46 protein-coding genes and 1 tRNA gene (1 of these 47 cut by a window edge) are annotated in these 57,671 nt (G+C 61.3%); 25 read left to right on the top strand and 22 right to left on the bottom strand.

Annotated features, from left to right (window positions below; translation table 11 throughout):
• From IF10I1_RS05555 to IF10I1_RS05545, 3 genes are all read right to left on the bottom strand, one after another.
• Nucleotides 1-1,035, bottom strand: partial view of an NAD+ synthase gene (locus tag IF10I1_RS05555; protein WP_186393843.1) — the 5' portion only. 654 nt of this gene lie to the left of the window's left edge; only the first 1,035 of its 1,689 coding nucleotides appear in the window; the start codon lies at nucleotides 1,033-1,035; its stop codon lies off the left edge, out of view.
• 64 nt (nucleotides 1,036-1,099) lie between these two features.
• Nucleotides 1,100-1,621: a response regulator gene (locus IF10I1_RS05550; protein WP_186393844.1), complete on the bottom strand. Its 522-nt coding sequence runs from the start codon at nucleotides 1,619-1,621 to the stop codon at nucleotides 1,100-1,102.
• A gap of 193 nt (nucleotides 1,622-1,814) precedes the next feature.
• Nucleotides 1,815-3,194, bottom strand: coding sequence for a class II 3-deoxy-7-phosphoheptulonate synthase (locus IF10I1_RS05545; RefSeq protein ID WP_050471208.1), 1,380 nt, complete (start codon nucleotides 3,192-3,194; stop codon nucleotides 1,815-1,817).
• 519 nt (nucleotides 3,195-3,713) lie between these two features.
• Here IF10I1_RS05545 and IF10I1_RS05540 point away from each other — a divergent pair.
• Complete coding sequence (locus IF10I1_RS05540; protein WP_208977376.1) at nucleotides 3,714-5,300, top strand: diguanylate cyclase domain-containing protein; 1,587 nt, start codon at nucleotides 3,714-3,716, stop codon at nucleotides 5,298-5,300.
• Between the two features lie 136 nt (nucleotides 5,301-5,436).
• Here IF10I1_RS05540 and gor read toward each other — a convergent pair whose 3' ends face one another.
• The 3 genes from gor to rpiA all read right to left on the bottom strand — a co-directional run bounded on the left by gor (nucleotide 5,437) and on the right by rpiA (nucleotide 8,139).
• On the bottom strand, nucleotides 5,437-6,813 hold the full coding sequence (gene gor, locus IF10I1_RS05535) for a glutathione-disulfide reductase (protein WP_186393845.1): 1,377 nt from the start codon (nucleotides 6,811-6,813) through the stop codon (nucleotides 5,437-5,439).
• 73 nt (nucleotides 6,814-6,886) lie between these two features.
• Entirely contained in the window at nucleotides 6,887-7,387 is a 501-nt protein-coding gene (locus IF10I1_RS05530; protein ID WP_186393846.1) for a DUF2059 domain-containing protein, read from the bottom strand.
• 59 nt (nucleotides 7,388-7,446) lie between these two features.
• Nucleotides 7,447-8,139 (bottom strand): ribose-5-phosphate isomerase RpiA, encoded by a 693-nt coding sequence (rpiA, locus tag IF10I1_RS05525; protein ID WP_186393847.1) that lies wholly within the window; start codon nucleotides 8,137-8,139, stop codon nucleotides 7,447-7,449.
• Nucleotides 8,140-8,385: 246 nt separating this feature from the next.
• On the opposite strand from rpiA, the gene IF10I1_RS05520 reads away from it, so the two are divergent.
• The 6 genes from IF10I1_RS05520 to IF10I1_RS05495 all read left to right on the top strand — a co-directional run bounded on the left by IF10I1_RS05520 (nucleotide 8,386) and on the right by IF10I1_RS05495 (nucleotide 15,816).
• On the top strand, nucleotides 8,386-10,161 hold the full coding sequence (locus IF10I1_RS05520) for a methyl-accepting chemotaxis protein (RefSeq protein WP_186393848.1): 1,776 nt from the start codon (nucleotides 8,386-8,388) through the stop codon (nucleotides 10,159-10,161).
• Between the two features lie 75 nt (nucleotides 10,162-10,236).
• Nucleotides 10,237-10,929: an HAD hydrolase-like protein gene (locus tag IF10I1_RS05515; protein WP_186393849.1), complete on the top strand. Its 693-nt coding sequence runs from the start codon at nucleotides 10,237-10,239 to the stop codon at nucleotides 10,927-10,929.
• 77 nt (nucleotides 10,930-11,006) lie between these two features.
• Nucleotides 11,007-11,081 (top strand) — tRNA-Val (locus IF10I1_RS05510).
• A gap of 271 nt (nucleotides 11,082-11,352) precedes the next feature.
• Complete coding sequence (locus IF10I1_RS05505; RefSeq protein ID WP_186393850.1) at nucleotides 11,353-12,714, top strand: globin-coupled sensor protein; 1,362 nt, start codon at nucleotides 11,353-11,355, stop codon at nucleotides 12,712-12,714.
• Between the two features lie 184 nt (nucleotides 12,715-12,898).
• The gene (locus tag IF10I1_RS05500) at nucleotides 12,899-14,788 is read left to right on the top strand and encodes a lipopolysaccharide assembly protein LapB (RefSeq protein WP_186393851.1); all 1,890 of its coding nucleotides are present in this window, start codon (nucleotides 12,899-12,901) and stop codon (nucleotides 14,786-14,788) included.
• Nucleotides 14,788-15,816: an N-acetylneuraminate synthase family protein gene (locus IF10I1_RS05495; protein ID WP_186394038.1), complete on the top strand. Its 1,029-nt coding sequence runs from the start codon at nucleotides 14,788-14,790 to the stop codon at nucleotides 15,814-15,816. The genes IF10I1_RS05500 and IF10I1_RS05495 overlap by 1 nt, the downstream gene beginning before the upstream one ends.
• 68 nt (nucleotides 15,817-15,884) lie before the next feature.
• On the opposite strand, the gene IF10I1_RS05490 is transcribed toward IF10I1_RS05495, so the two are convergent.
• Entirely contained in the window at nucleotides 15,885-16,697 is an 813-nt protein-coding gene (locus IF10I1_RS05490) for a ferredoxin--NADP reductase (protein WP_186393852.1), read from the bottom strand.
• Nucleotides 16,698-17,025: 328 nt separating this feature from the next.
• Here IF10I1_RS05490 and IF10I1_RS05485 point away from each other — a divergent pair, with 328 nt between their 5' ends.
• The 6 genes from IF10I1_RS05485 to folD all read left to right on the top strand — a co-directional run bounded on the left by IF10I1_RS05485 (nucleotide 17,026) and on the right by folD (nucleotide 25,097).
• Complete coding sequence (locus IF10I1_RS05485) at nucleotides 17,026-18,072, top strand: GlxA family transcriptional regulator (protein ID WP_050471195.1); 1,047 nt, start codon at nucleotides 17,026-17,028, stop codon at nucleotides 18,070-18,072.
• A 290-nt stretch (nucleotides 18,073-18,362) separates the two neighbouring features.
• Nucleotides 18,363-18,848 (top strand): molybdopterin-dependent oxidoreductase, encoded by a 486-nt coding sequence (locus IF10I1_RS05480; RefSeq protein WP_119396615.1) that lies wholly within the window; start codon nucleotides 18,363-18,365, stop codon nucleotides 18,846-18,848.
• 32 nt (nucleotides 18,849-18,880) lie between these two features.
• A complete protein-coding gene (locus tag IF10I1_RS05475; protein ID WP_094462085.1) occupies nucleotides 18,881-20,875 on the top strand; it encodes a bifunctional diguanylate cyclase/phosphodiesterase in 1,995 nt (664 codons plus the stop codon).
• A gap of 87 nt (nucleotides 20,876-20,962) precedes the next feature.
• Nucleotides 20,963-22,633: a formate--tetrahydrofolate ligase gene (locus IF10I1_RS05470; RefSeq protein ID WP_186393853.1), complete on the top strand. Its 1,671-nt coding sequence runs from the start codon at nucleotides 20,963-20,965 to the stop codon at nucleotides 22,631-22,633.
• Nucleotides 22,634-22,840: 207 nt separating this feature from the next.
• Nucleotides 22,841-24,049, top strand: coding sequence for an AGE family epimerase/isomerase (locus tag IF10I1_RS05465; protein ID WP_371328555.1), 1,209 nt, complete (start codon nucleotides 22,841-22,843; stop codon nucleotides 24,047-24,049).
• A 136-nt stretch (nucleotides 24,050-24,185) separates the two neighbouring features.
• Nucleotides 24,186-25,097: a bifunctional methylenetetrahydrofolate dehydrogenase/methenyltetrahydrofolate cyclohydrolase FolD gene (gene folD, locus IF10I1_RS05460; protein ID WP_186393855.1), complete on the top strand. Its 912-nt coding sequence runs from the start codon at nucleotides 24,186-24,188 to the stop codon at nucleotides 25,095-25,097.
• A 283-nt stretch (nucleotides 25,098-25,380) separates the two neighbouring features.
• Here the strand turns inward: folD and IF10I1_RS05455 are convergent, their stop codons facing one another.
• Nucleotides 25,381-25,776 carry a type II toxin-antitoxin system PemK/MazF family toxin gene (locus tag IF10I1_RS05455; RefSeq protein WP_186393856.1) on the bottom strand — a complete coding sequence of 132 codons (396 nt, stop codon included), beginning with the start codon at nucleotides 25,774-25,776 and terminating at the stop codon, nucleotides 25,381-25,383.
• Between the two features lie 412 nt (nucleotides 25,777-26,188).
• Between IF10I1_RS05455 and IF10I1_RS05450 the strand changes: the two genes are divergently transcribed.
• Complete coding sequence (locus tag IF10I1_RS05450; RefSeq protein WP_208977374.1) at nucleotides 26,189-28,162, top strand: autotransporter assembly complex family protein; 1,974 nt, start codon at nucleotides 26,189-26,191, stop codon at nucleotides 28,160-28,162.
• A gap of 6 nt (nucleotides 28,163-28,168) precedes the next feature.
• Nucleotides 28,169-32,518, top strand: coding sequence for a translocation/assembly module TamB domain-containing protein (locus tag IF10I1_RS05445; protein WP_186424388.1), 4,350 nt, complete (start codon nucleotides 28,169-28,171; stop codon nucleotides 32,516-32,518).
• 66 nt (nucleotides 32,519-32,584) lie between these two features.
• Here IF10I1_RS05445 and IF10I1_RS05440 read toward each other — a convergent pair whose 3' ends face one another.
• Together IF10I1_RS05440 and IF10I1_RS05435 are read right to left on the bottom strand one after the other, a co-directional pair.
• A complete protein-coding gene (locus IF10I1_RS05440; protein ID WP_026355314.1) occupies nucleotides 32,585-33,079 on the bottom strand; it encodes an Lrp/AsnC family transcriptional regulator in 495 nt (164 codons plus the stop codon).
• Nucleotides 33,080-33,248: 169 nt separating this feature from the next.
• Nucleotides 33,249-33,881 carry a uracil-DNA glycosylase family protein gene (locus IF10I1_RS05435; RefSeq protein WP_186393858.1) on the bottom strand — a complete coding sequence of 211 codons (633 nt, stop codon included), beginning with the start codon at nucleotides 33,879-33,881 and terminating at the stop codon, nucleotides 33,249-33,251.
• 169 nt (nucleotides 33,882-34,050) lie between these two features.
• Between IF10I1_RS05435 and IF10I1_RS05430 the strand changes: the two genes are divergently transcribed.
• A complete protein-coding gene (locus IF10I1_RS05430) occupies nucleotides 34,051-35,604 on the top strand; it encodes a HAMP domain-containing sensor histidine kinase (protein WP_050471187.1) in 1,554 nt (517 codons plus the stop codon).
• 13 nt (nucleotides 35,605-35,617) lie between these two features.
• Here IF10I1_RS05430 and cobT read toward each other — a convergent pair whose 3' ends face one another.
• On the bottom strand, nucleotides 35,618-36,637 hold the full coding sequence (cobT, locus tag IF10I1_RS05425; protein WP_208977466.1) for a nicotinate-nucleotide--dimethylbenzimidazole phosphoribosyltransferase: 1,020 nt from the start codon (nucleotides 36,635-36,637) through the stop codon (nucleotides 35,618-35,620).
• A 110-nt stretch (nucleotides 36,638-36,747) separates the two neighbouring features.
• Here cobT and cobS point away from each other — a divergent pair, with 110 nt between their 5' ends.
• From cobS to IF10I1_RS05405, 4 genes are read left to right on the top strand one after another with little or no spacing between them, the layout of a single operon-like run.
• Nucleotides 36,748-37,587 (top strand): adenosylcobinamide-GDP ribazoletransferase, encoded by an 840-nt coding sequence (gene cobS, locus IF10I1_RS05420; RefSeq protein ID WP_186393859.1) that lies wholly within the window; start codon nucleotides 36,748-36,750, stop codon nucleotides 37,585-37,587.
• A 56-nt stretch (nucleotides 37,588-37,643) separates the two neighbouring features.
• On the top strand, nucleotides 37,644-38,774 hold the full coding sequence (locus IF10I1_RS05415; RefSeq protein ID WP_208977373.1) for an alpha/beta hydrolase: 1,131 nt from the start codon (nucleotides 37,644-37,646) through the stop codon (nucleotides 38,772-38,774).
• A 32-nt stretch (nucleotides 38,775-38,806) separates the two neighbouring features.
• The gene (locus tag IF10I1_RS05410) at nucleotides 38,807-39,025 is read left to right on the top strand and encodes a DUF1289 domain-containing protein (RefSeq protein ID WP_050471184.1); all 219 of its coding nucleotides are present in this window, start codon (nucleotides 38,807-38,809) and stop codon (nucleotides 39,023-39,025) included.
• 12 nt (nucleotides 39,026-39,037) lie between these two features.
• Complete coding sequence (locus tag IF10I1_RS05405; protein ID WP_050471183.1) at nucleotides 39,038-39,742, top strand: TIGR02281 family clan AA aspartic protease; 705 nt, start codon at nucleotides 39,038-39,040, stop codon at nucleotides 39,740-39,742.
• Nucleotides 39,743-39,932: 190 nt separating this feature from the next.
• Here the strand turns inward: IF10I1_RS05405 and IF10I1_RS05400 are convergent, their stop codons facing one another.
• On the bottom strand, nucleotides 39,933-40,754 hold the full coding sequence (locus tag IF10I1_RS05400) for a sulfite exporter TauE/SafE family protein (RefSeq protein WP_208977465.1): 822 nt from the start codon (nucleotides 40,752-40,754) through the stop codon (nucleotides 39,933-39,935).
• Between the two features lie 84 nt (nucleotides 40,755-40,838).
• Nucleotides 40,839-41,930, bottom strand: a complete 1,092-nt coding sequence (gene dusA / locus IF10I1_RS05395) for a tRNA dihydrouridine(20/20a) synthase DusA (RefSeq protein ID WP_208977372.1) — start codon at nucleotides 41,928-41,930, stop codon at nucleotides 40,839-40,841.
• 112 nt (nucleotides 41,931-42,042) lie between these two features.
• On the opposite strand from dusA, the gene IF10I1_RS05390 reads away from it, so the two are divergent.
• From IF10I1_RS05390 to IF10I1_RS05380, 3 genes are all read left to right on the top strand, one after another.
• Entirely contained in the window at nucleotides 42,043-42,561 is a 519-nt protein-coding gene (locus tag IF10I1_RS05390; protein WP_244284749.1) for a MarR family winged helix-turn-helix transcriptional regulator, read from the top strand.
• 92 nt (nucleotides 42,562-42,653) lie between these two features.
• Nucleotides 42,654-44,222 carry an MFS transporter gene (locus IF10I1_RS05385; protein WP_244284750.1) on the top strand — a complete coding sequence of 523 codons (1,569 nt, stop codon included), beginning with the start codon at nucleotides 42,654-42,656 and terminating at the stop codon, nucleotides 44,220-44,222.
• Between the two features lie 8 nt (nucleotides 44,223-44,230).
• Nucleotides 44,231-45,433, top strand: coding sequence for an HlyD family secretion protein (locus IF10I1_RS05380; RefSeq protein ID WP_208977371.1), 1,203 nt, complete (start codon nucleotides 44,231-44,233; stop codon nucleotides 45,431-45,433).
• Between the two features lie 209 nt (nucleotides 45,434-45,642).
• Here the strand turns inward: IF10I1_RS05380 and IF10I1_RS05375 are convergent, their stop codons facing one another.
• The 6 genes from IF10I1_RS05375 to IF10I1_RS05350 all read right to left on the bottom strand — a co-directional run bounded on the left by IF10I1_RS05375 (nucleotide 45,643) and on the right by IF10I1_RS05350 (nucleotide 51,848).
• Nucleotides 45,643-46,278, bottom strand: a complete 636-nt coding sequence (locus IF10I1_RS05375) for a TetR/AcrR family transcriptional regulator (RefSeq protein WP_186393863.1) — start codon at nucleotides 46,276-46,278, stop codon at nucleotides 45,643-45,645.
• Nucleotides 46,279-46,452: 174 nt separating this feature from the next.
• Entirely contained in the window at nucleotides 46,453-47,397 is a 945-nt protein-coding gene (locus tag IF10I1_RS05370; RefSeq protein ID WP_186415363.1) for a MaoC family dehydratase N-terminal domain-containing protein, read from the bottom strand.
• Nucleotides 47,375-49,018 (bottom strand): AMP-binding protein, encoded by a 1,644-nt coding sequence (locus tag IF10I1_RS05365; RefSeq protein ID WP_186393865.1) that lies wholly within the window; start codon nucleotides 49,016-49,018, stop codon nucleotides 47,375-47,377. The genes IF10I1_RS05370 and IF10I1_RS05365 overlap by 23 nt, the downstream gene beginning before the upstream one ends.
• Before the next feature lie 22 nt (nucleotides 49,019-49,040).
• Complete coding sequence (locus IF10I1_RS05360; RefSeq protein WP_244293693.1) at nucleotides 49,041-50,306, bottom strand: acyl-CoA dehydrogenase family protein; 1,266 nt, start codon at nucleotides 50,304-50,306, stop codon at nucleotides 49,041-49,043.
• On the bottom strand, nucleotides 50,260-50,649 hold the full coding sequence (locus IF10I1_RS05355) for a Zn-ribbon domain-containing OB-fold protein (RefSeq protein WP_186393866.1): 390 nt from the start codon (nucleotides 50,647-50,649) through the stop codon (nucleotides 50,260-50,262). Before IF10I1_RS05355 ends, IF10I1_RS05360 begins: the two co-directional genes overlap by 47 nt.
• A gap of 23 nt (nucleotides 50,650-50,672) precedes the next feature.
• The gene (locus IF10I1_RS05350; RefSeq protein WP_186393867.1) at nucleotides 50,673-51,848 is read right to left on the bottom strand and encodes a thiolase family protein; all 1,176 of its coding nucleotides are present in this window, start codon (nucleotides 51,846-51,848) and stop codon (nucleotides 50,673-50,675) included.
• A 472-nt stretch (nucleotides 51,849-52,320) separates the two neighbouring features.
• Between IF10I1_RS05350 and IF10I1_RS05345 the strand changes: the two genes are divergently transcribed.
• Complete coding sequence (locus tag IF10I1_RS05345; RefSeq protein WP_186393868.1) at nucleotides 52,321-53,106, top strand: SDR family NAD(P)-dependent oxidoreductase; 786 nt, start codon at nucleotides 52,321-52,323, stop codon at nucleotides 53,104-53,106.
• A gap of 86 nt (nucleotides 53,107-53,192) precedes the next feature.
• Nucleotides 53,193-53,687: a MaoC/PaaZ C-terminal domain-containing protein gene (locus tag IF10I1_RS05340; RefSeq protein ID WP_186393869.1), complete on the top strand. Its 495-nt coding sequence runs from the start codon at nucleotides 53,193-53,195 to the stop codon at nucleotides 53,685-53,687.
• A gap of 917 nt (nucleotides 53,688-54,604) precedes the next feature.
• Here the strand turns inward: IF10I1_RS05340 and IF10I1_RS05335 are convergent.
• From IF10I1_RS05335 to IF10I1_RS05325, 3 genes are all read right to left on the bottom strand, one after another.
• Complete coding sequence (locus IF10I1_RS05335; RefSeq protein WP_186393870.1) at nucleotides 54,605-55,081, bottom strand: Lrp/AsnC family transcriptional regulator; 477 nt, start codon at nucleotides 55,079-55,081, stop codon at nucleotides 54,605-54,607.
• Between the two features lie 74 nt (nucleotides 55,082-55,155).
• On the bottom strand, nucleotides 55,156-56,481 hold the full coding sequence (locus IF10I1_RS05330; RefSeq protein WP_186393871.1) for an FAD-binding oxidoreductase: 1,326 nt from the start codon (nucleotides 56,479-56,481) through the stop codon (nucleotides 55,156-55,158).
• A gap of 117 nt (nucleotides 56,482-56,598) precedes the next feature.
• Nucleotides 56,599-57,288, bottom strand: a complete 690-nt coding sequence (locus IF10I1_RS05325; protein WP_050471180.1) for a haloacid dehalogenase type II — start codon at nucleotides 57,286-57,288, stop codon at nucleotides 56,599-56,601.
• Between the last annotated feature and the right edge of the window lie 383 nt (nucleotides 57,289-57,671).

The following is a 57,671-nucleotide window of genomic DNA, read 5'->3' as shown; positions in this document are numbered from 1 at the left end:
GCTGGCTTCGGCATCCCTGAGGCTGTCGGAGGAGGTGAAGTGGAAGGGCATCATCACCCCGTGCACCCGCTCCGGCCCCAGCGCATCCACCGCCATGGCAGCGCAGATGGCCGAATCGATGCCGCCCGACAGGCCGAGGACGACGCCGGGGAAACGGTTCTTGTCGACGTAATCGCGCAGGCCCATGACGCAGGCAAGCCAGTTGGCCTCATCCGCATCCGGCAGCTTCGCAAATTCGCCCGGCTCCGCCCGCCAGACGCCATCGGTGCCCTCGCGCCAGTCGCTGATGGCCAGCGCCGTGGTGAACTGGGGCATCTGGAAGGCGAGCGAGCGGTCGGCATTGAGCGCAAAGGAGGCGCCGTCGAAGACAAGCTCGTCCTGCCCGCCGGTCTGGTTGCAGTAGACAAGCGGCAGGCCGCTTTCGACGACGCGGGCCACCATGATCTGCAGCCGCTCGTCGGTCTTGTTGGCCCAGTAGGGCGAGCCGTTCGGCACCAGCAGCATCTGCGCGCCGGTTTCCGTCAGGCACTCGACCACTTCATCGGTCCAGGTGTCCTCGCAGATCGGCAGACCCAGCCTCAGCCCGCGGAAATCCACCGGTCCCGGCAGCGGGCCCTGATCAAAGACGCGCTTTTCATCGAAGACGCCATAGTTCGGCAGGTCATACTTGAAGCGCAGGGCCTGCACCTTGCCGCCATCGAGCAGCGCCACCGCATTGTAAAGCTTGCCGCCTTCGGCCCAGGGCAGACCGACGACCATGCCGGGACCGCCGTCTGCGGTCTCTGCGGCAAGCGCTTCCAGCGCCGTGCGGCAGGCGCGCACGAAGGCGGGCTTCAGCACCAGATCCTCCGCCGGATAGCCGGAGAGGAACATTTCGGACAGCAGCACCAGATGCGCCCCTGCCCTTGCCGCACCGGCACGGGCCTGGCGGGCCAGATCCGCATTGCCGGCAATACCGCCGACGGTCGGGTTCAGCTGGGCAATGGCAAGACGGAGGTGGCCCGAAAGGGCCTCGGGGCGGGTGCTGGTGCTCATGACACCTGATTTAGCGCGCCCGTGCGGGCCTTGCAATCGGGCGATCATGACTCATGATGGATGGTCAGAGCAGGGCAAGGTTTTCCGGCGGGTGCACGGAAGCGGCCAGAACCGCAGCGGCGGGCCCTGTCGGCCCAGCCTCACGCCAGCCCGGCCGGCGCATACCTTTGGAGCGGCCATCACGCTCCTGCCGCAGCAGGGCATCCTCGATCCGCTGATAGAGCACGGCAGGCGCCACCGGCTTGGCAACGAAACCGTGAACGCCCTGGCGCATGGCATCCAGAATGACGCTGCGGCGCGCATGGCCTGAAACGGCGATGACGGGTGTCGTCGCCAGAATATAATCCTTCTCCCCCCGCAGAAGCTTGAGGAACTCCTCACCCGACACGGGGGCCATCATCCAGTCGAGCAGAACGAGATCGGGCGCGCGGTCGATAACGATTTCCAGGCCGTCGGCGCCATCGGCGGCTTCAAAAATGCGTCTCGCACCGAAGCCTGCGAGAATCGAACGAAGGATTGCGCGCATATGCGCATTGTCATCGACCACAAGGATCGACACCCCCGACAATTCCACCTGCATCCGCATGGTCTCCTCCACTCTGGAGGGCAGCTCTACATGCCGTTACGTTAAATCAAGGTTAGAGGCGCACCTGCCGATGGCAATTTCAACGAAGGGGAGCAGCCTTTCCGCATCGCAGTTCCGTCCTCAGCCTGAGAGCAAATGCAAAAGGGGCAGACCTGCAGCCTGCCCCTCCTGATGCGTGTCAAAGCAGCTGCGCTCAGGCGCTGGCTGCGATCTTGTCCGTGCGGGCCTCGCGTTCCTTCTTGAGGTTTTCAGCCACAAGGAAGGCAAGCTCGATCGCCTGATCGGCGTTGAGGCGCGGGTCGCAGTGGGTGTGATAGCGGTCACCCAGCTGCTCGGCGGTGAGCGCATGGGCGCCGCCGGTGCATTCGGTGACGTTGCGGCCCGTCATCTCGATATGGATACCGCCTGCATGGGTGCCCTCGGCGCGGTGCACCGCGAAGAAGGCTTCCACTTCCTTCAGGATGCGCTCGAACGGACGGGTCTTGTAGCCGGCGGCGGTGATGGTGTTGCCATGCATCGGATCGCAGGACCACACAACCGTGCGCCCTTCCCGCTCCACGGCGCGGATCAACTGCGGCAGGTGATCGAACACCTTGTCCGCGCCGAAACGGCAGATCAGCGTCAGGCGGCCGGCTTCGTTTTCCGGATTCAGCATGTCGATCAGCTTCAGCAGCCCGTCCGGCGAAAGGGACGGACCGCACTTCAGGCCGATCGGGTTCTTGATGCCGCGGAAGAATTCCACATGGGCATGATCCGGCTGGCGGGTGCGGTCGCCGATCCACAGCATGTGGCCGGAGGTGGCGTACCAGTCGCCCGAGGTGGAATCGACGCGGGTGAAGGCCTCTTCGTAGCCGAGCAGCAGCGCCTCATGGCTGGTGAAGAAATCAGTCGAACGCAGCTGCGGCACGCTGTCCGGCGAAACGCCGCAGGCACGCATGAAGGCGAGCGATTCCGAGATGCGGTCCGCCAGTTCCTGATAGCGGTGGGACTGGGGGCTGTCCTTGACGAAGCCCAGCATCCAGCGGTGCACCTGATCAAGGTTGGCGAAGCCGCCCTGCGCGAAGGCGCGCAGCAGGTTCAGCGTCGCGGCCGACTGGCGGTAGGCCATGGACAGGCGGTTCGGATCCGGGATGCGGCTTTCCGGGGTGAAGGCGATGTCGTTGATGATGTCGCCGCGGTAGCTCGGCAACTCCACGTCACCCTGTTTCTCGATGTCCGAGGACCGCGGCTTGGCGAACTGGCCAGCGATGCGGCCCACCTTCACCACCGGCTGGGACGCCGCATAGGTGAGGACGACGGCCATCTGCAGGAAGACGCGGAAAAAGTCACGGATGTGGTCCGGATGATGCTCTGCGAAGCTCTCCGCACAGTCACCACCCTGCAGAAGGAATGCCCGCCCTGCCGCAACATCCGCAAGCTGGCGCTTCAGAAGACGCGCCTCACCTGCAAAAACCAGCGGCGGATAGGTCGACAGACGCTTTTCCACGTCCGCCAGGGCCTCTTTGTCGGGATAATCCGGCACCTGCAAGATCGGCTTGGATCTCCAGCTGTCCGGTGTCCACTTCTCCGCCATCACACAGTCTCCAATACGGTCCGGCTGCTTTGCCCTGCCTTGAGCAAACGGGCGGCAGATCCTGCATCTGCCAATGGCCCGCTGCGCTCACAAGAACGGGCGCCGGAACTTCCTCACATCACGTGCTGCAAACGTCTCCCCCCGAAGGACAAGAAACGTGCGGCCTTATACACGGCTTGACGGCTCAAGACTACAGTCCAGGACAGTATCCCGCCAGCAATCCGGATGACCGTGGCTCAGGTGCCGCAATGCAAGCCGGGCCGCAGCGCGCCTGCCCGGCCTGCCGGCACGGCAAAGACGGCCACCCATGCCGCTCCATCGTAAAAATACGGATGATTAACAAGAAGAAAAACGCAGACACGAATGGGAGATGCAAAGAAACCAAATATCGTTGATGAACTTAAGGGCCTGTTTCCAATTATACCCTATCAGATTTTGACAGGTATGTTGTGGTCTGACGATGCTTATGCAGGCCCTTCCCCATAGCGCGGTCCACCAGATCCAGAAAGGATTGGCAGCGTGTCACCCCTGGCAGGCATTGGCAAGAACCCGGCAGGACGCTGGAGCCTGACGCATCAGGTTTATTTCCTCGCTTCGCTGCTGATGGTACTGGCAACAGCATCCCTGCTTTATGTCGGTCACATCGCCTCACGTGCTGCAGACAAGCAGGCCGTGCGGAACGAAATGCGGCTGATTGAAAGCGCCCTTCACGACCGCCAGCGGCTGATGGCGAGGGACCAGATGACCCTTGCCCGCTGGGACCGGGCGGTGGCCAATATCTCGGTCAAGTTCAACCCGGCCTTTGTCCGCTATGAACTGCTTGACTCCCTCTGGTACGATTTTGGGCATGAGCGGGCTTTCCTCGTTGATCCGCAAGGCGCCTTGCTTGCTGAATCCCGCAGGGAAGTCTCCCGCATCGGCCGCAAGAGCCTGCCCGCCTCTTCGGTGCTGCTGGCGGTTTCACAGACGTCCGTGCGCAAATACGAGGGCCTGCGCAGCACATCAGAGGCCGGATCGGGCCGCAGCGGGCCGCCCGCCATCGATGACATGGCCACCTTCGCCTATGTTCTGCTCGACAAGACGCCGACATTCATCAGCGCCATGCCGATTGTACCGGATGACGGAGCTGTGGCGCAGCCTCCCGGACCGCCGGTCATCCTCATGTCGGCCCGCCTGATCGACGAGGGCTTCACCGCCGACATCAATTCGCAGCTGGCCTTCCGCGACATGAAGTTTGTGCCGGGAGAGACACCGCCGGCGGGCAGCACAAGCTGGCCCATCACATCACCGGATGGCGAGATCATTGGCCATTTCCAATGGACCAGCGAAACGCCGGGCGAGCATGTCTGGCGCATGATCTTGCCGACGATCCTGCTGCTTTGGGCCATGCTGGCCGGTTCTGCCTTCGCCGTATCGCGCAAGGTGGGAACCCTCACCCGTTCGCTGGAACAGCGGGAGCAGGAGTTTGCCTATCTGGCCGACCATGATCAGCTCACTGGGCTCGCCAACCGCCGGCAGATCAGTGCCATTCTTGCAAATGCCATTTCGGGCCTGCCAGACAAACCCTTCGCACTGATCGGCTGCGATCTGGACCGGTTCAAGCAGATCAACGACACCTATGGCCATGCAGCGGGTGATGAAGTTCTCGCGACCGTGGCCCGCAGGATTGAAGCGGAAGTTGGCAGCGCGGGCGTTGCCGGACGCATGGGCGGCGACGAGTTCGTGATCGTGGTGATTGAATTTGCGGATATCGACCGGCTGGCCGATCTTGGACGCCGGATCATGGCCGCGCTGGACGAAGAGATTCCGATGCCCAATGGCATCCATGCAGAACTCGGCGTCAGCCTCGGCATTGCCATCGCCCCCATTGACGGCAGCACGGATGAAGCCCTGCTTGCTGCTGCAGATGCTGCGCTTTACGCTGCCAAGTCCGCACGGGACGGCACACTTGTCTTTGCAGCAAGCCTGCCGCGTGGAGAGGGCCCAATGCCGGAGAAGAAAGCTGTCACAGGCACGATACCGGCAGCCGTTCCGGCAAGGCCCTCGCTCGCCATCAGTGACGGCGGCACCGTGATCAAGCAGGTCCCGAAAGGCCGCGGACACTGAGCCGACAAGAATAAGGCGACTTTTACCGGCGGCACATCACGCCTCGAAGACTCAAGGAAAGAGCCACCCGCTCCCGATGCAACATGCGCATCCGGAGCGGGTGGCCCTACCCTGTTTCACGCCCTGTCTGCGGACTTCAGCCGCGCAGGCGTTCCGTGGGCTCGCGCATGGTCACAAGTTCCTCGGCGGCGGTGGGATGAACGGCGACCGTCCGGTCAAAGTCGGCCTTGGTTGCGCCCATCTGCAGCGTAATTCCAAGCACCTGCGCCAATTCGCCAGCGTCTGGCCCCAGAATATGGACGCCCAGGACCTTGTCCGTGTCAGCATCGACGATCAGCTTCATCACCATCTTCTCGTCCCGGCCCGAAAGGGTGTGCTTCATGGGACGGAAGCTGGTCTTGTAGATGTCGAGGTTCGGCGTCCGCTTCAGCGCCTCTTCCTGAGTGAGGCCAACCGTTCCCAGCTCCGGCTGGGAGAAGACGGCCGTTGCGATGAGGCTGTGATCCACCGTCCAGGGCTTGCCGCCAAAGATGGTATCGGCAAAGGCATGGCCTTCGCGGATGGCCACCGGGGTGAGATTGGCCCGGTTGGTGACGTCGCCCACGGCATAGATCGAAGGAACGGAGGTGCGGGACGTTTCATCCACCCGGATGGCACCGTCCTCACCCACTTCGACACCAGCCTTCTCGAGGCCGAGGCCCGCAATATTCGGGCGGCGGCCGATGGCAAAGAGGATCTGATCGGCAGGCAGCGCCTTGCCGCCCTTGGTGTGGCCCGTCAGCTTGCCATCTGCATCCTTTTCGATTGCGGAGAACGTGTCGCCGCAGATGATCTTGATGCCTTTCTTCTCCATCTCTTCATGCACGGCCTTGCGCAGATCATTGTCAAAGCCGCGCAGGATTTCCTCGCCGCGATAGATGAGCGTCGTCTCGGCGCCGAGACCGTTGAAGATGCCGGCGAATTCCACGGCGATGTAGCCGCCGCCAGCGACAATCACCTGCCTCGGCATTTCGGACAGATGGAAGGCCTCGTTCGAGGTGATCACATGCTCGCAGCCGGGCAGCGAGGGATCGACATTCGGCGTGCCGCCCGTTGCGATCAGGATGTAACGGGCCGTCACGATCTGGCCAGTTGACAGCAGGCGGACGCTGTTGGGCCCCTCGATGACGGCGCGGCTGTCAAACAGCTCGACGCCGGTCCGGTCAAGGTTGCGCCGGTAGATGCCTTCCAGCCGCGTGATTTCCTTGTCCTTGGCTTCGATCAGGGTCTGCCAGGAGAAACTGCGCTCGCCGACCGTCCAGCCAAAGCCGGCGGCGTCCTCGAACTCCTCGGAGAACTTGGAGGCGTAAACGAACAGCTTCTTCGGCACGCAGCCCCGGATGACACACGTTCCGCCGTACCTGTATTCCTCGGCGATCGCGACGCGCGCACCGTGGGTGGCAGCGATCCGTGCAGCCCGCACACCGCCGGAGCCGCCGCCAATGACGAACAGATCGTAGTTGAACTCGCTCATCCTGTGAGATCCTTCAGGTCACATCCAAAAACAAACGGCCCCGTCTCCGGGGCCGCTGGTAAGCCGGAGCCGCTTACGGCTTGATCAGGCCACGCTTCTCAAGTTCGCCGCGCACCTGCACGACCATTTCCTGAGACAGCTTGTCCTGCCACTGGCGTGCAGCGCCAATCGACAGCGCGCTGATTTCCGGCGACAGCTGGGTCAGCTTCTTGCCCGTGGGGCTCTCGTAGAAGTTTGCAATCTCGGTCAGCTCTTCTTCGCTCAGGCGGCGGGCCCAGACTTCAAAGACCATCTTGTTCAGCTCGGGACGCTCGTCGGTCATCTTGAGAGCGACTTCGGTCACCACTTCATCGAGCACACCGGTCAGAGACGGGTCAGTTTGAATGAAAATTCCTGTGGTCCGTTCAGCAAGCTCGGGAATGATGTCATCAAAGGCTGAGAGAGCGTCCGTTGCGAGCACGGCGCGGCGGGCGGCGGCAAGATGGCTTTCGGTCAGGTCCTGCGCCATGGCAGACGGCGCAAAGGCGAGACCGGCAACCACAACCCCTGCGGAAAAGAGGGCTTTCAGATTCATGTGCAAACTCCAGCGTGCATTGTCTGTGCCCGGCTGCGGCAGGTGCCGCGGCCAGCGCTTCAATCTTTCATTATGACGTCCACACCCTGCGGCCCGGCCACATAGGCCTTGGCCGCCAGCCCGATGAACAGGCCCGTCTCGACGACACCGGGTATCAGGTTCAGGTCAGCGGCCAATTTTGCAGCATCCGGAATGGCTCCAAGCGAGGCATCCAGGATGTAGTGACCACCATCTGTGACAAAAGGATGGTCCTCACCGCCGCGCAGCGAGACTTCGCCAGTCAGTCCATGACTATCAAGAACGGCGCGCACAGCAATACGGGTGGCGCCAAGGCCAAAGGGCACGACTTCGACCGGAAGCGGGAACTTGCCAAGACGCTGCACCAGCTTGCCGCTGTCGGCGATCACGACCATCTTGCCGGAGGCAGCCGCCACGATTTTCTCACGCAGCAAAGCGCCGCCACCGCCCTTGATGAGCGCCATGTCCGGATCGATCTCGTCTGCGCCGTCAACGGTCACGTCGAGCACGGGCATGTCTTCAAGCGTGGAGAGCGGGATCCCCTCCTCGCGGGCCAGGGCAGCGGTGCGCTCCGATGTCGGCACGCCAGTCACCTTGAGCCCGGCACGGACAGCCCGGCCAAGAGCACGGACGAAATGCTCAGCGGTCGAACCGGTGCCAATGCCGACCTTCATGCCGTCACGGATTTCTTCCATAGCCCGCTCGGCGGCCTGGCGCTTGAAATCGTCGCTCATCCTGTCCCTTCCGGCAATCGTTGAAAGACCCATGGGCGGCGGCAGGAGGAGGCATGCCTTGCAGCACCCCATGCCGAAGCCGCATGTGTTGGGGCTGATTAGCATGCCGGCAAGTTCAGGGCAAAGGCGAAGTCTCACGTGCGCGGCCTGCGCCGTTGAGAATAGTTGCAAGGCAGCATTGAAAATTAACCTGCCGTTCAGCTGACGTTGAGAACGTTCGATATTCGGCATGTCTAGGAAAATAAAATGCGCCCGAACTTCAGTTCCTCGCTCTTTTCAAAGCCTCCCAAGCCTGAGGCTTCGGATGAATTTGCGCAGAAGACGCAAGTCGACGCACTGAAAGATACGCAAGAAGAGCGGGAAGACGCGGCCCGCCGGATCGGGAACGCGATCGACATGATAGAAACGGACCTGCGCAGAGCGACTGCACAGGTGTCCGCAGAGACGGATGATCTTCGAAATCTTCTTTCTTCGCAGCAAGATACGCTGAAAGAGATTCGGATGGACGCCCTCAACCTGCAGTCGGAGGCGGGACAAGCCACAGGCACGATGTCCGAGCTTGCGGCCTCTATCGAGGAACTGGCCGGCTCCAGCGGGCAGATTGGAGCGCTGGTCGAACGTTCAGGCCAGCTGGCACAGGATGCCACCGGCGCTGCGACCGAGGCCAATTCCGGGGTTCTGGAACTGACGGCGGCGATCTTGGACATTGCCAATGTTGTCCGGCTGATTTCAGGCATTGCCAAGCAGACCAACCTTCTGGCGCTGAATGCCACCATTGAAGCGGCCCGCGCCGGGGACGCCGGACGGGGGTTTGCGGTTGTTGCCAGCGAAGTGAAGGCGCTTTCGGTGGAAACACAAAAGGCCACGGAAGAAATCGTCAGCAAGATCGAACGGCTTCAGGCTTCGGCGGATCTGAGCACCACGTCGGTCAGCCGCATCATTGATGCCGTCGCCGAACTGCGCCCAAGTTTTGCAGAAGTTGAGAATGCGATCCGCGAACAGGTGGCAACCACCTCTGATATCAGCCAGAGGGCCAACCAGACCGCTGCCTTCATCGACGAAGTGGGCAAGCGCATCAGCACCATCAACAATTCTGTCTCCCGCGCCGAAGAAAGCGGAACCAGCGTCCACGGCGCCGTGGGTAAAATGGCAGCCTCGGTTTCGGCGCTCGGGCCACGCTTCACGATGATGCTGCGCCAGAGCCCGGCCGGAGACCGCCGGGTCGAAGACCGTCTGCCCTGCCGGATCAACGGAACACTTGCCCTGGCAGGACAAACCGCCGCCGTCGAAGCGCGCGACATTTCCCATGCCGGCGTCCTGCTTAAGCCGGGCAGCGATGCGCAGATTACAGCCCCCGCCAGTGCCCGCCTTTCGCTTGACGGCGTTGGCCAGATTGATCTGCGGATCGTCAACAGAAGTGACAATGGCCTGCATTGCCATTTCTCCCGTATGGACGACATGACGGGCGCGGCCCTCGACAAGCTCATCCATGGCATTCAGACAAAGAATGCCACCTCCGTCCGCCGGGCCCAGGAGGGAGCTGCCAGAATCAGCGAGGCGATGCACAAGCTCATCGAGACCGGCCGCCTCACGCGGGACGCCTTGTTCGATACCGATTACAAAATCATACAAGGCACCAATCCGGTTCAGTACAGCAACCGCGCGCTGGCACAGCTGGAACAAATCCTGCCTCAGATCCAGGACGTCATCCTGGCGCAAGATACCGCGATGATATTTTGCGTGGCGATTGACCGTAATGGCTATCTGCCGGTGCATAACAAAGCCTATTCACATCCGCAGCGGCCGGATGATCCGGTCTGGAATGCGGCAAACTGCCGGAACAAGCGCATTTTTGACGACAGGGCGGGCCTGAGCGCCGCACGGAACACGAGACCCGTACTTGTACAGTCTTATGCCCGTGATATGGGAAATGGTAACGTCGTATGGTTGCAGGAAGTCGACGCCCCCATCACGGTGTGCGGTATCCACTGGGGCGGATTCAGGACAGCTTACAAGCTTTGACAGCACCCATCTGCCCGCTGCAAGTTGCAGAATGGGCAGAGAATCAGCTGCGGCATGTGACAGGGAGGCCCTTGCTTGGCCACGCTCGTATTTGACCTGGATGGAACACTGGCCGATACGGCGGAAGATCTGGCAGCTGCCCTCAATGCAGCGCTCGCAGACGCAGGATACGGACCAGTTCCGCTGGAACTGGCCCGGCCACAGGCCGGCAATGGTGCCGCTGCCCTGATCCGCCTCGGTCTCATGTTTCACGGCGCCGACCCAGCTGAAGCACCGCTGGACGCCATGCGGGCTGCTTTTCTGGACTATTATGAGGCCAATATCGCCGCGTTCAGCCGGCCCTATGATGATGTCCCCGAAACATTGGAGAAGCTCGCCGGCGGTGGCTGGAGGCTGGCAATCTGCACCAACAAGCCGGAGTATCTGGCTCGCAAGCTCCTCGACGAGCTGTCGCTGACCCGTCTCTTCGGCTCCATCGTGGGCGGCAACACATATCCACGGCCCAAGCCCGACTCCCTGCCCGTGCTCGGCGCCATACGGCGGGCCGGCGGAGAGCCCTGCAAGGCAATCATGATCGGCGATACGGCGACCGATATTGCTGCGGCCAGGGCCACGCAGATCCCGGTCATTGCCGTCGATTTCGGCTATGCCAGCGTGCCGGTTGCAGATCTCTGCCCCGACCGGGTCATCTCCTCTTTCAGGGATCTGTTGCCTGCGCTGGAAACACTGGGAGCTGCCGCCAGCCCCCCGCAACCGGGCTGTTCATAACGCCGAAATTCTTGGTCCATCCCCTCTTGCGCTGCCCCGCAGAATGTCATAGAAGCCGTCCCACGCTGCACAGCGGCGGGCGATTAGCTCAGCGGGAGAGCGTTCCGTTCACACCGGAAAGGTCGCAGGTTCAATCCCTGCATCGCCCACCATTTTTAAGTTTATATCCAAGTATTTACAATAAGAAGTTGAAGGCGCGCACTTGTGGGCGCCCTCACGTCAGAGGCCAGTTACTTTACTTATAGTAAAATATGGCGTGATGCACACTCGCATATTATCGATATTTACACCGACTGTGATTTTGGTCACCTTTCTTGATCTAAGTCAGACAAGATGCGATGTCATGTCAGCATCTGCACTTGAATTAACTCTTCTTTCAAAAGACTCGCTCTACCGTGACGGCAGCTCAATCGAGGATGCATCATGTTGTACAGTGACGAGGAAATGAGGGACCGTCTGAGCTTCGCAAGGATTGACGCGGAGACGAAGTCGACCCTTACGGAACTCTGGCCTTTCATCCAGAAAGCACTGCCCGCCGTGCTTAACGGCTTCTATTCCCACCTCAAGTCACAGCCGAAGATGGCGGCCCTTGTCGGAAATCGTGAGGACATGCTCAAGAAGGCCCAAGGTGGTCACTGGGCCAAGCTGTTCTCCGGCCGGTTTGACCGGGATTATTTCGAGAGCATAGACCGCATTGGCCGGGCCCATGTCCGCATCGGACTGGAGCCGAAGTGGTATATCGCAGGCTATCAGTATGTCCTGAACGAGCTGGTCAGCATCGTCCTGAAGAAGCACCGTTTCTCTCAGCGCAGGGCACTGACCGCCGTGCAGGCGCTCAACAAGGCAGTGCTGTTCGACCTGGATCTTGCCATTTCGACCTATCAGGACGTTCTGATGGAGCTGCAACAGGAACAGGAGCGGCAGATCAGCCACGCCATCGACACTTTCAAGGTCAAGGTGGACGCCACCATGACGGAGGTGAGCAACAGCGCTGAGAAGGTGACCCGCCAGGCCATCTCCCTGTCGGACATGTCCGTCTCTGCGACGGCGGAAGCCTCCGAAGCTGCACATTCCTCTGTCCAGACAACCAGCAATATCCAGACGATCGCCGCAGCGACGGAAGAACTGTCCAGTTCCATCGCCGAGATTTCACGCCAGGTCACCGGCGCCTCGGATGTGGCGCGCAGGGCGAATGGCGAGACGAACCGGACCTCTGCCGAAGTCGGGCGCCTGTCCGATTCGGCCCAGAAGATCGGTGACGTCATCAGCCTCATTCAGGCCATTGCAGAGCAGACCAACCTCCTCGCCCTCAACGCGACCATCGAGGCCGCCCGCGCTGGCGAAGCCGGACGCGGATTTGCGGTCGTGGCAGCCGAAGTGAAGGAACTGGCGAACCAGACCTCCAAGGCGACGGAAGAGATTTCGTCCCAGATCTCCGCCATCCAGTCGGCCACCCAGAACGCCGTGAAGTCGATCAATGCGATTTCCGACACGGTGAAGGAAGTCGACAACATGACGGCCACCATCGCCGCTGCGGTGGAGCAGCAGGGTGCGGCGACGCGCGAGATTTCGTCGAACATCCAGAGCGCAGCCTCCGGCTCCCAGTCTCTGGCCGGCAACGTTGACCGTGTGGCCGGCGCCATTGCCCAGACAGGCACCGCCGCCGCAGATTTCCAGGTGGCTGCCGATGGCCTCAAGAGCTGCTCGGCGCAGATCGGGGATGATGTGCGCCACTTCTTCGAGAACCTGCAGAAGATTGCAGCTGCGGCCAGCAAGGCGGCCTGAAGACTTCTCTTGAAAATCCACAGGCAGGCCCCCTGAGCCTGCCTGTTTGCGTCAAGCATTGGCCACTGCACTCTTTCCAAGGGCAAATCAGCGGCAGAACAGGCGAATGCGGACAGCTCACCCATTTCCGAGCTTTTCTTGCTAGACTTTGCGGAGTGATTCTCCGAAGTCAGCGGATGGACGAATGAGCTTCAAGCCGGCAAATGCCGCCACCACGACACTCGACACAATGCGCAAGGCCGTGGCCCTGCAGCAGGCCGGTGAAGTCGAGAAAGCGCAGCGGCTTTACAAAACCGTCCTGAAGAAGAACCCTTCGTCTCCGGATGCTAACCACCTTCTGGGTGTCTGCTACCGGCAGCTGGGCTTCCCCAAGCGGGCAGTGGAGTTCATCCGCAAGGCAATTTCCCTCGCCCCGGACCGCGCCCCCTATCATGCCAATCTGGCACGCGCGCTCTCTGACCTTGATGAAGAGAACCATGCCGATGTGCTGGCCGCAGCCGAACGGGCCGTGGCGCTGGACCCGCGGCTTGCCGAAGCGCAAAGCCTGCGTGCCGTGGCCATGACCAAACTGGACCGGGAGACTGAGGCAGAGGAAATCTTCAAGCAGATCATAGTCGACCACCCGGATTATGGCGACGCCTACCGCAACTATGGCATCCTGCTGCGCGATCAGAAGAAGTTCCATCAGGCCGTTGAGTTCTTCGACAAGGCAACCCGGCTAGAGGGAAGCAACATTGACTTGTGGGTCCAGCGAGCTCGCGCCCGGCTTGAGACACTGCAGTATGAGCAGTCAGAGGCAGAACTGGAACTGGCGCTGCAGCTCTTTCCGAACAACGGCGATCTCATGCATGAGATGGCGCGCCTATTATTCAATACAGGTAACGTTATTGCTGCAACGCCATATGCACAAGCGGCACATGAAGATGAGCCTCACAACATAGAACGCCTGTCCACGCTTGGTGTCATCCTTCAAGGGAGCGAGCGCTTTGACGAGGCGAGAAGGGTATTTGAAAAGGCCATTGCTTCAATCAAGAATCCTAGTCCTACGCTCCTATGGAACCTGTCATTCTCCTATCTTGGCCTGGGTGATCTGAAGCGCGGCTGGGCCCTCCACACGGCCGCAAACAGGCGCAACATCGGTAATGTGCTATCGCGGGAGTTTGATTGCCCCGAGTGGGACGGCGGCGACCTCTCAGGCAAAACCATCTTGGTCTGGCACGATCAGGGCGTTGGCGATGCGTATCGCTCTGCAACCATGCTTCCGGATCTTATTGCTGTTGCGGACCGGGTCATCGTTGAACTCCCGCAAAAGCTGGTAGAGCCATTCCAATACTCTTTTCCCAGCGTTTCTGTACGGACGGCAGAGTTTGACGGACTGACGCTCCGTCCCACGGCACATGATTATGACTGCCATATCTGCATCACAGACCTTGCCAAGTTCTTCAGGAATTCGTTTGACGATTTTGAGCGCGTGAAGCACCCGGTGTTCAGAACGAATGTCGAGCGGGCACGCGAGCTGTACAGCCGCATTCCAAATCCCGGCAAGAGGCCAGTCGTTGGCATATCCTGGAGGTCGCGCAATCTTCTGACAGTGCGCGCCAAGAACTATATGTCTGCGCCCGAGATAGCCCCTCTTCTGCGCATTCCCGGCATTACTTTTCTCAATCTGCAGTATGCATGTACCGACCGTGAGGTCGCTTTCCTGCAGCAAGGCGTGAAGGCGGACTTAGTTCATTTCGAAGATATCGATCAGATGAACAATATGACGGATGCTGCCGCCCTTGCCAGCTGCTGCGACCTCATCATTACAGTAAATACCAGTGTGGCAGATATCGCTGGCAGCTACGACATCCCATGCTGGAGCTATGGCCGGGAACTGGGCGGCTTTCTTCTCGGGAAGGAGTCTCCTCCCTGGTTCCCAAGAATGACCTATACCCGCAAGGTGCAGGACGTTCCGGCAGCTACGCTTCTGCCCGGCTTCATCGAACGCTTGACGCAATGGCGGGAAACATGGTCACCAGACGAGCGCCTCAAGCGTCTGGGCCTGATTGAACCTGAGAGCGAACCACAATGATGAAGATCTCACACAGAGACATTGGTCCCGCGCATCCTCCGCTGGTGATCGCCGAAATCGGCATCAACCACGGCGGCAGCCTGGATGTTGCCAAGGCGATGGTGCGCGCCGCAGCCCAGAGCGGCTGCGAGATGATCAAGCACCAGACGCATATCGTCGAAGACGAGATGACGGATGAAGCCAAGGAAATTTTCCCGCCCAATGCCGATGTCTCGATCTTCGAGGTGATGCGCCGCTGCGCCCTGCCACTGGAGGCGGAGAAGGAACTTAAGGCCTACACCGAAAGCCTCGGCCTCATCTACATCTCGACCCCGTTCTCGCGCGCGGCTGCCGATTTCCTCAACTCCATCGATGTGCCCGGCTTCAAGATCGGCAGCGGTGAATGCGATCACCTGCCGCTGATCCGGCACATCGCCGGCTTCGGCAAGCCGGTGATCATGAGCACGGGCATGCAGACGCTGGACAGCATCCGCCCTTCCGTGGAAATTCTGGACAAGGCCGGCATTGGCTATGCCTTGCTGGAATGCACGAACCTCTATCCCTCCCCGCCGGAGATCGTTTCCCTCAGGGGTGTGACGGATCTGAAGGCGGCATTTCCCAATGCAGTTGTCGGCTTCTCCGATCACAGCATCGGCCCGGAGATGGCGCTGGCGTCCGTGGCGCTGGGCGCCTGTATTCTGGAGCGGCATTTCACCGACACGCGCTACCGCAAGGGTCCGGATATTTCCTGTTCCATGGACCCGTCCGAACTGCGGTTTCTGATCGAGCGCTCCCGGGAGATCCACATCGCGCTTCACAACGAGAAAAAGCGCACGGCACCGGAAGAAGATGTCTACCGCTTCGCCCGCGGATCCGTTGTCGCAGACCGGGATCTGCCGGAAGGCCATGTGATCACCGAAGCCGATATCTGGGCGCGGCGGCCGGGCAATGGCGAGATCCCCGTCTCGCGGTTTGACGATGTCGTTGGTCGCAAGCTGACGCTTGCGGTCAAGCGCAATCAGCAACTGCGCTGGTCTGATTTTGGCTAAAGACACAAAGAGCCGGGCCTTCCGGACCGGCTCCTAAGTCCAGTTTCTGCAACAGCCAACGGGAAGCCTCAGCCCACAAACGCCCGTTCCACGACGAATTCGCCGGGTTTGTTGTTGGCGCCTTCGTTGAGGCCGGCCTTTTCGAGCAGGGCCTTGGTGTCGCGCAGCATTTCCATGGAGCCGCAGATCATGCCGCGGTCGATGGCCGGGTCCAGCGGCGAAACACCGAGATCCGTGAAGAGCTTGCCGCTCTCGATCAGATCGGTGATGCGGCCCTGGCGCGGGAAGTCCTCGCGGGTGACGGAGGTGTAATGCACCAGCTTCTCGCTGGCGAGTTCACCGATCAGCGGATCGTTCTTGGTTGCCTCGACCAGTTCCTCGCCGTAGCGCAGTTCTGCGACTTCACGGCAGGTGTGGGTCAGGATGACCTGATCGAACTTCTCGTAGGTTTCAGGATCACGGATCAGGCTGGCGAAGGGCGCAATGCCGGTGCCGGTGGAGAACATGTAGACGCGCTTGCCCGGCGTCAGGGCGTCGTTGACCAGCGTGCCGGTCGGCTTCTTCTTCAGAAGCAGCGCGTCGCCCGGCTGGATCTTCTGCAGATGCTGGGTCAGCGGGCCATCCGGCACCTTGATGGAGAAGAACTCCAATTCCTCATCCCAGGACGGGCTGGCAATGGAATAGGCCCGGTACAGGGGCTTGCCGTCGATCAGCAGGCCGATCATCACGAATTCGCCAGAGCGAAAACGGAATGCGGCAGGCCGCGTGGTGCGGAACTTGAACAGGCGGTCGGTGTAATGCTTGACCTCCGTCACTTCCTGCACGAAGGCGCTCGGGCCTGCGACAGCTTCCAGGTCGGCGGGTTTGGCAAGAACGTTCATGGCGGTCCAGTCATGTTACGCCGCGACACTTCACGTCGACGGCCAGTCCATTGGAACGGCCCGCACAAGCACATGAGAGAGAGTCGTCTCCTCACCGGCAAGGCACGAGCTATTGTGGCGTATCACCTACCACTTTCTTCGCCTTGATATGAAGCAACAACCGCCCAGGAAAACGCCTTCCGCATAAAAAAAAATCTATTCGCCCGGGCGTTTTAGGAACGGTTTCCGCAAGCCTCCGATTTCTCAGATTTTCATTGACAGGCAAACCAATGATAGCGCTCCATACTGGAAAATACATAATCTTCCAGAGTTAAGGGTGCCGCGTTCCATGTCCAATTCCGGTCCGCAGCCGCACAGGTCAGATCTCGATGGGCAGACCATTGCCCTCGTCCTCTTCGACCGGTTTTCGATGATTGCCTTCACCTCCGTCGTTGAACCGCTGCGCCTTGCCAACCGGGTTCTGGGGCGGGAGTTTTACCGCTGGCGCACTTACTCCCTGGATGGAGCGGCGGTCACCGCCTCGAATGGCTGTGAGATCAGCGTGAACCATAGCATCCGCGAACTGGAGGATGCGGATATCACCCTGCTGTGCAGCGGCATCGATGTGGAGCGGCTGCCCCTGGACAAGGAACTGGGCACACGGCTGCGGAAGCTGAATTCACGCGGGCGCACCTTCGGCGCCATCTGCACCGGCGCCTATCTGCTGGCCCGCTACGGCCTTCTGGAGGGGCGGCGCTGCACACTGCACTGGGAAAACCTGCGCTCCTTCCGCGAGGAATTTCCCGGCGTGGACGTGTCCTCCGACATTTTCGCCATTGACCGCAACTGCATCACCTGCGGCGGCGGCATGGCCTCACTGGACATGATGCTGCGGCTCATCGCCATCCGCCATGGGGCGGCACTGGCGCATGAGGTTGCCGAGGTGGCCCTCTACCAGAACATGCGCTCGGGCGAGAGCGCGCAGCGCCATGACATCGAGGCACGCACCGGCATCTCCAATGCCAAGATCCTCGAAGCCATCCGCATCATGGACATGCATATCGAGGATCCCCTCTCCTGCCAGCAACTGGCGATGACGGTGAACCTGTCACCCCGCCAGCTGGAGCGGCTGTTCCGGCGCCACTTCAACTGCACGCCGGGACAATACTATCTGAAGCTGCGCCTCGAGACGGCCCGCGACCTGTTGCGGCGCACCTCGCGTGCCGTGCTGGATGTGGCCATTGCCTGCGGCTTTGCCTCCACATCGCATTTCACCAAATGCTACCGGGAACGCTTCCTCGTCACCCCGACGGAAGAGCGCAACACCTATCAAGGCGGCAACCGGGCTTCGCGCAGCACGCGCATGCAGCTCCGGCAGGCAGCTGTGCCGGTCTGAATTCACCTGAAAGACCTGAGATCATGACAGCCGCGTCAGCCCCCAGGCTGGCGCGGCGCATTTCTCGTGATACGTGCATAATTTATCCAGGTACGCCAAATTTTACCATTTCCTTAGCGAATTGACCTATTACCAGCACTGCAGCCCCGGGAACGCGCTTCCCCTTTGGGAACGCACCCTTTGACGTTAGGTCACAAAAGGATAATTGCCTAAAATTTTACCGGTTTCCTTTACCCAGTCTTGGATGGGAAAAGGCTACTCTAATTTTATTCATATTGCGGAGAGTTCCGATGCGTCTCCTTACTGTCATTTTTGCCAGCGTTCTTTTTCTCATCTCATTTTTTCCAGCGGCATCAACAGCTTCCGGCGCCCCCACTATACTGACGATTGACGGAAAACTCCCCTCAGGCCCCATCGCCATGACAATGGATGAGATTGAGGCCTTGGGGCTGGAGAGCATGACAACGGTTACGCCCTGGCATGATGGTCCGGTAACGTTTGAAGGTGTTCCCTTTGCAAGGCTCATGGCCCATGCAGGCGTGAAAGATGGCACGGTCGAGGTGATGGCCCTCAACAGCTACTTCGTCCAGATGCCGTTTGACGACGTTGTTCAGGCGAAAGGCCTTCTGGCAACACGGCAGAACGGCAAGCATATGCCCGTGGCAGACAAAGGCCCTCTTTTTCTGATCTTCCCTTTCAGTGACAGGCCTGACCTCAAGACGGAAAGCTACTATTCGCGCGCGGTCTGGCAGATCCGCCAGATCACCATCAGGTAACAAGCCCTCCCCTCTTACTGGTGACTGTTGCCATGACGATATGGTTCCGGCGAATAACTGTTCTACTCTTCATTTGTCTGGCCGCTGCTGCCTTAATCCAGCCCTATATCACAGCAGCCAACCAGAGCGCCGTCATTCAGGCCAAGCGTTACGACATTGCCTGGACCGGCTTCAACGGCCGTCTGGAGGTTTCGACCCTGCGCGAGCTGGTCGCGCGCTATGCAGCGACGGGGGACAAGTCCGCCGCAAGCGAAGCGCAGCTCTACTATCAGATCATGATCGGCCGCATGAAAACCTGGAGCTCCGGACAGTTCCGGACCTTCCTGGAGCTGTCCGCCGAGCGGGTCGCGCGGTTCGAACAGCTGGCAGCAGATCTGGAGGCGCTTGAACCGCTGTTCGACCGGATCGAAGATCCCAGCGCACAGCTCGAAATCATCGACCGTATGGTTCCGGTCAAGGCCGCTGTCGACCGTATTGGCGGGGAAGCCTATAGCCTGAGCCTTGTCGAGGCAGACAAGATCCGGGAACGGATTCAGACCTCCATGACGGCAGGGCACTGGCTGACCTATGCCCTTCTTGCTGTCGGCGGGGTGCTTCTGGCCAGTCTTTTCCTGCAGAACAGAACGCTGGTGGCCGCCCGGGCCCAGGCGGAGCGTTCGGCAGCCGATCATGCCTTCGTTGCCCGCCACGATCAGCTTACCTCCCTGCCGAACCGCTTGGCCTTTCAGGACTTTTTCCGCGCTGAACTGCAGCGCAAGAGCAGCCGCCCGCTTGCCGTGCTCGCCATTGACCTTGACGGCTTCAAGACCGTCAATGACACGCTCGGCCATGCCGCAGGTGATGCCCTGCTGAACGGCGTCGGCCAGCGGCTCACCAGCATCGTCTCGCTCTGGGAAAATGCCATTGCAGCCCGTTTCGGCGGCGATGAGTTCCTCGTCCTGCTGCGCACGGAGAACGGGCTTCAGGATGCCCGCCAGAAGGCCGAGTTTCTGCTGAAGGCCCTGCGGGAGCCTTATCACATGAAACATGGCACCGTGCTGGTGGATGCCACGATAGGTCTTGCTGTCGATGGCCCCGGGCTTCAGGACCGGACACAGCTCCCCGACAACGCCGATCTTGCCCTCAGCCTTGCCAAGGGCCGGGCCAAGGGAATCGTGCAACTGTTCGATGCCGGCATGCGGGCCAACCTGTCCCGGCGGCGGCAAATCGAAGCCGATCTGCATCCGGCGATCATGGCCGGCGATATTCTCCCCTTTTACCAGCCGCAGGTGGAACTTGGCACCGGACGCATCATCGGCGTGGAGGCCTTGGCCCGCTGGACCCACCCTCAGCTGGGGCGCATCGGACCGGATGAATTCGTGCCGATAGCCGAAGGCTCAGGCAAGGTTGTCGACATGGGCCGCTCCATTCTGCAGCAGGCCTGTTCGGATGCCGCCCGCGTTCTGGGTACGCTGCCTGTGTCGGTCAATCTCTCCGTGGCCCAGATCCTGCGCGATGACCTGCTCGAGACCGTGCGCCAGATCCTGCTCGACACCGGCCTTGCACCAGGGCGGCTGCGGCTGGAAGTGACCGAATCCATTCTGATGAGTGACACGGCACGCTGCATCTCGACGCTCAACAGACTGAAGCAGCTTGGCGTGACGATAGCCCTGGACGATTTCGGCACCGGCTATTCGTCCCTCTCCTATCTGCGCCAGTTCGACTGGGACGAGCTGAAAGTCGACCGCAGCTTCGTGCGGTCCCTGTCTTCGGACCCGCAGAGCAAGTCGATCATCGAAGCCGTAGTCAGCCTGGCACGTGACTTGAACATTGCGGTGACCGTGGAAGGCGTAGAGACGCTGGAGCAGCAGGCGCTGCTGCAGAAGGCCGGATGCTCCAAGGGACAGGGCTATCTGTTCGGGGCAGCCGTGCCGCTGGAAGCGCTCGCTGCCAAGATCATGGATCAGGCTGGCGGGCACGGGCTTTTGACCCAGGATCCAAGCGGCAGAAGCCGGTTTACTGTCATTGACACCCAGGCCAGCTCCTGACCTGAAAAAACAAGAATTCTCTCCCCCGCAAGCCCCCGGCAGGCTACCAAGGTGAGAAAGCACCAGACTGATTCCAGGGGAGCATACATGGCGAGCGACATTGAGATCGCGCGGGCAGCACACTTGCTGCCGATGAGAGATATTGCTGCGAAGCTCGCCATTCCGGAAGAGGCACTTGAGCCCTTTGGCAAGACCAAGGCCAAGGTCTCCGGCGAATTCATCGCCAATGTGCAGAGCCGCCCGAAGGGCCGGCTCATCCTCGTCACCGCCATCAACCCGACGCCGGCCGGCGAAGGCAAGACGACGACAACCGTCGGCCTCGGCGACGGCCTGTCCCGTATCGGCAAGAAGACCGCGATCTGCCTGCGCGAGCCTTCGCTCGGCCCCTGCTTTGGCGTCAAGGGGGGAGCAGCCGGCGGCGGCAAGGCGCAGGTGGTGCCGATGGAGGACATCAACCTTCATTTCACCGGCGATTTCCACGCCATCACCTCGGCCCACAACCTGCTGGCGGCGCTGATCGACAACCACCTGCACTGGGGCAACGCGCTGGGACTGGACCCGCAGCGCATAGCCTTCCGCCGTGTGATGGACATGAACGACCGGGCCATGCGCGCCATCGTCACCGGTCTGGGCGGACGGGCCAATGGCACAACGCGGGAAGCAGGCTTCGACATCACCGTTGCCTCGGAAGTGATGGCGATCCTCTGTCTTGCGACGGATCTTGACGACCTGCAACGCCGTCTTGGCGATATCGTGGTTGGCACCCGCACGGACCGCAGCCCGGTAACGGCGCGCGATCTGGGCGCCGACGGCGCCATGACTGTGCTGCTGCGTCAGGCCTTCCAGCCCAATCTGGTGCAGACGCTGGAGCACACGCCCGCCTTTGTCCACGGCGGCCCCTTCGCCAATATCGCCCATGGCTGCAACTCCGTTGTGGCGACACAGACGGCCCTGCGGCTGGCTGACTATGTGGTGACAGAGGCAGGCTTCGGCGCGGATCTTGGGGCGGAAAAGTTCTTCGACATCAAGTGCCGCAAGGCGGAACTTGAGCCGGCTGCCGTGGTTCTCGTTGCAACAGTCCGTGCCCTCAAGATGAACGGCGGCATCGCCAAGGCCGATCTTGGCCATGAGAATGTGGCCGCTGTCGAGGCCGGCCTGTGCAATCTCGGCCGCCACATCGAGAACCTGCGCCAGTTCGGCGTTCCGGTTGTCGTGGCCCTCAACCACTTCACCTCGGACACGGATGCGGAGATTGCCGCCATTACCGCCTATTGCCGCAATCTCGGCGTCGAGGCCATTCTGGCGACCCACTGGGCCGAAGGCTCGAAGGGCACGGAAGCTCTCGCCAACAAGGTGGTTGAACTGGCGGAAGGCGGCAGCGCCCGCTTTGCACCGATCTACCCGGACGAAATGCCCCTGACGGACAAGATCGAAACCGTGGCCCGGAAGATCTACCGTGCAGGCTCGATCTCCTTTGACCCCGCCGCCCGCCGCCAGCTGGAGCGCTGGCAGGAGAGCGGATACGGCCATCTGCCGGTCTGCATGGCCAAGACCCAATATTCCTTCTCCGCCAACCCCGCCCTGCTGGGCGCACCGGAAGGGCACACCCTGCCGGTGCGCGAAGTGCGGCTGTCGGCAGGTGCCGGGTTCATCGTTGCCATCTGCGGCGACATCATGACCATGCCCGGCCTGCCCCGCCATCCGGCGGCACTCGACATTCACCTGAATGCGGACGGTCAGGTAGAGGGTCTGTTCTGAGGCGCAGGAGGGATACGCGTTCTCCAGATACGCCAGACCGGTTGCGGATGGATGCACCTTTTCAAGCCTCCGCAAATCAGACAATAACTATGTCCGCTTGTCTGACATCAAGGTTCCGCTGCGGCCTGTCCATGCGGCAGAGGCTGTGCTAGTAGAACTACTGAGAACCGCCGTATGCTGCCGCGCCGCAGAGAACTGGATTGTGCTGTGATATCATCCGCTTCTACGTCTCCGGCACTCGCCGCCATCAAAGATCTCGATCTGCGCCTGAGAACCTGGCTCTGCGGCGCTGCGCTGCCGCTTTGGCTGAAGGCCGGGTTTGATGCGCAGACAGGACGCTTTGCCGAGACCCTGTCCATCGATGAAGCCCTGGCGCCCGGGAGCGGCATGGTGCGCGCACGTGTTGCCCCGCGGCAGATCTACAGCCTGATCGAGGGCACAAGGCTGGGGTTCAAGGACCCTGAAGCGCTCAACATGGCGGCGAAGGGTATGGCGTACTTTCGCGACACCTATCTTGACGAGCGCGATCTTGTGATCAACGCCGTAAGCATCGACGCAAAGACGCGCGACACGGCGTTTGATCTCTACAATCAGGCCTTTGCACTTTTTGGGCTCGCCACTGCAGCCATTGCCTTTCCGGCGCGGACGGCGGATCTGCTGGCACGGGCCGACAGAACCCTTCTGCAGCTCTTGAGAGAATACGCCCACCCGGCGGGCGGTTTTCACGAGGCCAATCCACCGCGCGCGCCGCTCTGCTCCAACCCGCACATGCACATGCTGGAGGCATGCCTTGCCATGGAAGACGCGGGCGGCGGCATGCGCTGGCGGGATCTGGCGGACCAGATCGCAACTCTTGCCCTCACCCGCTTCGTAGATCCGGCGTCCGGTGCCCTGCATGAGTTTTTCACGCTCGACTGGTCGCTGCCCGAAGACCCGGCGAAGCAGGCGGTGGAGCCTGGTCATCAGTTTGAATGGGCCTGGCTGCTGCTGACCTGGGCAAGGCGGCGCGGCCGGACGGCGGAAGTGCTGCCAGTTGCTGTCCGGCTTGTGGAGATTGGCGAGACCTGCGGCGTGGATCCGGCTCGGGACGCCGCCTTCATGTCCCTCAATGCAGACCTGAGCCCACGCGACACAATGGCCCGCCTCTGGGGCCAGACGGAGTGGCTGAAGGCGGGCATTGCACTGGCCGAAACACTGGCCGAAACACCGAATGGAGAGAAGCGGGAAGAAGCGCTGGTATCCATCCTGCGGGCTGGCAAGGCACTGGAGACCTATCTCGACGTTCCCTTGCGCGGGTTGTGGCGTGACAAGTGGCGCGCGGACGGCAGTTTCGTGGACGAGCCTGCACCGGCAAGTTCGCTCTATCACATCGTCTGCGCCATCTCCTGTCTTGCCGCTTTCGCCCGCACGTTCTGAAGCCGTTCAAAAGCGGCGGCGGAAAGACACGGAAACCGGCCTGAAACCTCTTTTCAGCGCGGGCCTTGCTGCCTATGGTGCGCGCAAAATCAGCCAGCCGGTGCGCCTCCCGCGCCGCTTGTGAAAGACGTGACCCATGAGCAAGGCAAACCTCATTGACGGCAAGACGGTTGCCGCCTCCGTGCGCAGCGAAATTACGGCCCGTGCCGCACGGCTTCTGGCCGAAACCGGCAAGCGGCCGGGGCTGGCGGTGGTGCTCGTGGGGGAGGATCCGGCCAGCCAGGTCTATGTGCGCAACAAGGACCGGGCGGCGGAAGCCTGCGGCTTTCACTCGGTCAAGCACACCTTGGCCGCAGACACGTCCGAGGCCAGCCTGCTGGCGCTGGTGACGCAGCTCAACGAAGACGATGCCATTCACGGCATTCTGGTGCAGTTGCCCCTGCCCGGCCATATCGATGAGACCAAGGTGCTGCGCCTGATCCGCCCGGAGAAGGATGTGGACGGTTTCCACCCGGTCAATGTGGGCCTCCTGGCAACCGGTGCCCGTGACACGGCGCTTGTGCCCTGCACGCCGGCTGGCAGCCTCGTGCTGCTGAAGCGCACGCTCCAGACACCGCTCGCCGGCCTCAATGCGGTTGTCATCGGCCGCTCCAACATCGTCGGCAAACCGATGGCCGCGCTGCTGCTCGCCGAAAGCTGCACCGTGACCATTGCTCACAGCCGCACGAAGGACCTTCCCGAAGTGGTGCGCGGCGCCGATATCGTCGTCGCCGCCGTCGGCCGCCCGGAAATGGTGCGCGGCAGCTGGATCAAGCCCGGCGCAACCGTGATCGACGTGGGCATCAACCGCGTGCCCGATCCGGCGAAGGGCGAAGGCGCAACAAAGCTCGTGGGAGACGTTGCCTTCGCAGAAGCTGCCGAAGTGGCAGGCGCCATCACGCCCGTGCCCGGCGGCGTCGGCCCGATGACCATCGCCATGCTGATGGCCAACACCCTCACCGCCGCCCGCCGCCAGCTTGGCGTGGCACCAGAGCCGGAGCTGTTCTGAACAGACATTTGCCGGTTCAGCCCACGTTCTTGTCCGGGCTGGGCATTGGGATTTCTGGAAAGAACTTGCAAAACGGAACATCAGAAAGACCAAAGCCACCCGTGAGGGTGGCTTGGCTTATATGTCCCTGAAACAGGGAGACGGTGACGCGTTCCCACGCCCCGCATATGATCTGAAGATACCGGCATGGTGTCTTTCTGTCAAGAATCGGTGGCCCTTCAGCAGCCCTGCGGCCAACGCGCTTGACCAACTCTCGATGAAACAATCCAATTGAGAATTGGTATTAGCGCCAGCCGGCCAGAAGCGAATGCATCAGTTCAAGAATGGGGGCCAGCTCGGCAGTCTCAAGCCGGGGAGGCTTTGCATGAATAAAATCAAGGCGTGACGTTGCAACTGTCATGACATGATCGCAGACAACCCAGCAGCGCTTCCCATTGATCTTGTCACTGGCGCCTTGCGAAAGTTCAATGCTGTTTTCATAATTCTCGTTGTCCTGATCTGTTGTGATGGGAAGTATCATCACCTTTCCATGCAAGGTATTTTTCCTTGAGACGATAACGGCCGGCCGCTTCTTCCAGAACTCCGGAATATGAATGTGCTCCTCTGGGTGCAGACTGCACCAGTACAAGCTGCCGACCTTCGGAGCAGCCTTGATCTTCACAGGATACTTGATAGCCAATCTTTCTGCCCCATTCCCCTATTGCGGCATCATGATGTCTAAACCGGTAACTGCATACAGAAAAAATACACCTTACACCAAGGCGCTGAGATGCTGACGCATCACGCCTTGAAATTGCTCAAGCGCCGCCAGCTTGGCGTGGCACCGGAGCCGGAGCTGTTCTGAGGTTTCCGATGTTTTCCCTGCCCTGCGGAAGGCTTGCCAGGGTGGTCTCAATCTTTGGAAACTATTGACACTTCTGCGTCAGACTGACACCGGGGATTGGGGTATCTCCGGGCTCCCGTATGGTTAGCAAGAGGCTCGCCAACGGCGCCCGGCCGTGCCATACAGGGGCATGACGCTGCGCTTCGCGCGAGGATATGGGACACGCCGGGAAACAGACCGGCATGAGGTTTGGGACGGTAGCAAGTTGATGCGTCTTCCGTCAGAAGACAGGCTCGGGCCGGATTTCCGGCTCCGCAGCACCACCGCTGCGCCGGCCGCCCGGCAGGTGATGTTGCCGCGTGCTCTCCGGCGGCCTGCGGCATGCCTTGCCGTGGCCCTTGTTCTGTCCGCATCACCGCTGGCCACTCCTGTGGCCGCTTTCGAACTGTTTGGCGTGCGCCTGTGGGGCAGCAGCGAAACGGTGGCGCCCGATGCCCTGCCCTATGAGGCCGAACTGAACCTCTCCGGCGGATCGGATGACCTGGAGGACCAGCTGGAATCAGCCTCCGTTCTGATATCCGAGATGAGCTCTCCGCCCTCCGGCAGCGACGGTTTGATCGCACGCGCCCTCAATGATTTCGACAGGCTGGTGGCTCAGCTCTATCTGCAAGGCTTCTACGGCGGCACCGTCAACATCCAGCTTGGCGGGCAGCCCCTGCAGAGCGTGCTGGAGCGGGGAGAAATTCCAGGTCCGCGCCCCGTGCAGGTGTCGGTCAACGTGACGGCAGGACCGCTGTTCACCTTCGGCAACCTTCAGGTTTCCGCCGGTGCACCGGGTGTTCCCGACAGCCCTCAGACCTGGGGCCTTGTGCCTGGCGAAACGGCCAACTCCGCCAAGATCGTTGCCGCCGAACGGCAGATCGTCAATGCGCTGCACCAGAATGGCTACCCCAAGGCCCGGATCGCGAACCGCGACATCACCGCCGACCATGCCACCGGACGGCTGGACGTAGAACTGACGGCCGAGGCTGGCCCGGCGGCCACTTTCGGCACGGTGACCGTGGAGGGGACAAACGTCACCGATGCGGCGTTTGTTGCGGAAATGGCCAATATCCCCGAGGGGGAACGCTATGATCCGGAGGTCCTGGCCAAGGCGCAGAAGCGGCTGAATGATCTCGGCATCTTCGCTTCGGTCAGCATGGTGGAGGGCGAGGTTGCCGGAGCCGATGGCAGGATGCCCATCACCATTCAGGTGGCGGAGCGCAAGCGCCATGTGCTGGGCGCCGGCGCCACATGGTCCAGTTCCGAAGGCGGCGGCGTCGAGGCCTATTGGCGGCGGCGCAATCTCTTCGGCAAGGGCGAGTTGCTGAGCGTTGAAGGATCCGTCGGCCGGCTTGGCAACCAGGCGGCCAAGGACATGGAATATGCGGCACGGATCGCCTTCGAGAAGCCCGGCGTCTTCGGGCCGCTGACGAGCTTCTCCACAAGCCTCGGTGCCAAGCAGGAAACGCCGGATGCCTATACCAGCCGGTCGGTCTCGGGCGATGCCTATCTGAGGCGCACTTTCTCGGACCAGCTGTCTGGCCGGGTGGGTGCGCAGGTCAGCTTCATTGACGAGACGGATGCCTTCGGCAACCGCACGTATCTTCTCGCCGGCATCCCGGCGGAACTGACCTATGACACCCGCGACGATGTGTTCAACCCGTCGCGCGGGCTGCTGGCGGTCGCCTTTGCAGAACCAGCCTATGACATCCGCAATGGCAACGGCATGATGTTCATGAAGGGCTCCTTCTCCACTTATGCCGCGCTGGATGATGCCAAACGCTTCATCCTTGCCGGACGTGTGGCGGCAGGCAGCATCGTGGCGCCGGGCGTCGATGATGTGCCGGCAAGCCGCAGGTTCTTTGCAGGTGGCGGCGGCTCGATCCGCGGCTATGCCTACCGCAACACCGGCCCGCGCCGGAACGGGCAGGTCACCGGCGGGCGGGGCATGGTGGAACTCTCCGGCGAGGTGCGCGTTCGCATCACGGAGAGCTTCGGCGTCGTCGGCTTTGTCGATGCAGGCAATACCTACAGCGCCATCGCCCCGGACCTTTCCCGCCCCTTCAAGATCGGCGTGGGCGGCGGCATCCGCTATTTCACGCCGATCGGCCCCTTGCGGCTGGATGTGGCGGTCCCACTTTCGCCGGAAAAAGATGATCCGAAGTTCGGAATCTATCTTGGACTGAGCCAGGCATTCTAAAGGCCCATGACCGCAACACGACGCATCCTGAAGGGTCTTGGCATTGCCGCCCTGACGACGACGGCTCTGACCGGCCTTGCGCTGGCACTGCTGCCGACGCCCCTTGGCGAGGCTGCGGCCGAGCGGCTGGCCAACCGTTTTCTGGATACCGCAGACGGCGGTGCACGGCTGTCAGGCCTGACCATCGGCTGGAATGGCAACATCGGGCTCGACAGGCTGGAACTGACGGATCCTGTTGGCACTTATGGTGAAATTGAAAATCTCAGCATCGTCTGGAGCCCGTTGGCCCTGTTCGGGCTTTCGCTGAACATCGACAGTGTGAGCGCACAGCGCGTGGCGCTGCCGCGCCGCCCTGCACTGCCGGAGACGGCCAGCAATGACCAGCAGGACGGCTTCAAGCCGCCTTTGCGCCGGATCACGCTTGGGCGTCTCAACATCGCCGAGGCCGACCTTGGTGAAGATGTTGCAGGCGCCCCGATGCGCTTTTCCGTCAGGGGGCAGGCATCGGCCTCGGGACCAGCTGATTCGGTCAATGCTTCCCTCAACATCGAGCGGACCGACGGCATCCGAGGCGTGATTTCGGGCCAGCTTGCCTATGTTTCCCAGTCCGGCGCCCTCACCCTGTCCCTGAGGGCAAGCGAGCCGCGCGGCGGGCTTGTCGCGCGGCTTGCCGGGATCGAGGGTCTTCCTGCGGTTGACCTCAACCTCGATGGCTCCGGCCCATTGGACAACTGGGCCGCCAATCTGGCCGTTGCACTGGATGGCCGGCGCACTGTCACCGGGGCCGCACAGCTGGCCCGTACCGCTGCCGGGAGAGAGCTGAAGCTGGCTTTGACCGGGCAGCTGGAGCCGCTGGTGCCACCGGCTGCCTCGGCGCTGGCGGCAGGCGACACGCAGGCTGATCTCAGCCTGATGATGTCGCAGGACTACAAGCCCCTGTCGGCTTCGCTTGCCGTGACCACCCGCACCCTGCAGGCCAATGCCAGCGGCAGCCTCGACCCCGTGTCAGGGGCCCTTTCGGCAAAAACGGATGCACGGATTGCCGCAGGCGGGGATGCGCTTCTGGCTCTGGAAGCTGACGGCCAGCGCTACATCATGCAGGCCCTGTCGCTGACAGGAAATATTTCGGGCTCCCTCGCCAAGGCGGATTGGAACCTCAATCTGCAGGGAGACCGCCTGTCGGCGCCGCAAGGGGCACTGGAGCGGCTGCAACTGTCCGCAACCGGTATCGGCGCCGAACTCAAGAATGACTTCCGCCTGCCCTTCTCTGCCCGGCTCACTCTGGGCGGGCTGCAACCGGCAGACGCCAGTCTCTCCAGTCTGGCAGGCGACTCCAGCCTGGAAATCGTCGGCCAGCTTCTCGGCAACCAGAAGCAGGTGTCCATTGGCCGCGGCATCCTGAGCGCTCCGGGCGTGCAGATGCGCCTGCAGGAAGGCGTGATCGCCCACTCGAACGCACGGCTTGCCGCAGAACTGACCCTTGCTGACCTTTCCCGCTTCTCGGGCATGACCGGCCTTGAAACCTCCGGGGCGCTGGCCATGAACATGGTGGTGGAGGGCAATCCCTCCCAGCAGGCGGGCTCCATCCGCGCCTCGATAGCCGGAACGAATGTCGCCACCGGTCTCGAACAGGTGGACAGGCTGCTGGCCGGCGCGCTGGAAGGACAGCTGGAAGCCGGCATCAACAGCAGCGGGGAGATTGCCTTCCGGCGGTTTGCGCTTGGCACCTCTGCACTGAAACTGGATGGAACCGGGAAACTCGGCACAGGCGGAACCACCCCAACTGTCCACGGTGAGGTGAAGGCGGTGCTGACGCGGGTGGACGAGATCGACCCGCGGCTGACAGGTGCGCTGGAGGCGTCCGTGAGGGCGAATGGCCCCCTGTCCGGTCCGGACGTAAGCCTCAGCGCGAAATCCGCGCAGCTGACGCTTGCAGGCACGCCTCTGACGGATCTGATGCTGGAGCTGGACGGCAAGGCCGATGCAGCGGCCCCGGCAGGTGCTCTGCGCCTCAGCGGCAGCCTCAACGGCGCGCCGCTGACCGCCCGTGCCGATGTCAGTTCCTCGCAAGGCGCAGCCGAGGTCCGGAATATCTCTTTCGTCGCGGGGCGCAACGAACTCAATGGCGCCTTGAGCGTTGCAAGCCTCACCCGTGCCCTCGAAACCCTGACGGGCGAGCTTGTCTTCAAGGGCGCGGCGCTTGAGGACCTGTCGCCGCTGCTGCTGACGCCGGTCTCGGGCACGCTGGATGCAACGGCGCGCATTTCCGCCAATCAGAGCGGCCCGCAAGTCAGCCTGACGGCCAGCGGGCGCAACGTGGCCTATCAGGACAACCGCGTCGGCACGCTTGCCATCAATGGCGAAGTTTTTGATCTCCTCAGTGTGCCGCAGGCGCGCGGCAAGCTGGAGGCCCGCCAGATCATGGCCGGTGCAACCGCCGCCGAGAGCCTTACCCTTTCTGCTGAAAGCGATGGCACGCGCACGGGCTTCACACTCGACACCCGCCTTCAGGGTGCCGATGGCGTGTCGGCCACCGGCACCCTGACGGCCACAGCGGCCGGTTTCGATCTTGCGCTGGAACGGCTTCAGGGCAGCTACAGCGGCTTGAAGACCACCCTCGCCCGCCCGGCCCGGCTGACCTATGAGGGCGCCGTGGCGCGGATCGAGCCGCTGCAGCTGGCGCTCGGCAGCGGGCGGCTGGACATTTCCGGCACGGCGGGCGACAGGCTCGACATCAAGGCGGCGCTGGCCGATGTGCCGCTGGCGCTCGGCAATGCCTTTGCGCCCGGTTACGGCCTCGGCGGCACGTTAAGCGGTACGGCCACGGTCACGGGTGCGGCCTCCGCGCCGCAAGCGTCGTGGAACCTCTCCGGGCGGGGACTGACCGCATCCCTGCTGACGCAGAACGGCATCACCTCGCTTGGGCTGGACAGCACCGGCGCCTATTCCGGCAACCGCATCACCCAGACCACCCGCATCACCGGCGCGGACGGACTGGCGCTGACGGCGGAAGGCCCGGTCAATCTGGCCGGGGCAGGCGCACTCGATATCGGCGTCAACGGTTCGGTGCCGCTGGGCCTTGCCCGCGTGCGCCTGACGGAAATGGGCTACCGGGGCGCAGGCACGCTGGCCGTCAGCGGCCGGATCAGCGGGCCGCTGACCAATCCGGCGGTCAATCTTCAGATGCAGCCGCAGGGGCTGGAACTGACGGAGCTGGCCACCGGCCTCACCTTGCGCGATTTCGCCGGCTCCATCGGCGTCACGCGCGAGCAGATCACCATCTCCAGCCTCAACGCCGCAATTTCGGCAGGCGGCCGGGTTTCCGCCAATGGCACGGTCGGACTTGGTGAGGGACTTCCGGCGGAGCTGGCCATTCAGGCTGTGAATGCGCGCTACAGCGACGGGCGTGTGGTGACGGCGGACCTGAACGCTGACCTCAGGCTCTCCGGCCCTCTGGCAGGGACCGGTACGGGCGGACGGCTGAGCGGAACCGTCAACATCAGCACCGCCAACATCAACATTCCGCAGAGCCTGCCGGGTGCCCTGTCGCCCCTCGCCGTGCGGCATGTGAATGCGCCCAAGCCGGTTCGGGAACAGATTGCAGAGCTGCAGGCCGAAGGCGGCAGCAGCGGCGGACAGCAGAGTTCCGCCTCCGCCCCGATCGGGCTCGACATCACCCTGTCCGCGCCCTCCCGCGTGTTCGTGCGCGGACGCGGTGTGGATGCGGAACTGGGCGGCACGCTGCGGCTGACCGGAACGACTGCCAATCCGCAGGCCCTTGGCGGCTTCACCCTGCGCCGTGGCCTGCTCGACATCCTGACGCGGCGGCTGACCTTCTCGCGCGGCTCCATCGGCTTCACAGGCTCGCTGACGCCAAACCTGGACTTCCTGGCGGCAACGTCAGCCAGCTCGACCTCGATCAACGTGACGGTGACGGGCAGCGCGGCGGATCCGGTGATCGACCTCACCTCAAGCCCCGCCCTGCCGCAGGACGAGATTCTGGCTCAGCTGCTGTTCGACCGCTCGGTGACCAACCTGTCGCCCACCCAGATCGCCCAGCTGGCCGCTGCCGTGACGTCGCTCACCGGTGGCAGTGACACCGGGCCGCTGTCACAGCTGCGCAAGTCTCTCGGGCTGGATGCGGTGGATGTGAACCTTGGCGGCGCCGATGGGCCCTCGCTCTCCGCAGGGCGCTACATCAACGAGAATATCTATCTGGGGGTGGAACAGGGAACTTCCGCCAATTCCAGCCGGGTGAAGGTGGACATCGACCTCAACCGCAACCTCAAGGCTCGCGGTGAAGTGGGGGCCGACGGTTCGTCAAAGGCCGGTATCTTCTACGAAAAGGAATATTGAGGCGAAGGGGCCGCAGGCCAGCTCCGCCTCTCCCTGTCCATTCAGTCAGGTCTGCGGCGCGGGCCGTCAGCCCTGACTTTCCGCACGTGTCTTCTCAACGGGAATGTAGCTCAGCGGCAGTTCCGTCGTGCACTTGATCTGTTCCATGGCGAAGGTGGTCGACACGTCGGTGATGTCGATCTTCGAGATGAGCTTCTTGTAGAAGGCATCATAGGCGGCGATATCCGGCACGGTGACGCGCAGCAGATAGTCCACCTGCCCTGCCATACGGTAGAACTCCACCACTTCCGGCAGTTCCTTGATCACATCGGCGAACTTGCGCAGCCAGTCTTCCGTGTGCTGGTTGGTGGTGATGGCGACAAAGGCCGTCACCTTGACATTGACCTTCTCCGGATCCAGCAGGGCAACACGGCCCGTGATCACGCCATCCTCCTCCAGCTTCTGGATGCGGCGCCAGCAGGGCGTGGTGGACAGGCCGACCCGGCGGCCGATCTCGGCGACGGGAACGGTGCAATCCTCCTGCAGGATGGAGAGAATACGCCGGTCGATGCGGTCAATCATGTTCAGGTTCCAGATCCGGGACAGCGGCGGCCGGACGCAGTCCTGCCGCCTCTCTTGAGAGAATGGATTTTTGTTTCGTTGGCAAGCGGTAAATCGAAGGTTGAACGGGTCTTGCTGCTGATTTTGTGACAGTGTGAAGAACAATTTTCCTCAACTCAGCACGAGCACCTCAAGGCTGCAGCAGTTGCGCCACACGGCGGCGCAGCTCCGGAACCAACTCTTCCTCGAACCAGGGATTGCGGCGCAGCCAGGTGTTGTTGCGCCAGGAAGGATGGGGCAGCGGCAGATAGGCAGGCCCTGCGCGCTCTTCGCTTTCCGACAGGATGGAGCGCCAGCTGCCGACAATCTCCGTCAATCCGGCTCCCTTGAGATGCGGCAGGTGATAGGCCTGCGCATAGCGGCCGATGACGAGCACCAGTTTCAGCTGGGGCATGGCCGCAAAGAGGCTGTCATGCCAGGTGGCACGGCACTCCGGGCGTGGCGGCAGATCACCGCCCTTGGCATCGAGGCCCGGAAAGCACAGGCCCATCGGCACGATCGCAACGCGTGAAACGTCGTAGAAAACATTATCGCCGATACCGAGCCAGTGACGCAGGCGGTCCCCGGACGGGTCCGTAAAAGGTGCGCCGGACGCATGCACGCGGGTTCCGGGCGCCTGCCCCGCGATGCAGAGCCTTGCCGTCTCCGACAGGCGGGCAACCGGGCGCGGCTCGTGCGGAAGTGGCCTGCCACGGGGCGTTTCAAGACATACCCGGCAAAGCGACACGCGCCGGGCCAGCGGAGCGAGCCCCGGCGAAGCCACGACGCCGCCTGCCCTTTCCGGATCACTGTCTGCCGCTGTTTTGCCTTTTTTAACCAAGTCCTTGAGCCGCTTCTTAAGGGTTGCTGATCCAAAACACAGAAAGAGGCACAGTTGTGTCAAGCATCAGGAAACCACGCGAGGAGGATGGCCGCCGACGGCCAGAACCGCAATGGCCCAGACTTCCCCCGGCAGGGGCGACCACAAGACGGCGATCAACCGCGAGCGTGCCCAGCGCCGCCGTGAGGTTGCGCGCACGGTCAGTCAGGTCCGCGACCGCCTGTCGGCGAAGGAAGGCGTCCCGCCTGATTTCAACACCGAGCTGCTGCTGCTGTTTGCCAGGGCGCGTGTGAGCGCGGCATTCGCCGGCCCCATGTTCCTCGTCATCGTGGCCGCCGTGTCTCTCATGTGGATTTCGCCGGTTCTGGTGGCCTGCTGGCTCATGTTCACGGTGAGCATCTGGATTCTGACCGTGTCCACCTGCCGGCGTTTCGAGCGCATGACGCAGGAAGAGCGCCAGACGAGCCCCTGGCGGCGGCGTTTTGCGGTTGGCGATTTCCTTTACGGCCTGTGCTGGGGAGCCTTCTTCCTGCTGCCCGCGTCCAGCGGTACGGCGGAAGGCATTGAGATCTTCCAGTTTTCGATCATGCTGATCGTCATTGCCATGGCGACCATGCAGTCTTCCACCCTGCCCCATGCGCTGCTGGCTAGCACGCTGCCGGTGACGCTGGCCATGTCGCTGGCGCTGCTGCAGCGCCACGCGCCGCTGCATTATGCCATGGCGGCCATGGCTGTCGGCGCACAGGGCTTCTTCCTGGTGCTGGGCAACCAGCTCCTGAATTCCTCGCGTGCCATGCTGGCCTTCCGCGCCGAGAAGGACCATCTGATCGCCGAGCTGGAACAGGCCAATGCGGTGTCCGATGAATCCCGCCGCCGCGCCGAAGAAGCGAACCTTGCCAAGTCGCGCTTCCTGGCCACCATGAGCCATGAGCTGCGCACGCCCCTCAACGCCATCCTCGGTTTCTCCGAAATCATGAAGGATGAGGTGATGGGGCCGATGAACAACAAGATCTACCGGGGCTATGCCTCCGACATTCACGGCTCCGGCCAGCACCTGCTGAACCTCATCAACGAGATCCTTGACCTGTCGCGCATCGAAGCGGGCAAGTATGAGCTGAATGAGGAGGCTGTTTCCCTGCAGGATGTGGTGGAAGACTGCCAGAGCATGATGCAGGTGCGTGCAAGGGCCAAGGGGATCGCCATCCGCGAGAGCCACGAGGAAGGCCTTGCCCGCCTTTGGGCCGATGAGCGCGCGCTGCGTCAGGTGATCCTCAATCTCCTGTCCAATGCGGTGAAGTTCACCCCCTCCAACGGCGAGGTGCTGATCCGCATCGGCTCTTCCAGTGACGGCGGCCAGTTCGTCTCCATCAAGGACAATGGCCCCGGCATTCCGGAAGAGGAAATCCCGATCGTGCTTCAGGCCTTCGGGCAAGGCTCAATGGCGATCAAGAGCGCCGAGCCCGGCACCGGCCTTGGCCTGTCCATCGTCCAGGCGCTGGTCAACCAGCATGGCGGCACATTCGAGCTGAAGTCCCGCCTGCGCGAGGGCACCGAGGTGCGTGTCACCCTGCCCTCTGCCCGTGTGCTGCCCGCCATGCCGCAGCTGTTCGACGACATCTACACCCTGCCGGTCCGGCGGCCGAACATGCGCCGACGGGCGTCCTGACCGGAACGGGCGCTCAGTCCTTCTGCGAAACGCCGGCGCTGGCAAAGGTTGCCATGTCCGCATGAACCTGCGCCGCAGCCTTGACGATGCCGGCGGCCATGGCCGCACCCGTGCCTTCGCCCAGCCGCATGCCGAGATCCAGCAGCGCCGTCTTGCCCATGGCCGCCAGCGCCCGGCGGTGCGCCGGTTCTGCCGATACATGGCCGAAGAGGCAGTGATCGAGCGTGGACGGGTCCATCTTGTAGAGCACCGCCGCCGCAGCCGTGGAGACGAAACCGTCCACGATCACCGGCGTGCGCTGCAGGCGCGCGGCCAGAATGGCACCGGCCATGGCGGCAATCTCGCGCCCGCCCACCTTGCGCAAGACTTCCAGCGGGTCCTTGGCGGCTGCACCCAGGCGCGACACGGCCATTTCCACGGCCACGCGCTTGCGCTCCAGCCCGGCCGCATCCACGCCGGTGCCCGGTCCAACCCAGTCTGCCGCCGTGCCGCCGAACAGGCCGTTGAAGACGGCTGCGGCCACGGTGGTATTGGCAATGCCCATCTCGCCAAGGCACAGGAGATCCGTGCCCCCCGCAATCGCTTCCATCCCATAGGCCATGGTGGCGGCGCAGTTCGGCTCGTCCAGCGCGTCTTCATCCGTGATGGACGGTGTCGGCATGTCGATGGCCAGATCAAAGATCTTCAGGCCCAGGTCATAGGCCGCGCAGATCTGGTTGATCGCCGCGCCGCCTGCGGCGAAATTCTCCAGCATCTGGCGCGTGACGCTTTGCGGATAGGCCGAAACGCCCTTGTCAGCAACGCCGTGATTGGTGGCGAAGATGGCGACCAGCGGACGGGTGATCTTCGGCACCGGCTTGCCGGACCAGGCGGCCAGCCACTCGACGATGCTTTCCAGCTGGCCGAGCGAACCGGCAGGCTTGGTCAGCTGGCTGTCACGGGCGCGCACGGTTGCCACCGCCGCCTCATCCGGCCCCGGCATTTCGGCCACAAGGTTGCGGATATCATCGAAAGGAAGAGCGGACGGGGACATGGACACGGGGAACTTCTCCGGACTTGCGGGCAGCGATTGGCGCCAAAGGTTTGCCGTTCTATAAGGCTCCTCCGGCAAAAGACAACCGCCATGGCAGACAGCGAGGGCGCATGACACCGCAAGGCCAGCCGCAGGAGCCTGAAAGCACGCCAGAGCGCAGCGGGTGGCTGCGGCAACTCGCCGCCGATACGGCGGCCTGCATCCGCTTCTTTTCGCGTCTGCCGCTGCCTGCCATCAACAAGCTGGATGATCCGGCCGCCGTTCCAGACTTCCGGAGAATCGCAAGGGCCATGCCTCTGGCAGGGGCCGTGACCGGTCTCATCCCAGCGCTGGTTCTGGGGCTGCTTTCCCTCACCGCCCTGCCCGCACTTGCCATTGCCACGCTCGCCGTGATGACGGCAGCTGCCGTGACCGGCGCGCTGCATGAGGATGGGCTGGCGGATGTGGCGGATGGTTTCTTCGGTGGGGCCACGCCGGAGCGGCGGCTGGAGATCATGAAGGACAGCCGCATCGGCGCCTTCGGTGCCATGGCGCTGATCCTGTTCCTGGCCCTGCGCATCACACTGACCGCCGCCCTGCTGGAACGCACTGGCGCGCCTGCGGCCATGCTGGTGCTGGTGGCGGCGGAGATGCTGAGCCGCACGCTGATGCTCTGGCAGTGGACCGCTCAGCCCTCCGCCCGGCCGGACGGGCTGGGCGCCCGCTTCGGCGTGCCGGGACCGGGAGCTGCCCTTGAAGGCGGACTGTTTACGCTGCTGGTTTTTCTTTGCCTGTTCAGTGTGCAACCTGTTTTCGGGGTCATACTTGGATTGGGTCTTGCAGTTTATAGTGCCGTGTTCACAGCAAAACTGGCACTCAAAGCAATTGGCGGGATCACAGGAGACGTGTTAGGAGCCATTCAGCAGGTCACATTGACCGTTTTTCTTTGCGGGCTTCTGGCCTGGACTTGAAGGGACACAGCCTTCTGATGACAAACTCCGTGCTTCTGTCACGCCGCAGTTTCAGCATGTCTTTTGTGGGGCTTCTGCTGTGTTCCTGCGCAAGCCGCCCGGTTTCCGGGGCGCTGGTGCCCACGGACAAACCTGCCCCCGGCGCAAAGGACCACAAGATCCTGATCGCCACCACGCGCAGCCGCACGGACACGCCCAACACCCTGTTTGACGGAGAGCGGAGCGGCGGACGCGACTTTGCGCAGGCTGTCATCTCCGTGCCGCCCACGCATGTCTCCGGTGCGATCGAATGGCCTGCCGTTCTTCCCGGCGACCCGGCAAAGGAAATGGTGCCCCGGTCCACCGGCTATCTTGAGGATGCAACGGCCTTCCGGCAGGCGCTGAAGAGCGAACTGGCCGCCCGCCCGCCGAAAGAGCGGTCCGTGATGCTGTTCATCCACGGCTACAACACGCTGTTTGCCGAAGGGCTCTACCGCTTCACACAGGTGGTGCATGATTCCGCCTTCCCCGGCGTGCCGGTGCTGTTCACCTGGGCCTCGCGCGGGGATGTGCGCGACTATGTCTATGACCTCAACAGCGCCACCGTGGCGCGCGACGAGTTGCAGGCAACCCTTGAGGACCTTGCCGCCAGTGGCGCGGCGGAGATCAACATTCTGGCCCATTCCATGGGCACATGGCTGCTGATGGAGACGCTGCGCCAGATGACACCGGCCCAGCGGAGCCGCATCAACCAGGTGGTTCTGGCCGCACCCGACATTGATCTTGATGTGTTCAAGGACCAGATGCAGCGCATCGGCAAGCTGAAAAGCCCCCTGATCCTGCTTTTGTCGCGCGATGACAGGGCGCTTGGCGTCTCCCGGCTGATTGCAGGCGGGATGGCACGGGTGGGCGGCTATGACGATGATGCAGCGCTGGCCAAGCTCGGCGCGGTTGTCGTTGATCTCACCGATCTGAAGGGGCCGGACCCGACCAATCACTCCAAGTTTGCCGCCCTCGCCGCCATCGCGCCACAATTATCCTCCGTTCTGGGCCAGAACAAACTGGACGTTCCCAATGGGGACGGCGGCGCCCTGGCCAGCACCGGCCGCACGCTTGGAAGCTTTGTGACAGGCACGGTCAACATCGCCGTGACATTGCCTGTGACTTTGGTGACAACGCCGGTTGAGATTGTGATGGGAGGCCGCTAGGCCAAGGGAGTTGCAGGAAACAGGATGGACCGATGGCGGGCATTGAGAGCCCTTGTGTGAAGATCTGCATCATGGAGCCGGCGAGCGGGCTGTGCCACGGCTGCGCCCGGACGCTGGACGAGATCGCCGGCTGGGCGGGATTTGCCCCGGAGCACCGCCGCAAGGTGATGGCGGAGCTTGACGCACGGCGGGCGCGGATGGGTGCCTCCCTTGGTGCAATTTCCAGCCCTGCCCCCGTCCCGGCCACTTGATCAGGAGCACCCATGCGGCAGATCTATGGACTTACACTGGCCGTCCTCGTGCTCGTCATGATTGCGGCCGGCCTGACGTATCTCTTTGAATTTCCCATGCTGGAAGAGACCTTTTCCAGCACCTCCGAAACCCCGCGCATCGTGGCCCTGTCGGCCATCGGCTGCGTGGTGATGGCAAGTCTTGTCTTTGGCGCGCCGCGTGCGGGCGAAGTGCTGCGGGCTGTCGTGGTCTGGGGCCTGCTCGGCCTTGTGCTCGTGGGTGGCTACACCTACCGGACAGAGCTGGTGGCCGGTGGCTACCGCATTCTGGGAGCGCTGGCGCCCGGCATGACCGTGCCGCAGACCGACGGCACCGTCGCCGTGATGCGCGATGCCTCCGGCCATTTTCAGCTGGAAGCGCTGGTGAATGACAACAAGGTGCGGTTTCTCGTCGATACCGGCGCCTCGGCCGTGGTGCTGACCGAACGCGATGCCGAGGCCTCGGGCATCGACCCGGCCAGCCTGTCCTATTCCGTGCCCGTATCCACCGCCAATGGCCGCACCATGGTGGCGCCGGTCAATCTGGCACAGGTCAGCATCGGCAGCATTTCCCTGTCCAACGTGCGCGGCTTCGTCGCCCGCCCCGGCAGCCTCGAAACCAGCCTCCTCGGCATGAGCGCCCTCTCCCGCCTGTCCGGCTGGCAGGTGGAGGGCGAACGGCTGGTGCTGAAGCCGTGAGGGCTCTTGACCTCAGGCATTCCCTCTCCATCGTCACCCCGGACGAGAGCGTAGCGGAGATCCGGGGCCGGTGAGCCACGGTCTTTCGGTTCTTGCCATAGAACCAACTTCAACCCCGGCCCACCGGTCCCGGCTCGCACTGCGTTTGGCCGGGATGACGATGGAGAGGGCTGGCAAGAACCAAAAATCCTTATAGCAGGCTGATGCCGAAGCGGATGGCGACCAGCATCAGGAAGGTGCCGAAGGCAAGCTCGAGCGCGCGCTTGGGCATGCGGTGTGCGAGCTTCACACCATAGGGGGCGGCAAGAGTTGTCAGCGGCATGATGACGGCAACGCCCAACAGGTTGACATAGCCCAGCGAGAACTGCGGCAGCAAAGGTTCGCCCCAGCCGGCCCAGACCATGCCGATGACGCCGGGGATGGAGATCAGCACGCCGGTGCCTGCAGACGTCGCCACCGCCTGATGGATCGGGCGGCCGTAGAGCGTCATGAAGGTGTTGTTCATCACCCCGCCGCCGATGCCCATGAGCGTCGAAAAGAAGCCGATGAGCGCGCCGCAGAGCGGGCGGATGGGAAAGCCCGGAATATCGCTGCCGAGGCGCCAGCTGTCCCGGTTGAAGAACATGCGCAGGCTGACGGCCACCGCAATCACCGCAAAGATGCCCTTGAGCCCCTGCCCCGACACATGCGCCGCCACAAGCGAGGCCGCGACAACGCCGAGCGGCAGCGGGATGAGCCAGCTTTTCAGCAGTTCCATGTCCACCGCCCCGCGTGCCTTGTGGGCGAAGAAGGAGCGCAAGGACGTGGGCACGATGATGCCCAGCGACGTGGCCACCGCCACATGCATGCGCACCGCCTCATCCACGCCGACAATGGCCAGGAACTGATAGAACACCGGCACCAGCACCGCCCCGCCGCCAATGCCGAAGAGCCCCGCCATGAGCCCGGCGATGATGCCGGAGGCAACGAGCGCGGCAACGAGACCCAGCGTCTCGCCGGTGAGAAGGGACATATCCATGGGGGCCTCTTGAAAGGACGCTGGCGGGCAGATCGAAAAGTGCGGGCGCGCGGTCAGCCCATCCGCTCAGAGAGCTGATCAGGCGGCGCTGTCCGCAATCCGATCTGCCGCCCTTTCCTGTGCCTCGTCAAGGGCAGCAAGGGCAGAAGTGAGTACTTCGAGGCCCGCTCCGGCCTTGACGCCCTCCACCGTGAGGATGCGGCGGAAGAGGCGCGCGCCCGGAACGGCGGTAAAGGCCCCCAGCATGTGGCGCGTGATGTGCGACAGGCGGATGCCCCGCGACAGGCAGTCCTCGATATAGGGAATATAGGCCTCGATGGCCTGACGCGGGCTGACATCGCCCGTCTCCAGCCCGTAGATCCGCCGGTCCACTGCGCCCATCAGCGCCGGATCGTGGTAGGCAGCGCGGCCCAGCATCACCCCGTCAAGACCGGGAAGGCCGTCAGCCTCCGCCAGCAGGGCTTCGCTGGCATCAAGCGAAGGAATGCCGCCGTTGATGCCGATGAACAGCTGCGGCAGCCGCGCCTTGAGGCGGCGCACCCGGCCATAATCCAGCGGCGGAATATCGCGGTTTTCCTTGGGGCTGAGCCCCTTGAGCCAGGCCTTGCGCGCATGCACCCAGAGGGCATCGACGCCCGCCGCCAGCACCCGGTCAGCCAAGGCATCCAGCGCCTCTTCCGGGTCCTGATCATCGACGCCAATGCGGCATTTCACCGTGACGGGGATCTTCACCACCGCCTTCATCGCCGCCACGCAATCGGCCACCAGCTGCGGCTCCTGCATCAGGCATGCGCCGAAAGAGCCGGACTGCACCCGGTCGGACGGGCAGCCGACATTGAGGTTCACCTCGTCATAGCCGAAGTCCTCGACGATCCGCGCCGCCGCCGCCAGATCCTGCGGCTCCGACCCGCCCAGCTGACAGGCCACCGGATGCTCCGCGCCCGAAAAGCCGAGCAGCTTCTCCCGGTCCCCATGAATCACCGCCCCGGTCGTCACCATCTCCGTATAAAGCAGCGCCCGCGCCGAAAACTGCCGGTGGAAGCTCCTGCAGTGGGTATCAGTCCAGTCCATCATGGGGGCGACGGAGAAAACCGGAGCACTGAAGTATCTATCTTCTTCTTTCTCTACAGGCTCTCGCAGCACTTTCTTCTCCGCCTCATTCACGCTCATTCTGAATTAAGTCGAATGACTTTGATACCGGATTTGGCCCGCCGGACCAACCGCGTTCTCCCCATTCTTAGCAGGCAGGCTCGCCAGGATTTGCGTTTCACATGATCTTGACTTGAGAGTCAGCACCGATTATGTGCATATCATAAATGTGTATCGCTACATAAGTGAGATTGCCGTGGATCCGTCTGAAATTTTCGGCGAACTCTCTTTCGCTGCACGGAAGATGACCAACTACTTCGACGCCCAGATTCGCGGTCATGGCCTCACTCTTTCAAGGGCGCGCGCCCTTGTTCACCTTTCAAAGCCCAGGACTTGGACGCAAGGTGATCTGGCGAAGGAACTGGAGATCGAGCATACAACGGCCGTTCGCCTTGTTGACGGTTTGGAGAAGCTCAACCTGATTGAGCGGCATCCGGTGCCGGGAGACCGCCGTGCCAATCACCTCCGCCTCACGCCTGCGGCTCAGCCACATATTGAAGCTATTCAGGAAGTTCTGGAGGCTGCTCGCGAAACGCTTCTTCGAGATATTAGTCAGGAGGATCTCGAAGTAACGATCAAGGTCCTGCAGAAGCTTTCCAAGCAAGCCGATGCGGCAACGCAGATCCATTCTTCTTCCCGTGAGGCTCTGTGAAGTACGAGCCCCCCCTCCTTGAGCCGCTTCCGAACTGGACGGAGGATGAGCGCCCTACAATACCGGGGTCTGCGTCGACGCCCAGTCACTCCATGGGCATGCGGATCGCATATTTTCTCGTCGGCCTGCTCGTGACGCTGACGGGCGCGCTTGCCAACGCCATGTTCACCGTGAATCTGCCGCAGGTTCAGGGAATGCTGGGTTTGACACCCGTAGAAGGCGCTTGGCTGACGGGTGCTTACGTTATGGTCAACGCATCGGCAAACCTGATACTTTTCAAGGCCCGGCAACAATATGGCGTTCGGCGCTTCGCAGAGATCGCCATCATCGCCAACTTGGCAATGATTTCACTTTATCTCGTGGCGGATAGCTATGGAATGGCGCTTCTCACGCGCATCCTGAGCGGCTTTGCCGCGGCTCCCATGAGTTCGCTCGGCATCATGTACCTTCTTCAGGCCTTTCCCAAGAGCCAGATGGGAAAAGGCCTCTGCATTGCATTGGGCATATTACAGCTTGCAACACCTTTGGCTTACATCATCTCACCTTCCCTGTTGAGGGATGGCGGCTGGCAGATTCTCTACCGGTTTGAGTTTGGACTGGCCCTATGCTGCCTTGCCGGCATCTTTGCCTTGAAGCTCCCCCCAAGCATTCGGATCAAGGTGATCGAGCCGCTGGATTTCCTGACATTTGTATGCCTTGCGCCTGCAATCGGATTGATTGGCGCAGTTTTGGCTCAAGGGAGGATACAGTGGTGGACGGAGCAACCCTGGATGGGTTACGCCCTTGTCGTGGCTTTGGCGCTACTGCTGACCGGTCTTTATATTGAGCACTATCGCGAGCGTCCGCTGATCCAGACCCGGTGGCTCGGCAGTATGGAAGTCATCAGGTTCGTTCTGGGCGCGTTAACGATGCGCCTCATTCTATCAGAACAGACCTATGCCGCGATGGGCCTCCTTCGCACGCTCGGAACCGGGCCCGACCAGCTCATAGAATTGAATGTGGTAATTTTCTTTGGGACTGTCGTGGGAATGCTTATCGGCGCTCTCACATTCTCACCGAAGACAATTATGCTTCAGATTCTCGCATCGATAATTCTTATCATCGCGGCGAGCTTTATAGATTACGGGTCGAGTACTCTTACTCGCGCCCACAATATGATGTTGAGTCAGTTTCTCGTGGCGATAGCCGGAGCCATGTTTCTGGCCCCGATCCTCCTTATAGCCGCGATGAAGGCGCTCGCGAGAGGCGCAGAATATATCATCACGCTGGTGGTTCTGTTCGGCCTGACCCAAGCCATCGGCGGGCTTGGAGGAAGCGCGGTGTTCGGGACCTATCAACAGTTCCGTCAGCATGAATATTCAGCCTCGATCAACAGCAACGCCGCCCCCACAGATCCGACGGTCGCGAACCGGCTTCAGCTGTACGGGCAGAGTCAGGCGCGCGTCGCAACCGACCCTCTGCTCAATCAAGCAACAGGCATAGCACTTCTGGGCCAGGAGGCATCGAGAGAGGCAAATGTCCGCGCCTACAACGATGTCTTCGTTCTGAATGCCATCATCGCAATAGCCTATCTGCTTTGGTCGATCGTGGACATTTTTTTCCAAATCAGAAAATCAAAAACCGCTGCCAAGCCTTCTGCTGCCTCGGCAGGGACAATCTGAGGATTGATATGCTGTCTCAAGCACAAAATCAAAACCACGCGAACATGCGAGATCCCGGCACACACAATATCGCCGATCTTTCGAATGGAGCCGCAAACGAGGCTTCAACTGCCCTCGAGAGAAACCGTGATGACCAGCGCGGCATTGCTCCACCCAAAAAGATCCATGCCAAACGATCAACCTTAATCATCATGCTTTTGGTGTTCCTGGCTGGGGGCGGTGTGATTTTGTGGGCCTGGAACCTCTTCCCGTTCAAGACGGCAACCGTGACGACAGACAATAGCTACGTAAAGGGTCAGGTTACTGTGCTTGCATCGCAAGTTAGTGGATATATCACCAGTACAGAAGTGCGTGATTATCAGCACGTCAAAGCTGGTGACGTTCTCTACCGGATCGATGACAGGATCTTCATCCAGCAGCTTCATCAGGCTGAAGCGCAACTGGCAGGGGCAAAGGCCAAAAGAAAAAATCTCGAGCAGACCATCGCGCAGAAGCGGGCGGCGATCCTTTCTGCAGAAGCCGGAGTGGCTCAGGCGCAGGCAGAAAATGAACGCGCGGCCAATGATCTGAATCGCATACGCTCTTTGCATGACAGGAACGTCTCCAGTCAGCGCGAGCTCGATCAGGCCAGAAGCAACGCCAGTGTTGCCGAAGCCAATCTGAAACGGTCTGAGGCAGAGCTTGAAAATGCGCATCAGGCGCTTTTATCGGCGGAGATTTCCACCGCCCAATTCGACGCGGATGTGGATGCTGCAAAAGCCAGCGTCGAACTCGCACGGATAAATCTTTCCAACACCACAATCCGCGCACCAAGGGACGGCCAGATTAGCGAGGCATCCGCTCGAACGGGTCAGTATGTTTCTGTCGGTTCTCAGATGACCTATCTTGTACCGGACAAGGTGTGGGTGGTTGCAAATTTCAAGGAAACCCAAACAGCGAATATGCAGGTCGGTGACCCGGCGCATTTTACGGTCGATGGGGCAAATGGTATTCGCCTGACAGGCCATGTCGAGGAGATTTCACCGGCAACGGGTTCCGAATTCAGCGTTCTGCGCGCAGATAACGCAAGCGGAAACTTCACGAAAGTCGTCCAGCGCTTGCCTGTCAGGATCTCGATCGATGACAACCAGCCTGCATTGGGCCACCTGCGCCCCGGCATGTCTGTCGTCACGTCGGTTGAGCCGGCCGGAACGCCGCCTGAGCGGCGGTAGAAGAATGCGCCGCTCGCCCAAGTTCATGCGATGATCACAGCGCCCGTGGCAGTCACCTTCGGGATGGTTTCTGGCTGCCTCGTGCGCGCCTGTTCATTGACCAAATTAAGAAGCGGCGCAAAGCGCTGTTCTGCGCAAAAGCCGCGAGCGCTTAAGCACTGCCTCCCCCTTCAAAGCATAACACCGGCCTGTTGCAGAAACGGAAGCCATTATTTTTTTGAGGCAAACAGGGATCTCAACAACATTCCGGCGATAACGCCCTCAAATCCCGGCCCAAAAAACGCGACGTCTTGCAAGCTCGTATGAGTCGTGTACTTATTCATCAGAATGACGGCCGAAATAAATTCCGCTACTCGGATCTCCTTTTCCTCAGCCGGAAGGTGCCCCAGAGACTGGCGTATAAGACGCTTCCCTAATCTTTCCAGAAAAATACTGAACTCCAGGGCGAATGCCGGGTCGGCCAGTGTTGCCTCGCTGAGAACGTAATTGACGAGTTTCAGGTCCTCGTTTCCGCTCATGACGAGGAAGCCTCTGACCCACTCTTCTACCGTTTGAGGAGTCGCAGCGTTGAGAGATATGAGCCGATCAAATTCGGCGACAAAGCCAGGAGAGTGCCTCCGCCCGATCTCGATGGCCACGTCGATTTTATCTTTGAAGTGCAGGTAGAAGGTTGTTCGGTTCACATGCGCGTGCTTGACAATTTTATCAATTGTCGTGCTTCGAAAACCCAACTGCTGAAACAGCACAAACGCAGCATCAATGATCCGCTGCCGTGTCAGCTCTTTTTGCGCTTCACGTATGGATGTCGTCGGGGCAGAAACCAAAATGGGGTTGTCTGAGGGCAAAAGCTCTACTCATAGCGTTCCGGACAGGGTTTGTTAGATAGGCTATCCTGGGAGCACGGGCAATACTGAAGAGGCTGTCACGCCGCTCCGCGCTGCGGATACCCGGCCAGATAGACGCCGAATTCCTCCAAACGAGCGCCCGGCCCTCCGAACGGCCTGAGCTAGCCTTCATCTTTACGCCTCCGGTTTCAACGCCGACAAAGGTTTGTCATCGGCTGCTGCGCCCACAGAAAAGCCAGCCGTGGCTCTGAGGTGTTCTCCTCGCCCAGTTATCGCCCTAATTTCGAGATCCAGTTCAGCACTTTTGCGTCCGGAGAACGAAAGCATATCTCCAGGAACGCAGGGTGTGCCGAGTCTCATGGCGATACGGGCAAGTTTCCTGCCGGGCGGCGCAGTCTCCGTTGCATAGCGATAAACGAGCCCCAGGCTGGTGGCGCTGTTCATGATGATGTCAGGCAGTCCCTGCGACTGTGCGACATCCCGATCATGATGGACCAACTCGAAATCGTTGAACGCCAGAGCGCCGGAGATCACACTTGTCGCGCTGACCGGAACGTCGAGTGGAGCGATCTCGACCCCACCAGGTGCAGCCGCGGTTGTAGCGGGCTTCGCGCCCGCGCTGCCAGACCTGGACGCAACAGATGCGCCGGGCTTGAAGAACAGGCAACGGATGCGGAGTTGTCCCAAAAGGCCGCTCTTCTCGCTTAGAAACTCGTGCAGTTCGGTGGCGAAATAGCCTGCGCCGAGAGGGGTCTGCTTCTCCTCCGAGATGTCCTCAAGCCGGATGCAGGTTGCGAGCGTTTCGCCGATCCGGGCAGGATGAAACTGTTCGAGTTCGTAGTTCGTGGCGACAATGGCCGGATATCCCGCCGATGTCATTTCGCAGCGCAGACGCTGGTTTACCGACATCGGATTGCGTGTCGTTTCCCAAACGGTCCAGAAATGCAGCATCGCCATCGGCGCGTCGACCTGCAGAGGGTCGAGGTAGCACCGGTAGTCCAGGCCGATCGCCGAACACCAACGCCGGATTGCCCAGCGATTAACCGGCAATTCGGCCTTTATCTCGAAGGGCGCGATTTCGCTCTTCAGGCGCGCCTCAATCTGCGTTCTGTTTGACATTCGGCCTGATCCTCTTGATCTGGATGCCGGAGAGTTTGCGATCCCAGGTATTTGGTGTCACACCCTGCTCTCTCAGCTTGAACTTCTGAGCGCGGCCACTGCCGGTTCGTTCGATGAATTCGCGGAACTCGATGTAACGCGGGACGGCGAAAGCCGGCACACGGTCGATCGACCAGCGGCAGATCTCCTCTTCAGTGATCTTGGCGCCCTCCTTCAGGACGATCGTGGCCTTGACCTCGTCCTCAGCGCTGGCGGCCTTGACTGCGTGAACCACCACTTCCGCGATGGCTTCATGTTCCATGAAGACGTTCTCGAGCTCAAAACTGGAGATGTTCTCCCCGCCGTAGCGCAAGCAGTCTTTGCTGCGGTCGATAAAGTAAAAATATCCATCTTCGTCGAACTTGCCGATATCGCCTGTGTGGAACCACATCTGGTCGAGGGCTTCCAGCGTAGCCTCGGCGCGCCCCCAGTAGCCCTTGAACATGACGTCTGGCTTAAGCGGCCGCACCCACACTTCCCCGGCCACACCGGTAGGGCACTCGTCACCGTTGTCGTCGAAGATGCGCACATCGACATCCGGGGCGCATTTGCCGGACGATCCGTCTGGCCCAGGCCGGTCTACCGGAATGCAGGTGATGGGAAAGCACTCGGATGATCCATAGGCAGGCGAAGCAACCAGTTTGATCCCGTAGCGGCTGCGCCATGTTTCCACCAACGCTTCCGGAAGCGGCGTTCCAAAGAGCACTTTCACCTGCCCCCGGCACCGCTTCTCGGCTTCGGTCTCCGGCATTTGCGGGATGATTGTGAGCATCACGCTCAACATCTGGATATGCGTGGCCTTGCTGCGTTCGATTTCCTCCCAGAAACCGTTCGGTGTAAAGCGGGGGTATATCGACATTGTCCCGGCGGCGCTGAGTGTGCCGATGAGGCCCGCAACGCCGGCAGCGATGTGGAAGAGTGGTGCAGGTGTCCAAAGAATGTCGTCCGGCCCCTGAAGAGCCATCCATGCATTCGTTTTGCCACCATTGGCCACCGAGTTGTGCGGAAGGACGCACCCCTTGGAGGGCCCCGTCGTTCCGGATGTGTAGATGATCAGAGAAATGTCCCTTGGCGTGACCTCGACGCCAAGGGGCGAGGAATCCTCCAGCTTGAGGGAGCCGATGGTGTGAAGCCGAAGCGAGGTCGAGCCCGGCTCCTGCCGCTTGGGAGTCACAAGCGAATGAACCTCCGATAGCGCATGTTCGATAGCGAAGATGTTGTCGCAGTAGTGATTTTCGGCGACAATGATGGCCCCCGCCGCATCATGGACCTGATGGCGCAAAAACTCGCCTTTCAGCTGGGTATTCATCGGCACGAAGATCGCGCCGAGTTTGTTGACCGCGAACCAGGTCAGAACGAAGTTGATGGTGTTATCGAGGATCGCGATAACCCGGTCGCCCTTGTTGACCCCTAACTCACGCAGTCCGTGTGCAAGCCGGTTGGACTCCTCTTCGACATTGGCATAGGTGAATTTGTCGCCGGCAAAGTCCAAAAAGACCTTGTCCGGTGACGTTTTCAGGGCTTCTGCCAGCAAATTCAGCAGTGTCTTTTGCCCGTCATGCCTCCACATGACTCCTCCCATGGCTTTCTCCTCCCTTCAAGCATCAGTAAGAGCGGGGCAGTCCGAGCATGGTCTGCGCAACATAATTGAGGATCATTTCAGGTGAGACCGGCCCATTCTTGGTCATGCGGACCATCGGCCAGTAAGGCATCAGTTTGTATTCCAGAGCGACGGCATTGCCGCCATGCGTGCCGATCGCTGCGTCCATGCAGTGCAGTGCAGCCTCGCCGGCGGCGAATTTCGCCATGTTCGAGCAGTCTCCGGCCTGCAGTCCATGGTCATGCATGAGCGCGGCCTTCCGCGCCATGAGCGCCGCAAGCTCAAGTTCAATCTTTGCCCGTGCAAGGGGATGCGCGACCCCCTGGTGAGTTCCGATAGGCTTGCCCCAGACAGAGCGGTCACGGGCATAGCTGGCGGCCTTGTCGAGTGCATAGCGCGCAATGCCCATGATGTTGGTCGCGGCGACGATGCGTTCAGGGTTCAGCCCGGTAAACACCGTGTGAAGCCCCTTGTGCAGACCGCCGATCAGGCGGTCCTCGGGCACTTCGAGATTGTCGAAGAACACCTGAAAGGACTGCTCGGGAATATGCATGAAGGACGGAATGACCGTCTTTTTGATACCGGGCGAATCTGCGTCGGCAAGGAACAGGGAGAGCAATCCGCGGCCGGTTTTCTCATCCGTGCCGGTGCGCGCGACGATCAGAACCTTGTCAGCGAGATTGAGCCCGGTCGTCCAGTATTTCTGTCCGTTGATGATCCACTTGCCGCCCTTTTGTACGGCCGTCGTCTTGATGTTGTGCGTGTTGGATCCCGCGTCAGGCTCTGTGATCGCAAAGGAAAAGAGCTGCCTCCCGCTTGCAAGGCCGGGAACCCAGGCCTTCTTCTGCTCCTCCGTGCCATGGCGGGCGATGATCGGGGCGCCGATACCCGACGAGAAGACAAGCCCGGCGATCGGACAGCCCTGACGCGCAGTTTCTTCCATCACCATGGAAAGTTCAAAGATGCCGAGGCCGCCGCCGCCATATTCCTCGGGCAGGTGGATGCCAAGGAACCCGGCGGTGCCCAGTTCCCGCAACAGTTCGTTCATCGGCTCCTTGGCCTTGACCTTTTCCGCCCAGTATTCAGGGCCGTATTTGGAAGCAATCGCGGAGACGGACTCGCGGATCGCACGTTCCTCTGCACTCGGTTCCAGAGGCAGGGAGGAGATGCCGTCGGCGGTCATCGAGGCTTGAATGTTCATGGGGGATGTCTCCTCTTCAGTTTCAAACTTTGGCCGGAAGCGGCCGAAATTGCGGGATACGCGCTCCATCTGCACGTTCCTCGAAACACACCTTCACGGGGTCACCGATCCGAAGCGCCTCGACGTCGCAATCGACGATGTTGGTCATCAGTTGCGGGCCCTCAACCAGGCGCACGATGGCGAGCACGTAGGGAAGTTCGCCGGCATAGCCCTCAAAGGGCTGCATGTAGACTGCCGAACAAGACAGGATTTCGCCCTCTCCTCTGGCAGTCACCCAGACGATCTTGTCCGAACGGCAGGCCGGGCAGGCGTTTCTCGGGGGCAAGAACATCTCTCCACAGGCCTCGCATTTTGGCAGGCGCAGCGTGTTCTCACGGGCAGCCTCCCAATAGGGACGGCTAGCGTCGGTCATCGGGGGAACCGGTCCTCGCAACATCAGACGCTCCTCCCCAAGATCAAGGTCGAATGCTCTGCCATCATGCCTCCGTAGCTGTGGACGAGCGCACGTTCCGCTTTGGCCTGCCGCCCACCGGCACGGCCCATGACCTGAAGCGCACCCTCGACAATCATCGACATCCCCGACGCATCGCCGCCATGGCCATATCCGATGAGGCCGCCATAGGTATTCACGGCAAAATCGCCACCCGGTGCGGTGCGGCCAGAGTGGAAAAGCTCGGCCGCCTTTCCTCTGGCTGCGAACCCGAGATCTTCCAGGAACATGAGCGGATTGATCGAAAACGCATCGTAGATCTGGGCATGGTCGATGTCCGATGGTGCGAGGTCTGCCTGGCGAAAGGCGTCAGCGCCCGCGCGGGCTGCACCGCAATCGACGAGGTTCGGGTTGCGGCTGACATAGCCGTGACCATGGAACTCGCCCATGCCCAGGACATAAGCCGGCTGCGCCGATATCCGGCGCGCGACCTCGCCGCTTGCGACCAGCACGGCCCCTCCGCCCTCACAGGGAATTGAGCAATCGAGATAGTGGAAGGGCGAAGCAATCATGCGCGATGCCAAGACATCGGAGATGGCAATTTCCGGCTTTGAATAGGTCAGCGCGACCGGGTTCAACTTCGCCCACTTGCGGCTCGAGACAGAAACTGCGGCCATGTCTTCCGGCGTGACGCCGAACTCATGCATATAACGCGAGGCATATTGCGCGTAGAGCCCGGGAATGACGGCACCATAAGGGAACTCGAACTCGAGGTCGCAGACCGACTTGATCAGGGTTTCGGCCACAGCGGGGCTCATCTTGGCAAACTTGCCCGCACCGACGCACAGCACGGCCTCGGCCTTTCCTGCCGCAACAGCGAGCGCCGCATATTGAACCATGTATCCGTAGGTGGCTCCGCCGGCGGACATCGTCACGCCCAGGCGCGGGGTCAGCGCCAGTTCCTCCGCAAGCATCTCATGCGTGAATATCTTCGGCGAGGGCGTCGCCATGTCGAGCGGCGCGGCCAGTATGCCGTCGATATCGCCCGGTTTCAGGTTCCAGTCGGCCAACAGTTGTTCGGTCACTCGAAGGTAAAGCTGCGCATTGCTCAATTCCGGATAGCGACCGGGTTTAATCTCGGCAGCAGCAGCGATGGCTGGTGTATTCGTCATGATGACCATGTCAGGCGTCCTCATGACGGGTTGCGCATGCATGCCAATCGGTCAGTACGGCATCCGTGGATGCGAAGCGGGAGGACAGACTTCGGCGAAGCGTTCCTTGCGCGTACGCCTCCGTGAGCGGGTTCTTGAGCAGGTTCAAGGGGCTGCGTTTCGGATTGCCCTGTATCACCCCGGTGCCATGCCCCTTCAGGGGCATGCAGCAAGCCAGCGCATCAGCAATGAGAGTTGCCTCTTCAACCCTGAGGCCTGCAGTCAATCCGTATCTTGCGGCACCTGACATTCCATGGGCTGCATCATCAGCCCGTCCAGACTCCGTTGACATCATGACTCCTCCCAGGTCACCCACCAAAAGATCGACACAAGACTATATATACAACAATAGTCCATTAACACAACATGTGTTGTGTAAATTATTCCAAGGTGGTAAACCTCACCCAGCTGATGAGTCCGAATTTGATCCCGGAGAGGAAAAATGAGTAATTCCAAGCCCCGCGCAGTATCCTTTGATGAAGCATCCGCCTTCGTGCTTGGTGGAACGTCCGGGATTGGCTTGGCCGTTGCCCGGTCTCTTCAGGACAAAGGCGTGCGTCAGATTATGCTGGCGGCCAGAAGCTCCGAACGCGGCAAGGCGGCCATAGAGGCATTGCGCGGCCCCGCTGAGATCCAGTTTTTCTCTTGCGATGCCATGGATGCCACTTCGGTCTCGAACGGCGTTGCCGCAGCAGAGGCAGCATTTGGCGCCGTGGACATAGCTGTTTCGGCGACGACGGCGGAGTCAATGCTGGCCCTGGTCGGTAATATGGGTATGCGTGACATCGAGCTAGGGCTGACCGGGATCGCGCTTCCTCCGATGCATCTCGCCAAGGCTGTACTGGCGGGCATGAAGTCGCGTGGCGGTGGAGTGATTATAAGCATCGCATCCGACGCAGCAAAGGTCCCCACCCCGGGCGAAGCCGTCATCGGCGCCGCCATGGCGGCGATCACAATGTTCTCCCGGACGCTTGCTATGGAAGCCAAGCGCGATGGAATCCGCGTCAATGTCGTCACACCCTCGCTGGTTACCGGAACGGGTTCCGAACAGAGAATTCTGGCATCACCCTTTGCCGCGAGAGTTTTCGCAAAGGCGGCCGAGAAAGCCGCTTTGGGGCTACCTGATGCTGCGGAGATTGCAGAACTGGTGACCTATCTCGCCTCCCCGGCCACCGCGCGTTTGACCGGCCAGGTCGTGTCGCTCAACGGGGGGATCTCCGCCGCCTAGCAAGGCGCCGCACAGGGACGCAAGGTGTCAGCGACTGCAGGCTGGGCCGCAGCCCCGTTTGCAGGCCCTCACGAACGGGAGGATTTATGAACAGCAATTCCAAGCCCGATTCCCGGCAATACCCGGACTTGACCTTCTCCAGCTTGAAGGTTGGGGACACATTTGTCCTGGGAGAGCACACAATGGCCCGTGAGGAGGTCATTGCATTTGCGCAGAGATTTGATCCCCAGCCATTCCATCTGGAAGACGAGGCCGCCGCTGAGCATGCCCTCTTTGACAGGCTGGCTGCGAGCGGCTGGCACACCGCTGCCGCGATGAACCTCCTGGTGGGGCCGTTTTACGAACGGACATCCATCAAGGGGCTCGCAGGGGGCGGCGTCGAAAAGCTGGTGTGGGCAAGACCAGTCTATGCTGACGACATTCTTCATATGGATATGGAGATCGCAGAGATCCGGCCCTCAAGATCCAAGCCGCATCTGGGGTTCATCGCAATGCGCATTCAAGCGCACAATCAAGACGGCGAACTTGTGTCCCACATGACAATCACGGGCGCATTTGAAACCGGTGTTCAGCCTGCCTAGATGTGAACGCATCAAGCCTTGAAATTGCTCACTCCACGCCGGTTGCCATCAGAGCCTTCTTTGGGGGCCTGAAGGGAGCCGGCTAGATCTACATGCCGCCGGCCATTGATTGCCATTCCCACTGTGCCTGTATGAGGTTCTATCCCTCCAAGCTGCCGGGCACAGCCACCCATCTTCTCTGTAACAGCGTCATCCCCACCTTCGAAGCCCATCACGCAGGATCGAGACGGTGCCTTCCGGCAATGGCGGGGAGCCCCGCAGCCGACTGGACCAACATCCTTGCGAACTTTTCTTGCAATTCGGGGAAATCTAGCACCGCACCACCAAAATCAGGCGGCCGTAATTCAACGGCACCGCCGAGCGCTTCCGCCACACCGTGCTCGACGAATGCTCGCCATCTGCAAAACAAGACGCCCTCATCACAACCGCAACATGGACGGCAAGGCGCTCCAAGCTTTCACCGGCGGACAGAGAAAAGCCCCCTCATTTTCGATGCCAAACCCAAAGGAAAGACGCTGACAAAGACACCAGAACAGGCATCAATCACCTCAGAAACCCATACCACCTGAAGCCGCTTCAAAGCACGGCACTGACTGGTAAACACCATCTCTGTATACACAACGCTGTCAGGCCATCATGAAGCAATGACAAAAACCGGAGTAGCCGCATTGGGTGTCTTGATCGTCATGGCGCCGCAGTACGCCGATTTCCGCAGAAATTCCAGAATGGCGCCGTCATGGCAGACTTGCCGCGTCATTTGGCCGCGAACTCCCCCACCCCACTGCCGCATAAGGTTGCGGCAGTGCAGCATTTGGGGTAGCGGTTTTTGCGGATGGCCCCTCCCGGCTGTCCAGGCACCCAAACTCAGGGGCGGCAAGCCCCCTTCCCGGCACACCTCCCGTCGCGGCCGACCGCCTTCAGACGTTGAGAATGTTCTCAACGCGCATCTGTGTTTTCACGATCGGGGACTTCAGAATCACGAAGCTGAAATACTTGTGGATGCCTATATCAAGTTCAATCAGCCGGTCGATGATTGCCTGATACTCACTGACGCCGACCGTAACAAATTTCACCAGGTAGTCATATCCGCCCGAGACCAGGTGGCACTCAACAACCGCTTCAATTTTTTCGACAGCTTCCAGAAAGTGCGCGAGAGAGTTGGGGCTGTGATTTCGTAGCGTTATTTCCGCAAAAACCGTCAGGGTCTGCCCGAGTTTCGCCATGTCGATCTGGGCGCTATACCCGGTGATGAAGCCTTCCGCCTGGAGCTTCTTGACCCGCATCAGGCAGGGGCTGGGCGACAAATTGACCAACTCGGCCAGCTCGACATTGGTGATTCGCGCGTTCTTCTGCAGCTCGGCCAAAATCCTGATGTCGGTCCTGTCGAGTTTCATGGCGGTTCCCATTCCAAGAACTGCAGAGCGGCCCTTTGCCGTGGATATCAACTCGCCGCTTGCCGGCCGGAACTCTAGAACTCGGCAACCTTCCCCCAGGCAGCTGTCTGCAACCGCTCGGGACGGAAGTGGGCCGGGTCCACGATTGGCGGCATCCCAGTGATAATGTCTGCGATCAGATGCCCTGCACCTGGCCCGATGCCAAAACCATGGCCACTGAACCCAGCCGCCAGGATGAAGCCCGGAAGCCCTTCGATCTCGCCAATCACGGGAATGCCATCCGGCGTGCTGTCGATATAGCCTGCCCAGGAATTGGCGATGGAGAGGTCCCGGATCTCCGGAAGGAGCTTGCAGGCGCGCTCATAGGTGAGCCGAACCTGTGCCATGTCGGGCCTTGGGTCGAGAATCCGGTTGCGCTCCATTGGCGTAACGTCATCGAGCGACCACTTTCTCAAGGTTTCATGGCCCTGACGCCATCCCTCCAGTCCGCCAAGGGAGAGGCTGCGCCAGCGGCGTGCAAACATGGGCAGGAAATCCCGCGCGAAGCGGAGCTGCTGAGGTGTCGGGTCCAGGCGCGCCCGGCCAGCGATCGCCAAGGTATAGCCACCATTGGCGCGCCGTGTGATGGCAACGTCCGGCCCGGCAAGGGCGGCAGGCAGTTCCGGTGCTCCGGGGGAAACGGCCAGGATTGTTGAACGCACGGTGGCCTGGGGGAACTTGAATCCCAGCTGATTGCAGAAGGAAGACGCCCAAGCGCCACCTGCCATGACAACCGTCTTCGTGGCGATTGTGCCCTTTTCGGTGACCACCCCACTGACCCGGCCTGCACTCAGCTCAATGCCCCGGGCAGCGCAGAACTGATGCACAGAGCCGCCTGCAGCCATGATACCGCGCGCGACCACGGGCACCGCCCGCGAGGGATCAGCGGTTCCGTCGGTTGGCGAGAATACGCCACCCTTCCACTGCCGTCCGGTCGCCTTTCCTCTCTCATTGGCCTCTTCGGCGCCAAGCATAAATGTGGTCACCCCGGCTGTACGCGCGAAATCCCGCCACGCCTCCCAAGTGGCCAGCTGGCTCTCGTCCTGAGAAAGGTAAAGCAGGCCGCAACGCCGGAAATTGGTGTCTTCCCCGGTCTCCCTTGCAACATTTTCCCAAAGTTGCAGGCTCTTCGTGGCCATCGTCAGTTCGCGGGCGTCGCGGTTCTGCTGGCGGCACCAGCCCCAGTTCCGGCTCGATTGCTCAGCAGCAACGCGCCCCTTTTCGAGCAAGGCAACCCGCACACCCCGGCGCGCCAGATAGTAAGCGGTGAATACACCCACCACGCCACCACCTATGACGACTGCATCCGCCTCGCGAGGCAGATCTGCACTGGACTCAATATGTAGCAGGGGTGCAGGCATGAAGAACTCCTGAGACACGCAGTCATTTCAGCGTGCCATTGCCGGAAGTGTACCTCGGGAACCGGGCGGATGGACCCGCCGGTCCCTTACCAGATGGAAAAAGCGTTCGAGCAGGCCTCAGGCCTGCTGCGGCGCGGGCTCAAGACCCAAGGCGGCCGGCAGTTCGCCGACACCCTTGATCTCGGTGTATTCGTAGAACGGGTTGGCAGGCTCATGGCCGCGGTTGACCCACACCTTGTTCTTGATCCCCAGATCATAGGCCGGCATCAGGTCATAGCGGAACGAAGATGAGACATGCGTGATCTCCTCGGGGCCAACACCGAGCTTGTCGAGCATGTATTCAAAGCCCTTCATGAGCGGCTTGTAGGCGCCAACCTCTTCAGCTGTGATGACCATGTGAACGGGTGCGCCAAGCTTTTCCACATTCGACATGATCACATCATTCATCGCGTTGGACAGGATCACCAGCGGGATATCCTTGGCAACCCGGGCAAGACCCGCAGGAACATCCGGGTGCGGCCCCCAAGACGGCACCTCGTCATAGATGCGCTGCGCGTCTTCGGCGTCAAACCGGATACCGATCCGCTTGCAGCTGCGCTCGACGGAATTGTGCACCACATCGGCGAGAGGTTTCCATGCCCCGAGCACCTCGTCCAGCCGATAGCCTCTGAATGCCTCGACGAAGCTTGCCATGGCTTCCGGCGAGAGGCGTTCGCCATACACGCGCCGGGCAGCCCCGGCCATATCGTAGTTGGTGAGCGTGCCATAGCAGTCAAAGGTGACGTATTTCGACCGAAGTTTGGCCATGGTGGGTATCCCTTCAAGATTTCACGGCACGGCGCCCCCTGAGGGCAGCCATGACAGACGGAACACTCCAGCTCGCCTGACTCAGCTCAGCCTGCAGGTCTAAAAAAGCACAGCGTCGCGATCATTGCAACATATTGTACAACAATTTTATGATTGAGTCGAACGACACACGCCATCTGGAGGGCAGCGAACTCATGCTCGGAGTTTACAAAATATATATAAAAAACAGTTATTTAAATGAAATCACATACATCAAAAGAATGCGCCACCCCACTCATCCTTACCTTTCTGACGTGTCGCACTCTTGCATATAGATCACTCCGAATGATATTATTGTTGTACAATTTATGGATATGGGGTACGCAAGTTCCATGCTGCTGGCC

The sequence above is a fragment of the Pannonibacter sp. I15F10I1 genome (genome assembly GCF_900185665.1).
Lineage (GTDB): Bacteria > Pseudomonadota > Alphaproteobacteria > Rhizobiales > Stappiaceae > Pannonibacter > Pannonibacter indicus.
Note: the sequence above shows the minus strand (reverse complement) of the source record. Positions and strands in the feature narration are given on the sequence as shown.

Excerpts from the sequence above, each read along its gene's own strand:
- IF10I1_RS05550 (WP_186393844.1), bottom strand. The coding sequence starts at position 1,621 with ATGCGGATGCAGGTGGAATTGTCGGGGGTGTCGATCCTTGTGGTCGAT.
- IF10I1_RS05545 (WP_050471208.1), bottom strand. The coding sequence starts at position 3,194 with ATGGCGGAGAAGTGGACACCGGACAGCTGGAGATCCAAGCCGATCTTG.
- gor (WP_186393845.1), bottom strand. The coding sequence starts at position 6,813 with ATGAGCGAGTTCAACTACGATCTGTTCGTCATTGGCGGCGGCTCCGGC.
- IF10I1_RS05530 (WP_186393846.1), bottom strand. The coding sequence starts at position 7,387 with ATGAATCTGAAAGCCCTCTTTTCCGCAGGGGTTGTGGTTGCCGGTCTC.
- rpiA (WP_186393847.1), bottom strand. The coding sequence starts at position 8,139 with ATGAGCGACGATTTCAAGCGCCAGGCCGCCGAGCGGGCTATGGAAGAA.
- IF10I1_RS05520 (WP_186393848.1), top strand. The coding sequence starts at position 8,386 with ATGCGCCCGAACTTCAGTTCCTCGCTCTTTTCAAAGCCTCCCAAGCCT.
- IF10I1_RS05505 (WP_186393850.1), top strand. The coding sequence starts at position 11,353 with ATGTTGTACAGTGACGAGGAAATGAGGGACCGTCTGAGCTTCGCAAGG.
- IF10I1_RS05500 (WP_186393851.1), top strand. The coding sequence starts at position 12,899 with ATGAGCTTCAAGCCGGCAAATGCCGCCACCACGACACTCGACACAATG.
- IF10I1_RS05495 (WP_186394038.1), top strand. The coding sequence starts at position 14,788 with ATGAAGATCTCACACAGAGACATTGGTCCCGCGCATCCTCCGCTGGTG.
- IF10I1_RS05490 (WP_186393852.1), bottom strand. The coding sequence starts at position 16,697 with ATGAACGTTCTTGCCAAACCCGCCGACCTGGAAGCTGTCGCAGGCCCG.
- IF10I1_RS05485 (WP_050471195.1), top strand. The coding sequence starts at position 17,026 with ATGTCCAATTCCGGTCCGCAGCCGCACAGGTCAGATCTCGATGGGCAG.
- IF10I1_RS05480 (WP_119396615.1), top strand. The coding sequence starts at position 18,363 with ATGCGTCTCCTTACTGTCATTTTTGCCAGCGTTCTTTTTCTCATCTCA.
- IF10I1_RS05475 (WP_094462085.1), top strand. The coding sequence starts at position 18,881 with ATGACGATATGGTTCCGGCGAATAACTGTTCTACTCTTCATTTGTCTG.
- IF10I1_RS05470 (WP_186393853.1), top strand. The coding sequence starts at position 20,963 with ATGGCGAGCGACATTGAGATCGCGCGGGCAGCACACTTGCTGCCGATG.
- folD (WP_186393855.1), top strand. The coding sequence starts at position 24,186 with ATGAGCAAGGCAAACCTCATTGACGGCAAGACGGTTGCCGCCTCCGTG.
- IF10I1_RS05450 (WP_208977374.1), top strand. The coding sequence starts at position 26,189 with ATGCGTCTTCCGTCAGAAGACAGGCTCGGGCCGGATTTCCGGCTCCGC.
- IF10I1_RS05445 (WP_186424388.1), top strand. The coding sequence starts at position 28,169 with ATGACCGCAACACGACGCATCCTGAAGGGTCTTGGCATTGCCGCCCTG.
- IF10I1_RS05440 (WP_026355314.1), bottom strand. The coding sequence starts at position 33,079 with ATGATTGACCGCATCGACCGGCGTATTCTCTCCATCCTGCAGGAGGAT.
- IF10I1_RS05430 (WP_050471187.1), top strand. The coding sequence starts at position 34,051 with ATGGCCCAGACTTCCCCCGGCAGGGGCGACCACAAGACGGCGATCAAC.
- cobT (WP_208977466.1), bottom strand. The coding sequence starts at position 36,637 with ATGTCCCCGTCCGCTCTTCCTTTCGATGATATCCGCAACCTTGTGGCC.
- cobS (WP_186393859.1), top strand. The coding sequence starts at position 36,748 with ATGACACCGCAAGGCCAGCCGCAGGAGCCTGAAAGCACGCCAGAGCGC.
- IF10I1_RS05415 (WP_208977373.1), top strand. The coding sequence starts at position 37,644 with ATGTCTTTTGTGGGGCTTCTGCTGTGTTCCTGCGCAAGCCGCCCGGTT.
- IF10I1_RS05410 (WP_050471184.1), top strand. The coding sequence starts at position 38,807 with ATGGCGGGCATTGAGAGCCCTTGTGTGAAGATCTGCATCATGGAGCCG.
- IF10I1_RS05405 (WP_050471183.1), top strand. The coding sequence starts at position 39,038 with ATGCGGCAGATCTATGGACTTACACTGGCCGTCCTCGTGCTCGTCATG.
- IF10I1_RS05400 (WP_208977465.1), bottom strand. The coding sequence starts at position 40,754 with ATGTCCCTTCTCACCGGCGAGACGCTGGGTCTCGTTGCCGCGCTCGTT.
- dusA (WP_208977372.1), bottom strand. The coding sequence starts at position 41,930 with ATGAGCGTGAATGAGGCGGAGAAGAAAGTGCTGCGAGAGCCTGTAGAG.
- IF10I1_RS05385 (WP_244284750.1), top strand. The coding sequence starts at position 42,654 with ATGGGCATGCGGATCGCATATTTTCTCGTCGGCCTGCTCGTGACGCTG.
- IF10I1_RS05380 (WP_208977371.1), top strand. The coding sequence starts at position 44,231 with ATGCTGTCTCAAGCACAAAATCAAAACCACGCGAACATGCGAGATCCC.
- IF10I1_RS05370 (WP_186415363.1), bottom strand. The coding sequence starts at position 47,397 with ATGTCAAACAGAACGCAGATTGAGGCGCGCCTGAAGAGCGAAATCGCG.
- IF10I1_RS05365 (WP_186393865.1), bottom strand. The coding sequence starts at position 49,018 with ATGGGAGGAGTCATGTGGAGGCATGACGGGCAAAAGACACTGCTGAAT.
- IF10I1_RS05360 (WP_244293693.1), bottom strand. The coding sequence starts at position 50,306 with ATGGAGCGCGTATCCCGCAATTTCGGCCGCTTCCGGCCAAAGTTTGAA.
- IF10I1_RS05355 (WP_186393866.1), bottom strand. The coding sequence starts at position 50,649 with ATGACCGACGCTAGCCGTCCCTATTGGGAGGCTGCCCGTGAGAACACG.
- IF10I1_RS05350 (WP_186393867.1), bottom strand. The coding sequence starts at position 51,848 with ATGGTCATCATGACGAATACACCAGCCATCGCTGCTGCTGCCGAGATT.
- IF10I1_RS05345 (WP_186393868.1), top strand. The coding sequence starts at position 52,321 with ATGAGTAATTCCAAGCCCCGCGCAGTATCCTTTGATGAAGCATCCGCC.
- IF10I1_RS05340 (WP_186393869.1), top strand. The coding sequence starts at position 53,193 with ATGAACAGCAATTCCAAGCCCGATTCCCGGCAATACCCGGACTTGACC.
- IF10I1_RS05335 (WP_186393870.1), bottom strand. The coding sequence starts at position 55,081 with ATGAAACTCGACAGGACCGACATCAGGATTTTGGCCGAGCTGCAGAAG.
- IF10I1_RS05330 (WP_186393871.1), bottom strand. The coding sequence starts at position 56,481 with ATGCCTGCACCCCTGCTACATATTGAGTCCAGTGCAGATCTGCCTCGC.
- IF10I1_RS05325 (WP_050471180.1), bottom strand. The coding sequence starts at position 57,288 with ATGGCCAAACTTCGGTCGAAATACGTCACCTTTGACTGCTATGGCACG.